The organism is Ferrovibrio sp. GW821-FHT12E11, assembly GCF_058806975.1.
The window spans coordinates 1,834,894-1,889,239 of record NZ_JBXAQG010000001.1 but is presented as its reverse complement, the minus strand read 5'-3'; the positions used below and the strand labels follow the sequence as shown (position 1 = coordinate 1,889,239).

Annotated in this window: 58 protein-coding genes and 1 tRNA gene (1 of these 59 cut by a window edge); 34 read left to right on the top strand and 25 right to left on the bottom strand. The window is 65.2% G+C overall.

Annotation, left to right across the window (positions count from 1 at the left end; genetic code table 11):
- Window positions 1-166: 166 nt before the first annotated feature.
- Window positions 167-514 carry a hypothetical protein gene (locus tag AC1ROT_RS09370; protein WP_492972478.1) on the top strand — a complete coding sequence of 116 codons (348 nt, stop codon included), beginning with the start codon at window positions 167-169 and terminating at the stop codon, window positions 512-514.
- A 23-nt stretch (window positions 515-537) separates the two neighbouring features.
- Here the strand turns inward: AC1ROT_RS09370 and AC1ROT_RS09365 are convergent, their stop codons facing one another.
- Together AC1ROT_RS09365 and AC1ROT_RS09360 are read right to left on the bottom strand one after the other, a co-directional pair.
- Complete coding sequence (locus AC1ROT_RS09365) at window positions 538-1,107, bottom strand: PAS domain-containing protein (RefSeq protein WP_492998605.1); 570 nt, start codon at window positions 1,105-1,107, stop codon at window positions 538-540.
- Between the two features lie 98 nt (window positions 1,108-1,205).
- Window positions 1,206-1,280, bottom strand: a tRNA-Thr gene (locus tag AC1ROT_RS09360).
- Between the two features lie 234 nt (window positions 1,281-1,514).
- Between AC1ROT_RS09360 and AC1ROT_RS09355 the strand changes: the two genes are divergently transcribed.
- From AC1ROT_RS09355 to AC1ROT_RS09310, 10 genes are all read left to right on the top strand, one after another.
- Window positions 1,515-2,294: a CYTH domain-containing protein gene (locus AC1ROT_RS09355; RefSeq protein ID WP_492998604.1), complete on the top strand. Its 780-nt coding sequence runs from the start codon at window positions 1,515-1,517 to the stop codon at window positions 2,292-2,294.
- A gap of 34 nt (window positions 2,295-2,328) precedes the next feature.
- Window positions 2,329-2,883: a dCTP deaminase gene (gene dcd / locus AC1ROT_RS09350; protein ID WP_492998602.1), complete on the top strand. Its 555-nt coding sequence runs from the start codon at window positions 2,329-2,331 to the stop codon at window positions 2,881-2,883.
- Window positions 2,884-2,889: 6 nt separating this feature from the next.
- Window positions 2,890-3,669: a substrate-binding periplasmic protein gene (locus AC1ROT_RS09345; protein WP_492998601.1), complete on the top strand. Its 780-nt coding sequence runs from the start codon at window positions 2,890-2,892 to the stop codon at window positions 3,667-3,669.
- Window positions 3,670-3,771: 102 nt separating this feature from the next.
- The gene (gene murA, locus AC1ROT_RS09340) at window positions 3,772-5,052 is read left to right on the top strand and encodes a UDP-N-acetylglucosamine 1-carboxyvinyltransferase (protein ID WP_492972483.1); all 1,281 of its coding nucleotides are present in this window, start codon (window positions 3,772-3,774) and stop codon (window positions 5,050-5,052) included.
- A gap of 3 nt (window positions 5,053-5,055) precedes the next feature.
- Entirely contained in the window at window positions 5,056-5,532 is a 477-nt protein-coding gene (locus AC1ROT_RS09335) for a DUF2948 family protein (RefSeq protein WP_492972484.1), read from the top strand.
- Window positions 5,529-6,227 carry an ATP phosphoribosyltransferase gene (gene hisG / locus AC1ROT_RS09330; protein ID WP_492998600.1) on the top strand — a complete coding sequence of 233 codons (699 nt, stop codon included), beginning with the start codon at window positions 5,529-5,531 and terminating at the stop codon, window positions 6,225-6,227. Before AC1ROT_RS09335 ends, hisG begins: the two co-directional genes overlap by 4 nt.
- Window positions 6,227-7,522, top strand: coding sequence for a histidinol dehydrogenase (gene hisD / locus AC1ROT_RS09325; RefSeq protein ID WP_492998598.1), 1,296 nt, complete (start codon window positions 6,227-6,229; stop codon window positions 7,520-7,522). The genes hisG and hisD overlap by 1 nt, the downstream gene beginning before the upstream one ends.
- 7 nt (window positions 7,523-7,529) lie before the next feature.
- Window positions 7,530-8,021 (top strand): UPF0262 family protein, encoded by a 492-nt coding sequence (locus tag AC1ROT_RS09320; RefSeq protein ID WP_492998597.1) that lies wholly within the window; start codon window positions 7,530-7,532, stop codon window positions 8,019-8,021.
- 5 nt (window positions 8,022-8,026) lie between these two features.
- The gene (locus AC1ROT_RS09315; protein WP_492972488.1) at window positions 8,027-8,458 is read left to right on the top strand and encodes an arsenate reductase ArsC; all 432 of its coding nucleotides are present in this window, start codon (window positions 8,027-8,029) and stop codon (window positions 8,456-8,458) included.
- A 75-nt stretch (window positions 8,459-8,533) separates the two neighbouring features.
- The gene (locus tag AC1ROT_RS09310) at window positions 8,534-9,280 is read left to right on the top strand and encodes an SIMPL domain-containing protein (RefSeq protein ID WP_492998595.1); all 747 of its coding nucleotides are present in this window, start codon (window positions 8,534-8,536) and stop codon (window positions 9,278-9,280) included.
- Here AC1ROT_RS09310 and AC1ROT_RS09305 read toward each other — a convergent pair.
- Entirely contained in the window at window positions 9,277-9,930 is a 654-nt protein-coding gene (locus AC1ROT_RS09305) for a VOC family protein (protein ID WP_492998594.1), read from the bottom strand. The two genes, AC1ROT_RS09310 and AC1ROT_RS09305, sit on opposite strands and share 4 nt — an antisense overlap.
- A gap of 275 nt (window positions 9,931-10,205) precedes the next feature.
- On the opposite strand from AC1ROT_RS09305, the gene AC1ROT_RS09300 reads away from it, so the two are divergent.
- The 7 genes from AC1ROT_RS09300 to AC1ROT_RS09270 all read left to right on the top strand — a co-directional run bounded on the left by AC1ROT_RS09300 (window position 10,206) and on the right by AC1ROT_RS09270 (window position 15,929).
- Window positions 10,206-11,432: a GAF domain-containing sensor histidine kinase gene (locus AC1ROT_RS09300; protein WP_492972491.1), complete on the top strand. Its 1,227-nt coding sequence runs from the start codon at window positions 10,206-10,208 to the stop codon at window positions 11,430-11,432.
- Window positions 11,433-11,540: 108 nt separating this feature from the next.
- Window positions 11,541-12,095: a putative pterin-binding protein gene (locus AC1ROT_RS09295; protein WP_492972492.1), complete on the top strand. Its 555-nt coding sequence runs from the start codon at window positions 11,541-11,543 to the stop codon at window positions 12,093-12,095.
- Between the two features lie 222 nt (window positions 12,096-12,317).
- On the top strand, window positions 12,318-12,536 hold the full coding sequence (gene infA, locus AC1ROT_RS09290; protein ID WP_492972493.1) for a translation initiation factor IF-1: 219 nt from the start codon (window positions 12,318-12,320) through the stop codon (window positions 12,534-12,536).
- Window positions 12,537-12,549: 13 nt separating this feature from the next.
- A complete protein-coding gene (locus AC1ROT_RS09285; protein ID WP_492972494.1) occupies window positions 12,550-13,134 on the top strand; it encodes a Maf family protein in 585 nt (194 codons plus the stop codon).
- 13 nt (window positions 13,135-13,147) lie between these two features.
- Window positions 13,148-14,698 carry a ribonuclease E/G gene (locus AC1ROT_RS09280; RefSeq protein WP_492998592.1) on the top strand — a complete coding sequence of 517 codons (1,551 nt, stop codon included), beginning with the start codon at window positions 13,148-13,150 and terminating at the stop codon, window positions 14,696-14,698.
- A gap of 6 nt (window positions 14,699-14,704) precedes the next feature.
- Window positions 14,705-14,890, top strand: a complete 186-nt coding sequence (yacG, locus tag AC1ROT_RS09275) for a DNA gyrase inhibitor YacG (protein ID WP_492972496.1) — start codon at window positions 14,705-14,707, stop codon at window positions 14,888-14,890.
- A 199-nt stretch (window positions 14,891-15,089) separates the two neighbouring features.
- A complete protein-coding gene (locus AC1ROT_RS09270) occupies window positions 15,090-15,929 on the top strand; it encodes an MlaA family lipoprotein (RefSeq protein WP_492972497.1) in 840 nt (279 codons plus the stop codon).
- Between the two features lie 74 nt (window positions 15,930-16,003).
- Here AC1ROT_RS09270 and AC1ROT_RS09265 read toward each other — a convergent pair whose 3' ends face one another.
- Genes AC1ROT_RS09265 through AC1ROT_RS09255 form a run of 3 tightly spaced genes read right to left on the bottom strand, consistent with a single transcriptional unit; the run spans window position 16,004 to window position 19,635 of the window.
- Window positions 16,004-18,094 carry an ATP-binding protein gene (locus tag AC1ROT_RS09265; protein WP_492998590.1) on the bottom strand — a complete coding sequence of 697 codons (2,091 nt, stop codon included), beginning with the start codon at window positions 18,092-18,094 and terminating at the stop codon, window positions 16,004-16,006.
- A 60-nt stretch (window positions 18,095-18,154) separates the two neighbouring features.
- Window positions 18,155-18,685 (bottom strand): GNAT family N-acetyltransferase, encoded by a 531-nt coding sequence (locus tag AC1ROT_RS09260; RefSeq protein ID WP_492998588.1) that lies wholly within the window; start codon window positions 18,683-18,685, stop codon window positions 18,155-18,157.
- 5 nt (window positions 18,686-18,690) lie between these two features.
- The gene (locus AC1ROT_RS09255; RefSeq protein WP_492998586.1) at window positions 18,691-19,635 is read right to left on the bottom strand and encodes a hydrogen peroxide-inducible genes activator; all 945 of its coding nucleotides are present in this window, start codon (window positions 19,633-19,635) and stop codon (window positions 18,691-18,693) included.
- A 176-nt stretch (window positions 19,636-19,811) separates the two neighbouring features.
- On the opposite strand from AC1ROT_RS09255, the gene AC1ROT_RS09250 reads away from it, so the two are divergent.
- The 5 genes from AC1ROT_RS09250 (at window position 19,812) to sugE (ending at window position 26,840) form a co-directional block, all read left to right on the top strand.
- On the top strand, window positions 19,812-20,354 hold the full coding sequence (locus tag AC1ROT_RS09250) for a peroxiredoxin (RefSeq protein WP_492972502.1): 543 nt from the start codon (window positions 19,812-19,814) through the stop codon (window positions 20,352-20,354).
- Between the two features lie 74 nt (window positions 20,355-20,428).
- Window positions 20,429-20,995, top strand: a complete 567-nt coding sequence (ahpD, locus tag AC1ROT_RS09245; RefSeq protein ID WP_492998584.1) for an alkylhydroperoxidase, AhpD family — start codon at window positions 20,429-20,431, stop codon at window positions 20,993-20,995.
- A gap of 391 nt (window positions 20,996-21,386) precedes the next feature.
- The gene (locus tag AC1ROT_RS09240; protein WP_492998580.1) at window positions 21,387-23,678 is read left to right on the top strand and encodes a methyl-accepting chemotaxis protein; all 2,292 of its coding nucleotides are present in this window, start codon (window positions 21,387-21,389) and stop codon (window positions 23,676-23,678) included.
- 163 nt (window positions 23,679-23,841) lie between these two features.
- Entirely contained in the window at window positions 23,842-26,361 is a 2,520-nt protein-coding gene (locus AC1ROT_RS09235; protein ID WP_492998578.1) for a methyl-accepting chemotaxis protein, read from the top strand.
- A gap of 158 nt (window positions 26,362-26,519) precedes the next feature.
- Entirely contained in the window at window positions 26,520-26,840 is a 321-nt protein-coding gene (gene sugE, locus AC1ROT_RS09230; protein WP_492972506.1) for a quaternary ammonium compound efflux SMR transporter SugE, read from the top strand.
- A gap of 6 nt (window positions 26,841-26,846) precedes the next feature.
- Here the strand turns inward: sugE and AC1ROT_RS09225 are convergent, their stop codons facing one another.
- The 9 genes from AC1ROT_RS09225 to AC1ROT_RS09185 all read right to left on the bottom strand — a co-directional run bounded on the left by AC1ROT_RS09225 (window position 26,847) and on the right by AC1ROT_RS09185 (window position 36,012).
- Window positions 26,847-27,992: a hypothetical protein gene (locus AC1ROT_RS09225; protein ID WP_492972507.1), complete on the bottom strand. Its 1,146-nt coding sequence runs from the start codon at window positions 27,990-27,992 to the stop codon at window positions 26,847-26,849.
- Entirely contained in the window at window positions 27,992-28,426 is a 435-nt protein-coding gene (locus AC1ROT_RS09220) for an NfeD family protein (RefSeq protein WP_492998576.1), read from the bottom strand. The genes AC1ROT_RS09225 and AC1ROT_RS09220 overlap by 1 nt, the downstream gene beginning before the upstream one ends.
- Window positions 28,427-28,437: 11 nt before the next feature.
- Window positions 28,438-29,406, bottom strand: coding sequence for an SPFH domain-containing protein (locus AC1ROT_RS09215; RefSeq protein WP_492998574.1), 969 nt, complete (start codon window positions 29,404-29,406; stop codon window positions 28,438-28,440).
- 86 nt (window positions 29,407-29,492) lie between these two features.
- Window positions 29,493-30,200: an ABC transporter ATP-binding protein gene (locus AC1ROT_RS09210; RefSeq protein WP_492972510.1), complete on the bottom strand. Its 708-nt coding sequence runs from the start codon at window positions 30,198-30,200 to the stop codon at window positions 29,493-29,495.
- On the bottom strand, window positions 30,200-30,955 hold the full coding sequence (locus tag AC1ROT_RS09205) for an ABC transporter ATP-binding protein (RefSeq protein ID WP_492998572.1): 756 nt from the start codon (window positions 30,953-30,955) through the stop codon (window positions 30,200-30,202). The genes AC1ROT_RS09210 and AC1ROT_RS09205 overlap by 1 nt, the downstream gene beginning before the upstream one ends.
- Window positions 30,952-32,259, bottom strand: coding sequence for a branched-chain amino acid ABC transporter permease (locus AC1ROT_RS09200; protein ID WP_492998570.1), 1,308 nt, complete (start codon window positions 32,257-32,259; stop codon window positions 30,952-30,954). The genes AC1ROT_RS09205 and AC1ROT_RS09200 overlap by 4 nt, the downstream gene beginning before the upstream one ends.
- Before the next feature lie 3 nt (window positions 32,260-32,262).
- Window positions 32,263-33,213: a branched-chain amino acid ABC transporter permease gene (locus AC1ROT_RS09195; RefSeq protein WP_492972513.1), complete on the bottom strand. Its 951-nt coding sequence runs from the start codon at window positions 33,211-33,213 to the stop codon at window positions 32,263-32,265.
- An 87-nt stretch (window positions 33,214-33,300) separates the two neighbouring features.
- Window positions 33,301-34,524: a branched-chain amino acid ABC transporter substrate-binding protein gene (locus AC1ROT_RS09190; protein WP_492998568.1), complete on the bottom strand. Its 1,224-nt coding sequence runs from the start codon at window positions 34,522-34,524 to the stop codon at window positions 33,301-33,303.
- 207 nt (window positions 34,525-34,731) lie between these two features.
- Complete coding sequence (locus AC1ROT_RS09185; protein ID WP_492998565.1) at window positions 34,732-36,012, bottom strand: serine hydrolase domain-containing protein; 1,281 nt, start codon at window positions 36,010-36,012, stop codon at window positions 34,732-34,734.
- Window positions 36,013-36,192: 180 nt separating this feature from the next.
- Here AC1ROT_RS09185 and AC1ROT_RS09180 point away from each other — a divergent pair, with 180 nt between their 5' ends.
- Window positions 36,193-36,945 carry a FadR/GntR family transcriptional regulator gene (locus AC1ROT_RS09180; RefSeq protein ID WP_492998563.1) on the top strand — a complete coding sequence of 251 codons (753 nt, stop codon included), beginning with the start codon at window positions 36,193-36,195 and terminating at the stop codon, window positions 36,943-36,945.
- Between the two features lie 117 nt (window positions 36,946-37,062).
- On the opposite strand, the gene AC1ROT_RS09175 is transcribed toward AC1ROT_RS09180, so the two are convergent.
- Together AC1ROT_RS09175 and AC1ROT_RS09170 are read right to left on the bottom strand one after the other, a co-directional pair.
- Window positions 37,063-38,283 (bottom strand): branched-chain amino acid ABC transporter substrate-binding protein, encoded by a 1,221-nt coding sequence (locus AC1ROT_RS09175; RefSeq protein ID WP_492998561.1) that lies wholly within the window; start codon window positions 38,281-38,283, stop codon window positions 37,063-37,065.
- A 111-nt stretch (window positions 38,284-38,394) separates the two neighbouring features.
- On the bottom strand, window positions 38,395-39,525 hold the full coding sequence (locus AC1ROT_RS09170) for a serine hydrolase domain-containing protein (RefSeq protein WP_492998559.1): 1,131 nt from the start codon (window positions 39,523-39,525) through the stop codon (window positions 38,395-38,397).
- Between the two features lie 120 nt (window positions 39,526-39,645).
- Between AC1ROT_RS09170 and AC1ROT_RS09165 the strand changes: the two genes are divergently transcribed.
- Window positions 39,646-40,032, top strand: a complete 387-nt coding sequence (locus AC1ROT_RS09165) for a VOC family protein (protein WP_492998558.1) — start codon at window positions 39,646-39,648, stop codon at window positions 40,030-40,032.
- A gap of 107 nt (window positions 40,033-40,139) precedes the next feature.
- Window positions 40,140-40,688 (top strand): hypothetical protein, encoded by a 549-nt coding sequence (locus AC1ROT_RS09160; protein WP_492998557.1) that lies wholly within the window; start codon window positions 40,140-40,142, stop codon window positions 40,686-40,688.
- 81 nt (window positions 40,689-40,769) lie between these two features.
- On the opposite strand, the gene AC1ROT_RS09155 is transcribed toward AC1ROT_RS09160, so the two are convergent.
- On the bottom strand, window positions 40,770-43,046 hold the full coding sequence (locus tag AC1ROT_RS09155) for an NADP-dependent malic enzyme (protein ID WP_492972520.1): 2,277 nt from the start codon (window positions 43,044-43,046) through the stop codon (window positions 40,770-40,772).
- A gap of 186 nt (window positions 43,047-43,232) precedes the next feature.
- On the opposite strand from AC1ROT_RS09155, the gene mutS reads away from it, so the two are divergent.
- Window positions 43,233-45,857: a DNA mismatch repair protein MutS gene (gene mutS / locus AC1ROT_RS09150; RefSeq protein WP_492998555.1), complete on the top strand. Its 2,625-nt coding sequence runs from the start codon at window positions 43,233-43,235 to the stop codon at window positions 45,855-45,857.
- A gap of 37 nt (window positions 45,858-45,894) precedes the next feature.
- Here the strand turns inward: mutS and AC1ROT_RS09145 are convergent, their stop codons facing one another.
- On the bottom strand, window positions 45,895-46,458 hold the full coding sequence (locus tag AC1ROT_RS09145) for a hypothetical protein (protein WP_492998553.1): 564 nt from the start codon (window positions 46,456-46,458) through the stop codon (window positions 45,895-45,897).
- A gap of 40 nt (window positions 46,459-46,498) precedes the next feature.
- On the bottom strand, window positions 46,499-47,524 hold the full coding sequence (locus AC1ROT_RS09140; protein WP_492998551.1) for a dienelactone hydrolase family protein: 1,026 nt from the start codon (window positions 47,522-47,524) through the stop codon (window positions 46,499-46,501).
- Between the two features lie 121 nt (window positions 47,525-47,645).
- Between AC1ROT_RS09140 and AC1ROT_RS09135 the strand changes: the two genes are divergently transcribed.
- The 3 genes from AC1ROT_RS09135 to AC1ROT_RS09125 all read left to right on the top strand — a co-directional run bounded on the left by AC1ROT_RS09135 (window position 47,646) and on the right by AC1ROT_RS09125 (window position 49,195).
- Window positions 47,646-48,401 (top strand): substrate-binding periplasmic protein, encoded by a 756-nt coding sequence (locus tag AC1ROT_RS09135; protein WP_492972523.1) that lies wholly within the window; start codon window positions 47,646-47,648, stop codon window positions 48,399-48,401.
- Between the two features lie 240 nt (window positions 48,402-48,641).
- Complete coding sequence (locus AC1ROT_RS09130; protein ID WP_492972524.1) at window positions 48,642-48,851, top strand: cold-shock protein; 210 nt, start codon at window positions 48,642-48,644, stop codon at window positions 48,849-48,851.
- 29 nt (window positions 48,852-48,880) lie between these two features.
- Window positions 48,881-49,195, top strand: coding sequence for a YkgJ family cysteine cluster protein (locus AC1ROT_RS09125; protein WP_492972525.1), 315 nt, complete (start codon window positions 48,881-48,883; stop codon window positions 49,193-49,195).
- Here the strand turns inward: AC1ROT_RS09125 and AC1ROT_RS09120 are convergent.
- The 3 genes from AC1ROT_RS09120 to AC1ROT_RS09110 all read right to left on the bottom strand — a co-directional run bounded on the left by AC1ROT_RS09120 (window position 49,192) and on the right by AC1ROT_RS09110 (window position 50,550).
- Window positions 49,192-49,686, bottom strand: a complete 495-nt coding sequence (locus tag AC1ROT_RS09120; RefSeq protein WP_492998549.1) for a GNAT family N-acetyltransferase — start codon at window positions 49,684-49,686, stop codon at window positions 49,192-49,194. The two genes, AC1ROT_RS09125 and AC1ROT_RS09120, sit on opposite strands and share 4 nt — an antisense overlap.
- 8 nt (window positions 49,687-49,694) lie before the next feature.
- On the bottom strand, window positions 49,695-50,060 hold the full coding sequence (locus AC1ROT_RS09115; RefSeq protein ID WP_492972527.1) for a GFA family protein: 366 nt from the start codon (window positions 50,058-50,060) through the stop codon (window positions 49,695-49,697).
- 79 nt (window positions 50,061-50,139) lie between these two features.
- Window positions 50,140-50,550 carry a hypothetical protein gene (locus tag AC1ROT_RS09110; RefSeq protein ID WP_492998548.1) on the bottom strand — a complete coding sequence of 137 codons (411 nt, stop codon included), beginning with the start codon at window positions 50,548-50,550 and terminating at the stop codon, window positions 50,140-50,142.
- 345 nt (window positions 50,551-50,895) lie between these two features.
- Here AC1ROT_RS09110 and AC1ROT_RS09105 point away from each other — a divergent pair, with 345 nt between their 5' ends.
- Genes AC1ROT_RS09105 through AC1ROT_RS09090 form a run of 4 tightly spaced genes read left to right on the top strand, consistent with a single transcriptional unit; the run spans window position 50,896 to window position 53,748 of the window.
- Window positions 50,896-52,146 carry a threonine synthase gene (locus tag AC1ROT_RS09105; protein WP_492972529.1) on the top strand — a complete coding sequence of 417 codons (1,251 nt, stop codon included), beginning with the start codon at window positions 50,896-50,898 and terminating at the stop codon, window positions 52,144-52,146.
- Between the two features lie 16 nt (window positions 52,147-52,162).
- The gene (locus AC1ROT_RS09100; protein ID WP_492998547.1) at window positions 52,163-52,654 is read left to right on the top strand and encodes a PAS domain-containing protein; all 492 of its coding nucleotides are present in this window, start codon (window positions 52,163-52,165) and stop codon (window positions 52,652-52,654) included.
- 51 nt (window positions 52,655-52,705) lie between these two features.
- Window positions 52,706-53,194: a hypothetical protein gene (locus AC1ROT_RS09095; RefSeq protein ID WP_492972532.1), complete on the top strand. Its 489-nt coding sequence runs from the start codon at window positions 52,706-52,708 to the stop codon at window positions 53,192-53,194.
- 59 nt (window positions 53,195-53,253) lie between these two features.
- Entirely contained in the window at window positions 53,254-53,748 is a 495-nt protein-coding gene (locus AC1ROT_RS09090) for a PAS domain-containing protein (RefSeq protein WP_492998545.1), read from the top strand.
- Here the strand turns inward: AC1ROT_RS09090 and AC1ROT_RS09085 are convergent, their stop codons facing one another.
- Both AC1ROT_RS09085 and AC1ROT_RS09080 read right to left on the bottom strand, forming a co-directional pair.
- Window positions 53,749-54,273 carry a DinB family protein gene (locus tag AC1ROT_RS09085; RefSeq protein ID WP_492998544.1) on the bottom strand — a complete coding sequence of 175 codons (525 nt, stop codon included), beginning with the start codon at window positions 54,271-54,273 and terminating at the stop codon, window positions 53,749-53,751.
- A 68-nt stretch (window positions 54,274-54,341) separates the two neighbouring features.
- Window positions 54,342-54,346: the final stretch of a bleomycin resistance protein gene (locus tag AC1ROT_RS09080; RefSeq protein WP_492998542.1), read on the bottom strand. Its footprint extends 349 nt past the window's final position; 5 of the gene's 354 nt are visible here — the last part of the coding sequence; its start codon lies beyond the right edge, outside the window; it ends in the stop codon at window positions 54,342-54,344.

Here is a 54,346-nt window from a genome sequence, read left to right as displayed (position 1 = left end):
AGGATAATTACTAAGGGCGCTTGTATTGAGCGGTGTGATGATCGCTGCAAAGTGGCGTATTCCCGAAGACGCCAGCTTGGCATACGGCGGAACAGCACCATTTTCGACCAGGCGCCGCCAATCGCGTTGCAGTGCAGAAAAATGTCCGGCGGCAAGGAGCCTCCCCATGCAGTCCTCTATCCGCACCATGATCGTCGCGTCCGCCTTGATGATCGCCGCATCTTCCGCCTTCGCCGGCAGCATCGACGTTGCGCCTGGCGTCACCGCCCAGATCGATGTTGGCAGCCGCGACAGCTACACCTCGATTGTCGTCAGCAACCGCGACGGCAATGCCGGCCGGCTTGAGATTGCCGGCACCGCCGTTGCGGTACCGGCCAATGGCCAGGTCGAGCTGTACGATCGCTACGGCCGCAACACGCGCGGGCCCAGTTATGTGACCGTGACGAACAGCGGCACGGTGCCGCTGCGCCTGCTGAGTCGCTACCAGCTCAGCAATCCGACGCCGAGCCCTTGATCGCGGTGTAACAGGGCGGCCTGTTACTCGGCGTCACGCAGCGGCGTGAAGCTGTCACGCTGCAGCGCCAGGAAAAATCCGTCCTTGAATCCGCCGCTGCGGCTGAGTTCCGTGATCGAGCGCGGCTGGATCGGCATGGCGCTGGGCCAGACCTGCACGCTGAACACCATCGCCGCCGCATCGTCGGTGCCGAGGCTGAGCGGCAGCATCAGCCGGCGCGTCATGGCAAAGCCCTGCGCATCCCAGCGGAACACGCTCTCGGAATAAACCGGCGCCGCATCGTGCAGCGTCGTGTTGTAGATCCGCTCCATGTAGTCGCGATAGCTGCCCTGCATCACTTCGGCCGTGGTCTTGCCGGTGAAGTCGAAGGTGTAGCGTTCGACATGGGCCGAACCGACGAGGCGATAGCGCCAGGCCGTGCTGTCAGGAACCGGCTCCGACAGCAGCAGGTTGGGCCAGACGGCGGGCGAGAGATGCAGCGGATCGATATCGGCCCGGTCGGGCATCAGCCGGCCGCGGCGCTGCCGGGTCCAGTAGGACGCTACTTCATCCAGCAGCGGATCGTCGGCGAAAAGCGGCGGAGCGGCAGCCATGGCGTCAGTTTAGGACAGAATGACGCGAAAATGGCAGGACAACATGCAGCCGGGAATGGGTGTCAGGCGCTGTCCCGGGCCGTCATGGCGGCTGGGGATGGTGCTGCTGGACAGGATTGAACTGTCGACCTCCTCATTACCAATGAGGTGCTCTACCACTGAGCTACAGCAGCCCGGAATCCGGCGGGCCGAAAACAACAAGCCGGCGCTTGGGCCCTTGCGGACCCGGCCGGCGTCGGGCGCGGAAACTGCCACAGCCTGCGGGCGGGCGCAAGCCGGACATGCGGGCTTTTGCAAAGGCCGGAAATCGCGGGTTTTTCCATTCCCCCCAACGGGCTTATGCGGCCGCGCTTGACGGCGGCAGGGCCGGTTGGCTATCGCTGGGGCCCCCAGGCCCGGAGTCACCCATGATCGGCGCAGATGCCCCCACGATGGGAACCGAGATCGAGCGCAAATTCCTGCTGCGCCAGCCCGACCGCGGGCCTGCCCTGGTCACCGGACTGACCGGCACGCCGCTCCTGCAGGGCTATTTCCGCGATATCGACGGCTGGTCGGTGCGCCTGCGCCTCGCGCCGGGCAAGGCCTGGCTGACCCTGAAAAGTCGGGATGCCGCTGCCACGCGCTGGGAGATCGAAAGCCCGGTTCCGGTCGATCTCGCCGCCCGCCTGCTGGCGGCTTTGCCGCCGGACCAGCGCATCGGCAAGACGCGCTATCGTCTCGCGGTGGAAGGCGAACCCGGCCTGGCCTGGGAGATCGACCGTTTCGAGGGCCGTCATGAAGGCCTGTGGCTGGCCGAGATCGAGCTGCCAGGTGCCGATCATCCGCTCGACCTGCCGCCATGGCTGGGCGAGGAGGTGACGGCCGATCCGCGCTATCGCAATGCCGCGCTGGCGACGGTGCCGGGCGATGAGAGCCAGATGCTGCCGGCCGAGCTGGATGCCATGGCGCGCCGCCTGCTGCAGACGGCACCGGACACCGGGCCTGCGGCAAAAACCACCGTGCTGCCGGTGCCGTCACCGCTGCGGGATCGTTCGGCCGGCCGCCGCGCCGAACGCGCCCTGCGCAAGATCCGGCTGGAGCGCGAGCTGCGTGCCAATCTGGGGCGTCGCAAGCAGCAGGGCCGCGGCCGCGACGAGGCGGCGCCCGAGCCGGCACCGGGTCTTGACCGCGAAGACCCGTCTAGTTAAGCCCGACAGCAGGCATTTCCGAAGGGGCCATCCGATGAGCGTCATGTCCGATATCTGGATTCGCGAACAGGCGAAGACCAAAGGCATGATCGAGCCCTTCGTCGAGGCGCAGAAGCGCGAAGGCACGATTTCCTACGGCCTGTCCTCCTATGGCTACGACGCCCGCGTGGCGCGCGAGTTCAAGATCTTCACCAACGTGAACAGCGCCGTTGTCGATCCCAAGCAGTTCTCGCCGGAGTCCTTCGTCGACCGCGACACCGATGTCTGCATCATTCCGCCGAATTCCTTCGCGCTGGCGCGCACGGTGGAATATTTCCGCATCCCGCGCGACGTGCTGGTGATCTGCTTGGGGAAAAGCACCTATGCCCGCTGCGGCATCATCGTGAATGTCACGCCGCTGGAACCCGAATGGGAAGGCCATGTGACGCTGGAATTTTCCAACACCACGCCGCTGCCCGCCAAGATTTATGCGAACGAGGGCGCCTGCCAGTTCCTCTTCCTACAGGGCGACCAGCCCTGCGAGGTGAGCTATGCGGATCGCGCCGGCAAATACATGGGCCAGCGCGGCGTCACCCTGCCCAAGCTGTAACGCCCCTTGCGCGGCAAGGCTTTTCTGCTCGTTCTGCTGGCGCTCCTGCAGGCCGGCGCGGCGCGCGCGGCCGATGATTCCGTCTTGCGCTACTGCTATGTCGAATGGCGGCCCTATGTCTGGTCCCTCGGCAATGGCGAGGTGGATGGCCTCTCGGCGGAAATTCTGCGCGAGGCGGCCCGGCGCAGCGGCCTGACCGCCCGCTTCGCCGAGATGCCGTGGAAGCGCTGCCTGACCGAGGTCGAGCGCGGCAATATCGATGCCGCGATGGATGGCGCGCCGCGGCCGGAATATGCGGTCGGCCGCCATTCCGCCGTCAGCTCCTATTATGTCTTCTGGATCCGCAGTGCCGATTACCTGCAGGGCGGCTCCGATCCGGCGCGCCTGGATGGCCGCCGCATCAGCCTGGTGCATGGCTGGTGGTATCCGCCCAGCCTGCGCATGGCGGCGCCCAGCCTCGACATCGTGGAACTGGACTCCGAGGAAAACCAGCTGCGCGGCCTGATGCTGGGTCGGCAGGATGCCGCCTATGGCGACCTGATCACCATGCGGGTTCAGGCCGAGCGCCTGCAGCTGGCGGTCCGCCCGCTGCTGCCGGCCCATACCGTCGCCAGCTTCTACCCGCTGTTCCATCGCGGCCGGCCCGAACTGGCCGCCCGCATCGATGCCGCGCTGGGCGCCATGCTGGCCGATGGCAGCGTCGACGCGGTCTACCGCCGCCGTCTTGGCCTCTCCCTGGGCGACCTCGCCCGCCAGGCCGGCCAGCCCCTGCCGTCCGGCCGCTAGGCGCGCCACACTGGCGATTCGGCCGCGCTTGCGCTAGACAGACCCTCACGGTTTTGTCGGCGCGGCCATATTTCGGCCACAGCCTTTATGGATCAATGCGTTATGGATCGAATTCGATTGCGCGGCGGCAAGCCGCTGGACGGCAGCATCGCGATCGGCGGTGCCAAGAATGCGGCCCTGCCGCTGATGGCGGCCAGCCTGCTGACCGCGGATACGCTGTCGCTGGCCAATGTGCCGCATCTGGCCGATATCGCCACCATGGCGCATCTGCTGCAGCAGCATGGCGTCGATGTCTCGATGGATGGCGGCAACGGCACGCCCGAAGGCCGCACCATTCATCTGAATGCCGGCAAGATCACGTCCACGCTCGCGCCCTACGATCTGGTGCGCAAGATGCGCGCCAGCGTCCTCGTGCTCGGCCCGCTGCTGGCGCGGTTCGGTGAAGCCGAAGTGTCGCTGCCCGGCGGCTGCGCCATCGGCACGCGCCCGGTCGATCTGCACATCATGGGTCTGAAGGCGCTGGGCGCCGAGATCAATGTCGAGAACGGCTATATCAAGGCGACGGCCAAGAAGGGCCTGAAGGGCGGCACCGTGCGCTTCCCGCAGGTGAGCGTCGGCGCCACCGAGAATCTGCTGATGGCGGCGACGCTGGCCGAGGGCACCACCGTGCTTGAGAATGCCGCGCGCGAGCCGGAGATCAGCGATCTCGCCTATTGTCTGGTGGCGATGGGCGCGATGATCGATGGCATCGGCACCGAGCATCTCACCATCCATGGCAAGACCGCGCTGCATGGCGGCACCCACAAGATCGTGCCCGACCGTATTGAAATTGGCACGTATCTCGCCGCAGTGGCCATCTGCGGCGGCAAGGTCGAGCTGACCGGTGCGCGCATGGACCTGATCGATGCGGTGGCCGAGAAGCTGCGCGAGGCCGGCTGCGTCATCGAGGAAACCACGCGCGGCCTGTCGATCGCGCGCAACGGTTCGCGTCTGAAGGGTGTGGATTTCCAGACCCAGCCCTATCCCGGTTTCCCGACCGACATGCAGGCCCAGGTGATGTCGATCATGTCGGTCGCTGAAGGCGCCGCCATGATTACCGAGACGATCTTCGAGAACCGCTTCATGCATGTGCCGGAACTGGCGCGCATGGGTGCCAATATCACCGTGCATGGCTCGTCGGCGCTGGTGCGCGGCGTGCCCAAGCTGACCGGCGCGCCGGTGATGGCCACCGATCTGCGTGCATCCGTGTCGCTGGTGCTGGCCGGTCTGGCGGCCGAAGGCGAAACCATCGTCAACCGCGTCTATCACCTGGACCGCGGCTACGAACGGCTGGAAGAAAAGCTCGCCGCCTGCGGCGCCGTGATCGAAAGGCTGAAGGACTGAAGCATGGCCGACCGCCGCTTCCAGCCGTTGCGTCTGCGCGCCGAGGATGTCGAGGACATCACGGTGCTGGCGGCCTGCCTGCAGGATGCGACGCTGCGGATCGGCGACATGGTCTGGCAGCCCAGGCAGCGGCGGTTCGTGCTGGTGCTGAACCGTTTCCGCTGGGAAGATGAGCGGCTCGCCGATGCGCGGCGTCCGCTGATCCGCGCCACGCCCCATGCGCGCGTGCAGGCCGGCCTGCATTTCGACGGCGTGTTGAATGTGCAGTCGACCGGCATCGACCGCAGCGACGCCAAGGCGGCGCTGGAACTGCTCTCCATTCTGGCCGATGGCGGTGCGGAGGGCACGGCGACGCTGACGCTGGTTTTTGCCGGCGGCGGCGCGGTGCGGCTGGATGTCGAATGCGTGGACGCGCAGATGCAGGATATCGGCCAGCCCTGGCCGGTGCGGCGCGCTCCGCAACACAAGGATCTGTCATGAGTCCCGCTATTGATAACGCGAAACTGGTGATGGCGCTGCCCAAGGGCCGCATCCTCAAGGAAGTGCTGCCGCTGCTGAAAGCGGCCGGCATCGAGCCCGAGCCGGAATTCTCCGACGAGAACAGCCGCAAGCTGCGCTTTGCCACCAGCCAGCCCGATATCGAACTGATCCGCGTGCGCAGTTTCGATGTCGCCACCTTCGTGGCCTTCGGCGCGGCCCAGCTCGGCGTCGCCGGCAATGACGTGCTGATGGAATTCGATTTCCCGGAAATCTACGCGCCGCTCGATCTCGATATCGGCCATTGCCGTCTCTCGGTGGCCGAGCCGGTCGAGCTGTCGGCGTCCGATGATCCCAAGCGCTGGAGCCATGTCCGCGTCGCCACCAAATACCCGCATGTGACGCAGAAGTATTTCGCCGCCCGCGGCGTGCAGGCCGAATGCATCAAGCTGAACGGCGCCATGGAACTGGCGCCGACGCTGGGCCTGTGCCGCCGCATCGTTGACCTGGTGTCCACCGGCGCGACCTTGAAGGCCAACGGGCTCGTCGAGGTCGAAGTGATCGCCCAGGTTACCTCGCGGCTGGTGGTCAACCGCGCGGCGCTGAAGACGCGGCCGATCCAGGTCGGCGGCTGGCTGGAGAAATTCACCGCTGCCGTGAATGCCGCCGCCAGCGCCAGCAAGAAAGTCGCCGTCTGATGCCCGTTTCGCTCAATGCATCCGACAAGGATTTCACCGCCCGCTTCCAGGCGATGGTGAAGGCCAAGCGCGACGCCGAGGGCGATGTCTCGGCGCAGGTGGCGCAGATCATTGCCGATGTGCGCAAGCGCGGCGATGCGGTGCTGCATGAACTGAACCTGAAATTCGATAAGGTCGATTCTGCGAAACTCGGCCTGCGTATTTCCCAGGCCGAGATCGATACCGCCGCGGCCCAGGTGGACAAGGCGACGATGGCGGCGCTCGAAACCGCCGCCGAGCGCATCCGCCTGTTCCATGCGCGCCAGAAGCCGTCCGACGATTTCTATACCGACGCCCAGGGCGTGAAGCTCGGCCATCGCTGGACCGCGCTGGACGCGGTCGGCCTGTATGTACCGGGCGGCAAGGCGGCCTATCCCTCTTCGGTTCTGATGAACGCCATCCCGGCCGTGGTGGCCGGCGTGCGCCGTGTCGTCGTCGTCGTCCCCACACCGGGCGGCGAACTGAACCCGCTGGTGATGGCGGCACTGAAGCTTGCCGGCGTCACCGAGGCCTATCGCACCGGCGGCGCCCAGGCGGTGGCGGCTCTGGCCTATGGCACCGAAAGCATCGCAGCGGTCGACAAGATCACCGGCCCGGGCAACAGCTTCGTGGTCACGGCGAAACGCATGGTCTTCGGCCAGGTCGGGATCGACAATCCGGCCGGTCCTTCGGAAATCCTCGTCGTCGCGGATAACAGGAACGATCCGGCCTGGATCGCCGCCGATCTGCTCAGCCAGGCTGAGCATGACGAGGTGGCGCAGTCGGTGCTGATCACCGACGATGCCGGCTTTGCCGAACAGGTCAATGCCGCCGTGCGCCAGCAGCTCTCCACCATGCCGCGCAGTGCGATCGCCACGCCCAGCTGGGAGAAATTCGGCGCCCTGATTACCGTGGCAGACCTCAACGACGCCGTGCCGCTCATCGACGCCATCGCGCCCGAGCATCTGGAACTCGCCATCGACGATCCGCAAGGATTGGCGGCGAAAGTCCGCCATGCCGGCGCGATCTTCCTCGGCCGTCACACGCCGGAAGCCGTTGGCGATTATGTCGCCGGCCCCAACCATGTGCTGCCCACGGCAGGTGCTGCGCGCTTTGCCTCGGGTCTGAATCTTCTCGATTTCATGAAGCGCACGACGCTGGTGCAATGCGACGCGGCCTCGCTGGCCAGGATCGGCCCGGCCGCTGTCACCCTGGCCGAGGCCGAAGGCCTGCAGGGCCATGCGCTCTCGGTTTCCATACGGTTGAACAGGAGCTAGCCGGGGCATGACCGAGAAGGCGCCGCCGGCCAATCACCGTCTTGTCGGGATCGATCTCGACGAGCGCAGCGTGGTGCGCCGCAACGCCGATATCGAGCATGAGCAGCGCGTCGCCATTTTCGATCTGCTGGAACAGAACGTCTTCTCCCCGGTCGGCTGCCATAACGACCAGGGCCCGTTCCATCTGGTGCTGGCCATCGAAGATAACCGCCTGGTCTTCGATATCCGCGACGAGGGCGTGGCGCCGTTCGGCAAGATCATCCTGGCGCTGTCGCCGTTCCGCCGCATCGTCAAAGACTATTTCGAAATCTGCGACAGCTATTTCCAGGCGATCAAACGCTCCTCGCCGGCGCAGATCGAAACCATCGACATGGCTCGGCGCGGCATCCACAACGAGGGCTCGGAACTGCTGCGCGAACGCCTCAAGGGCAAGATCGACTGCGATTTCGACACCGCCCGCCGGCTTTTCACCCTCATCTGCGTCCTGCATATCCGGTAGGCCGCATGAACGAGCGGCTCCCCGGCAGCGTGCTGTTCTGTTGCACCATGAACAGCGTGCGATCCCCGATGGCCGAGGGCATCCTCAAGGCGCTGTATCCCAAACAGGTCTTCGTCGACTCGGCCGGCGTGCGCAAGGACAAGGTCGATCCGCTCGCCGTCGAGGTGATGGACGAGATCGGCCTGGATATCAGCAAGCATCGCTCGAAAAGCTTCGACGACCTGGAAGACAGCTCCTTCGACCTGATTATCTCGCTGTCGCCTGAGGCCCAGCACACCGCCGTCGACATGACCCGCACCATGGCCTGCGAGGTGGAGTTCTGGAACACCTTCGATCCCACCATCGTCGAGGGCACGCGCGAACAGCGACTGGCCGCCTATCGCGAGGTGCGCGACACCCTGCAGAAGCGCATCCGCGAACGGTTCGTCGCGCGTTGATGTGGCCTTGCCGCAAATCTGCCACGGTTGGGCCTTAAGGCTGGCCGCAACCAGAAACCACCGGAGTCCGCCGCCATGACCCGCCTGTTACCCGTCATTGCTATCACCGCCGTCCTCTTCGGCCTTGCCGCCTGCGACAATGCCAAGGCGCAGACCGTGCAGCGTACGCTGCCCGACGACGCCACCGTGGTGAACCTGAATGAAAGCGCCGAGCGCGAAGTGACGCCCGATACCATGCGGTCGCGGCTGATGGCGCAGGCCAGTTCTGAATCGGCGGCCACCGCCCAGGCCAGCGTCAATGCGGCGATGGCCAAGGCGCTGGCGCGCGCCAGGTCGCTCGGCCTCGATGCCGAGACCGGCGGTTACAACACCTTTCAGGAAGCGCAGCCCCGCCCGGCCAGCCTGCCGCCCGGCGCCAAGCCGCCGGCGCCGCTGTGGCGCGCGCAGCAGAGCCTGATCCTGACCGCGAAGGACGATGCCAAGCTCCTCGAAGCCGTCGGCGCCTTGCAGAATGAGGGCCTGCTGCTGCAGGAACTCGGCTACACCGTGTCGCGGGCGCAGGAACGTGCCCTGCAGGACGAACTCTTCGCCGAGGCGCTGCAGCGCCTCACCGCCCGCGCCGAGAAGGCCGCCGCCGCGCTCGGCATGCGCTTCGAGGGCTGGGCCCGCGTCGGTCTCAACGGCGGCACGGTGCAGCGCCCGGTGATGATGAAAGCCATGGGCATGGCCACGCGCCAGGATGCCGCGCCGCCGGTGGCGGCCGCCGGCGAGCAGACGCTCAGCGTCAGCGTCGATGGCGAGGCCATTCTCCGGCGCCGCTAAGTCAGTTCCTTCAGGCCGCCCGGCGTCCGGATCAGCGCGCGATAGCGCAGGCGCTCGCCCTGTTTCACTTCGGGCGGCGCATCGATGCCCAGCGTTCCATACAGCGCCCTGACCTGTGCGGGATCGGGATGCTCGATCACGAAGGACTGCAGGCGGGCGCCAAGATCGGCCATCCGGGCCACCGGAGGCGGGCGGTTGCCGCGGTCGATCACCGATGGTGCGACGCCGCCCGATGGCAATGCGCCATCCTCGGGGATGGCGAAATGGAAGGCGATGTCGCCCGACATCATCCGCACCTTCCTGCCCAGAATGGCTTCATGCTGCGACAGCACGGCATCGATGTCATCGGTGCGCGTCACCCAGCCGCGCAGACGCAGGCCGCTGTCCCAGGCCGCGCGCACCGCCCTCTGGTCGTCGAGACCGAACCAGCGCGGCCGGGCCGGGCGCGGGGCTTCGGGATTGACCGCGATGATCTCCAGATAGACGGCCTCGCCCGGTTTATCGCGATTCAGGCGCAGCAGGTGATTGTGGGTATCCATATCCTCATGGCGCCGGCCGAAGGGCACATCGAGATCGAGGCAGGCCCGCACATGCGCCACGCCCTCGGCCAGCGAGGGCGCGATGACGGTGATGTGGTCGAGCTGCAGCATGCGGCTTTCATCCCCTGAGCGTCTGTCGTGCCGTCCTGTCATAAGGGCCAACCGCCGGACGGGTCCAGACTCTGGCGGCGGCCACCGGTCATTCCGGTTGCAGGGTTTGTCAGCATGGGTTGCAGAAGTCGGGCGGCAAATCGCCGCAGCAATCGCGCTGATGGCAAATTAAGCATAATTCATGGTCACTTGCATGCCGTCACCGTGACGAAACGGGGCTTGCTCCGGGGGCGCAATCGCCCTTAATACAGGGCGTGTTTCACGAGACCTCCCGCGTGCTGACTGCACCTCTGCCCCCCGACGAAGCCGAGCGCCTGGCCGACCTGCGCAGCTTTGCCATTCTGGATACGCCCTACGATCCGCGCTTCGATCGTCTGGTGCAGATGACCGCGCGCGTCTTTTCCACCGGCGGCGCCATGGTCACGCTGCTGGATTCCGATCGGCTGTGGTTCAAGGCGCATATCGGCATCGGCGTGCGCGAAGTGCCGCGCGAGCATGGCCTCTGCGCCTGGGCGATCCTGGATGACGAGGTCTGCGTCATCGAGGATGCGTTGCAGGATCCGCGCTTCGCCGACAATCCTTTCGTCACCGGCGAGGGCGGCTTGCGCTTCTATGCCGCTGCGCCGCTGGTCAGTCGCGACGGCCATCGCATCGGCACGCTGGCGGTGTTCGATTCCTCGCCGCGTCATTTCGATGCCGCACAGCAGCACCAGCTGCAGGATTTCGCCGCCCTGGTCATCGATGCGCTCGAGCTGCATCGCGCGCTGACGCAGACCGCCGCCGCCCATGAGGAAGCCCAGCTCGCCTCCCGCGCCAAGGGCGAGTTCCTGGCCTTCATGAGCCACGAGCTGCGCACGCCGCTCAATGCGGTGATCGGCTTTGCCGAGATGATGGAATCCGAAGCCTTCGGCCCGCTCGGCGACAGCCATTACAAGGATTACGCCGGCCTGATCCGCCAGGCGGGCTCGCATCTGCTGGAAGTCATCACCAGCATTCTTGATCTCAGCCGCATCGAAGCCGGCAAGATGACGCTGACGCTGGATGCGCTGACCGTGGTGGACGAGGCCGATGCGATCATCTCGCTGCTGATCGGCCAGGCGCGCCAGAAGGACCAGGCGCTGGTGATGGACGCCTCGCTGCATGGCCTGCCGGTGTTGCAGGCCGATCGCAGCGCCTTCCGCCAGGTGCTGCTCAACCTGATCTCGAATGCCATCAAGTTCACGCCGGCCGAGGGCCGCATCGTGGTCACCGGCGCCGCCGATGCCGACAGCATCCGCATCAGCGTGCGCGATGACGGGCCCGGCATCGGGCCGGCCGATCTGCAGCGCCTGGGCGAGGCCTTCTACCAGGCCGGCCCGAAGAACCAGCGCCAGCAGGGCACCGGCCTTGGCCTCACCATCAGCCACCGCCTGATGGCGCTGCATGGCGGCCGCATCAGCATCGCCAGCGCGCTGGGCGAGGGCACCATGGCCACCATGATCTTCCCGGTGCGCCGGGACTGATCCGCGCCTGACGGCGTATGCACGCGCCGGCGCGACCCTAAAATCCCTGGACAGATCGACAGGCCGGCGCGTAACCAGAACGGAGCGTTTTGCTTCGGGAGGAAAACGATGCTGCGTTCCCTGCTGGCCGCGCTCTGCGGCCTCTGCCTCGCGCTCTCTGTCCAGGCCGCCGAACTGGCGAAACCGGCCGGGCCGGTGGTGCTCACCGTGCATGGCAAGATCGCCAATACCAACCGTGGCGCGCTCAACGAATTCGACGACGCCTTTTTCAAATTCGGCAATGTCGGCTTCGACCGGGCGGCGCAGTTCGATATCGCCATGCTGGAAAAGCTCGGCCAGAAGAAGCTGACAGTGAAATACGACACCTGGCCGAAGGCCTATGCCTTCCAGGGTCCGCTGCTGCGCGATGTGCTCAAGGCCGTCGGCGCCACCGGCAGCCGCATCACCGTCTATGCCATCGACGGCTACGGCGCCGAGATCCCGGTCGCCGAGACCCAGGCCTTCGATGTGCTGCTGGCGCTCAGGGCCGATGGCAAATATCTGGGGCTGGGCGGTCGCGGCCCCACCTGGGTGGTCTATCCGCGTAACGACAAGCATCCGGCGCTCAAAAGCCATGACGACGCCAAATGGGTCTGGTCGGCGATCCGCATCGAGGTCGAATAACCTTTTAAGTGTATAAGTATTTTCACTAAACCCGTTTAACTAGAAACGAAGCTGAACGAAGCAAAATGAAGGCGGATTGCCGGTCCCGGGCGGCGGTTGCCCGGGCCCGGGTATCCCCCTGCTTGATTTTCCATGGGCGGGCGCGCATGTTCTCGCCGCGCCGCACGGACGGCGCCATGACTCGCGCCGCTGCGGCGCGGAAGACCGTAAAACAGAGGCGGAATGGCGAAGGAAGAATTGCTCGAATTCCCCGGCGTGGTTGAGGAGTTGCTCCCCAACGCGAATTTCCGGGTCAAGCTGGATAACGGCCACGAAGTGCTGGCACATACCTCGGGCAAGATGCGCAAGAACCGCATCCGCGTTCTGGCGGGAGACAAGGTCATGGTCGAAATGACCCCCTACGACCTGACCAAGGGCCGCGTCACCTTCCGCTTCAAGTAAGCAGTCACCGCCGATGGCCCCGCTCGTCCTGGCCTCGGCTTCGCCGCGTCGCCGCGATCTGCTGCGGCAGATCGGCATCGAACCGGCGGCCATCCTGGCCGCCGATCTCGACGAAACCCCGCAAAAAGCCGAATTGCCCCGGGCGCTGGCCGGCCGCCTCAGTGCGGCCAAGGCCGCCCTGGTCGCAAAACAGCGGCCCGAGGCCCTGGTGCTGGCTGCCGATACGGTGGTCGGTCTGGGCCGCCGCATCCTGCCCAAGGCCGAAACCCCCGACGAGGTGCGCGACTGCCTGGCCCTGCTGTCGGGCCGGCGCCACCGGGTCACCACCGGGCTCTGCCTGATCCACCCCGATGGCCGTCGCGCCGTGCGGCTAGTGGAAACCATCGTGCGGTTCCGCCGCCTGACCGATGCCGAGATCGCTGCCTATGTCGCCACCGGCGAGGGACAGGGCAAGGCCGGCGGCTATGCCATCCAGGGCCGCGCCGAAGCCTTTGTCACCTGGCTGGGCGGGCCCTATTCGAATGTCGTGGGCCTCCCGCTGGCGGAAACCGCCAAGCTGCTGCACGGCTTCGGCTATCCGCTTTGGCCCGAAACTTAGTATAGTCGATTCGATGGCCAACGAGCTTCTGATCGATGTCGGACTGACCGAGACGCGCGTCGCGCTGGTCGAGGACGACCGCCTGGTTCACCTGGATCTGGAACGGCCCGAGCGCGACTCCGCGCTGGGCGCGATTTTCCTCGGCCGCATCCGCCGCATCGAAAAGGGCCTGCAGGCCGCCTATGTCGATATCGGCCTCAGCCGCGATGGTTTCCTCGGCCGCGACGATCTGAAAGATCCCGGCGACAAGCCGATCGAACAATGCGTGCATGAAGGCGAGACCATCCTGGTGCAGGTGATCCGCGATCCGGTCGGCGAGAAGGGCGTGAAGCTCACCTGCCTGGTCGCGCTGCCCGGCCGCTTCCTGTCGCTGACGCCCTTTGATGCCGCCGTGCGTGTGACCAAGCGCATCGGCCAGGATGCCGAACGCATGCGGCTCGCCGCCGTGATGCAGAGCCTGATGGCGCTGGCCGACCAGACGCCGCTGGAAGTTACCGCCCGCCTGCGCCGCGCCGGCGACCGCCGCAGCACCGCGAAATCCGTGGCCGAAGACCGCCGCGAGGGCAACCGCCGCAAGGCCATGGGCTGCATCCTCAACGCCAATGCCGATGGCGTGTCGAAGGAAGAACTGCTGGCCGATCTGGAACGCCTGCGTGCGCGCTGGATCGCCATCGAGGAACGCGGCGCCAAGGCGGCCGAGTCATCCAGCGTACCGGCCGAACTGTGGCGCGAGATGGGCCCGGTCGGCCGCGCGCTCCGTGATTATGTCGGCGCCCGGCTCGATGCGATCCGCGTCAATGCCGCAGCAGGATTTGCGGAAGCGCGTGCCTGGCTGTTCGAGCATGCGCCGAACTACGTCGCCCGGCTCGAACGCTTCAACGATCCCACCGCGCTGTTCGAACTGTTCGATATCGAACATGACATCGCCGCCGCGCTCAGCCGGCATGTCGATCTGCCGTCGGGCGGCGCCATCGTGTTCGGCGAGACCGAAGCGCTCACCGCCATCGATGTCGATTCCGGCCGGGCCTCGTCGCGTGGCCATGCCTTCGAGGAACAGGCGCTCAAGATCAATGTCGAGGCCGCCGCCGAGATCGCGCGCCAGCTGCGCCTGCGCGGCATCGGCGGCATCGTGGTGATCGATTTCCTGCATATGGAAAACGCCGCTTACCGTGCCCGCACGGTGAATGCGCTGCGCGAGGCGCTGCGGCGCGATCCCGCCCCCACCAAGGTGCTGGGCATGTCGGCGCTGGGCCTGGTGGAAATGACCCGCAAGCGGGTGGGCGAGCCGCTGGCCGCCCGCCTGTTCGAGAACTGCGCCACCTGCGACGGCGACGGCCGGCTGCCCTCGCTGCCCGCCGTGCTGGCCGAGTTGCTGCGCCGGACCTGGCGCGAGGCCGCCAGCAATCCGGGCGGCAAGCTGGAAATCGCCTGCGCGCCTGACGTGGCCGCCCTGTTCGATCCCGAACTGCGCACCAAGCTGGAGCGCCAGATCGGGGCGGTGGTGCATGTGAAGCCCGAATCGGGCCGCCGCCGCGAATCGTTCTCAGTCGGACGCATGGGCTGACCCGCCATGGCGGCCAAACCCTGCCCGATCTGCGGCAAGCCGGCCGTGGAAAAGACCGCACCCTTCTGCTCGCCGCGCTGCGCCGATGTCGACCTCAACCGCTGGCTGAAGGGCGCCTATGCGATTCCGGCGGTCGAGACCGACGACCCGGATGACGATGAGGATGGCCAGGGTGGCGGGGGCCTGCATTAGCCGACTCGGCCCGCCCGCCGGGAGGGCGTCTGGGCGGGCGCCCGGGCCAGTGTTGCAGAACTGCATCACTGCCGCCGGAAAATATCGCCGCCCGGCCCGGTTGCGGCGACGGCGGTCACAGGGACCGGGATTCGACTTGCCTCCGCGAGCCGGATACCTGATAAGGTAAGCCTAAGAATTATAACGAGGTCCCAGCATCATGCCTGTTGCCCCGCGCTCCTTTGGCCAGCGCACGTCTCAGTGGAAGACCCTCGCAGCCGTCGCTCTGTTGTCCACCGGCATCCTCGCCGGTTGCGCAACCCCGCCCGCCGATCCGCAAGGCCGTGCCGATTTCGACGCCGTGAACGATCCGCTTGAGCCGATCAACCGCGCGATGTTCGAATTCCACCAGGCGATCGACAACCTGGTGCTCAAGCCGGTGGCCTTCGCCTACTCGATGCTGGTGCCGCCGCCGATCCAGACCGGTCTGCGCAGCGCGCTGGTCAATCTGAAATCCCCGATCATCCTGGCCAACGACCTGCTGCAGGGTGAGACCGGCCGCGCCGGCGACACCGTGTCGCGCTTCGCCATCAATTCCACCATCGGCGTGCTGGGTGTGTACGACGCCGCCGACAAGTGGTTCGGCATCCCGCCGCATACCGAAGACTTCGGCCAGACGCTGGCCGTCTGGGGCACCGGCGAAGGCCCGTATCTCTTCGTGCCGGTTCTCGGCCCGTCGAATCCGCGCGACCTGACCGGCTTCGTGGTCGACTCGGTTGCCGATCCGCTGAACTGGTATCTGCGCAACACCGATCGCGACGAGTGGATCATCGCGCGTGCTGCCGCCACCGGCATCGACGCCCGCGCCCAGCTGCTCGAGACGCTCGACAATCTGGAAAAGAGCTCGCTCGACTATTACGTCACCCTGCGCACGGTCTATCGCCAGCGCCGCCTCGACGAGATCGCCAACCGCGCGTCGAAGCAGCCCAACGTGTCGCCCACCTCGCTCACCCGCGCCGCCGATGCCGGCAGCGAGATCGAGACCAAGCCGGCCCAGTAAGCCGGGCGGCTTTCTCCGAATACCGGAACGGCGCGTCGCAGGACGCGCCGTTTTCGTTTGTGGCGTGGCAGGGATTATTTCGCCGCGTCAGCGATGATGCTGGCCGGCGGGAAATGCAGGGTGACGCGCGTGCCCTGCTGCAGCACCGACGATACGGTGACATAGCCCAGATGCAGTTCGATCAGCTTGCGGCAGATGCTTAAGCCCAGGCCGCTGCCTTCGCTGCGGCGGACGCCGGCATCGGCCTGCCAGAAGGGTTCGAAGACGCGCTCCAGGTTTTCTTCGGCGATGCCGATGCCGGTATCGGCCACCGTCAGCGCAAAACTGCCATCGGGTTCCAGCTCGCCTTCCACCGCAACGGTGCCGCCGGCCGGCGTGAACTTCACGGCGTTGCCCAGCAGGTTGATCAGCATCTGCTTCACCGCGCGCGCATCCACATGCAGCGGCGGCAGGTCGGCGGGCAGGCGGTTGGCCAGCTGCAGGCCGGCCTCGCGGGCGCGGCCCCGCATCAGGCGCAGGCTGTCTTCCACCAGGTCCTGCGGATCGTGATGGCCGCGTTCCAGCACGAAGCGCCCGCTCTCGATCTTGGATACGTCGAGGATGTCGTTGATGACGCCCAGCAGATGATGCGCGCTGCCGCTGATATCCGCGGCATATTCGAAATACTTGTCCGACTGCGGTCCGAGCAGCCGGCCGGCGATCATATCGGCAAAGCCGATGATGGCATTCAGCGGCGTGCGCAGCTCGTGGCTCATATGCGCGAGGAATTCGCTCTTGGCGCGGTTGGCGGTCTCCGCCACCTCGCGTTGCCGGGCGTAATTCTCGGCCAGCTTGGCACGGGCATCCGACTCCTCGCGCAGGGCGGCTTCCAGCTGCTTGCGGTCGGTGATGTCGGTGGCAATGCTGCCCACCGCCAGCAATTTGTTGTTCTCGTCATAGATGGGGAAACGCACCAGGATATAGTCGTGCAGCACGTTGTCGCGTGTCATGCTCTGGGTATCGAAGACCAGCGCCTTGCCCGCCTGCACGGTTTCGCGGATCTGCTGCTGCAGCTGCTCTGCGATTTCCGGTGGAAAGAACTCGTCGGCCGAACGGCCGATCAGTTTGGCAGGATCGCGCCGGATCTGTTCGGCATAATGGCGATTGATCATCAGGTAGCGGCCCTGCGGGTCTTGCAGCGCCATGATCAGCGGCGGGTTGTCCATCATGCCGCGCAGCAGCGCTTCGGTGGCGGCGCGCCGGCGCAGCTGTCGCCAGGTCCCCCACAGGGCGGCGATCGCGCCCAGCATCAGCAGGCCGAGCAGCAGGCCATAGGCAATGCCGGTGCGCTGCCAGCCGGCATCGACAGCCGCCTGCTCCACGCGCAGCAGCACGTTGATCGGAAAACCGCTGAGCCGCGACCAGTACAGGATGCTGCCATCGATCACGACATAGCCGCGCTCGCCCTCGATGAAGCCGGTCAGGCCGGCCAGTTCCGCAGCGGTGTCCTTCGGCCAGCCGATAATCAGGCGGCCCTGTTCATGCACCAGCGCGGCGGTCGAAATCGGCACGCCGAGATAATTCGGATCCAGCAGGTCGTCGGCCACGATATCGAGCGCGGCCACCACCACGCCGGCAAAGGCGCCGCTACGATCGGTCAGGCGTCGGCTGAGCCACAGGCTGCTCATGCTGTCGGTCCAGCCTGCGGTGATCTGCATGTCCTGGCCGGCGCGGTGGCGCTCGAAGCCCGGATGCCAGCTGAGGTCGCGTGGCATTGCGGTGTCGCCGATGGCAAAGCGGAACACGCCGTTGGCATCGTAGACATTGAGGCCGCTGAGCTGCTCCAGCGCGTCGACCGGCCGCGCCAGCGCATCGATCAGGCGGCCGTTGCGGCTGGCATTGGCCGCGTCGTCGACGATGATCTCGGCCACCACGATCTGCAGCAGCAGGTCGGCCACGTCGATCTGGCGCTGTGCCGCATCGGCCAGTGTGCGGCTCAGGCCCACGGCCTGCAGGTTCAGGCGTTCGTATTCGCTGTTGCGCAGGTTGAGCAGCAGCAGCCAGGACAGGCCGGCGGTCACGCTCAGCAGCAGCAGCACGGCGATGCCCAGGGCAATGAATCCGCGGGGCAGGGCGCGCATGCGCCGGCCGGGACTCAGGGTGTTCGCATGCTTGCCGTCCGTCATTGCCGGGTCATACCTCCGGCGCCAAGTCTCTCACAATCGGGCGCTGTGCCACAAAAGTTTTTATCCGCGCGGCGCGTTCATCGGATTGGCGGGGAACCATGAGGCGGCGGCCTCTTCGCCCAGGCGGGCGAGAGCCGGCTGCGTCATGCGGTAGGGCAGCCATTCGGTCTTATGGTGAATCCCGAGACGATGGTAGAAGTCGCGCGTCGGATTCCAGTCCAGCACATTGAGGTCGAGGCGCTGGCAGCCGCGCGCATGGGCGATGGCGGCCAGCGCCGTAATCAGCTGGCGGCCCAGGCCATGGCCGCGGGCGCGCTCCAGTACGAACAGGTCTTCCACGAACAGTCCGGCGCGACCTTCCCAGGTGGAGTAGTTGTGGAAGTACAGCGCGAAGCCGACCGGTTCGCCATCCAGCGCGGCGATCAGCGCCTCGAAGCGCGGCGTGGCGCCGAAGCCGTCGCGACGCACGTCGTCGGCGGTGATCTTCACGCTGCTCAGCGGCTCTTTCTCGTAAATCGCCAGAGCCTGCACCAGGGCGACGATCGTATCGGCATCGTCGGCGGTGGCCGGACGGATCAGGGTCTTCGACATCGCTCTCAGGCTTTCTTCGCGGGGGAGGGTTTGCCGGCCGGCGCATCCGGCTGGCGCAGGGCGGCGATCAGGGCTTCGCCGAACAGGGTGAATTCCGGTGCGCGCTGGGTGCCACGCCGCCAGGCGAGGCCGATATGGCGCGCCGTCGACTCGCCATTGAGGGGACGCGCCACCACATCGGTGCCGCGCAGGATGCCGGCATCGAGCGCCAGCTGCGGCAGCAGCGTGACGCCAAGCCCGCTGTCGACCATCTGCACCAGCGTGTGCAAAGAGGTGGCGGCAAAGCCGTCTCTACGAGGAGAGGGAGGGAGTCTACAAGCCGCCAGCGCATGGTCGCGCAGGCAGTGGCCGTCTTCCAGCAGCAGCAGCGGCGCATCGGCTAGGTCGTCCAGCTTCACGCTGCTGCGTTTGGCCAGCGGATGGTCGCTGCGGCTGGCGACCAGGAAGTGGTCGTCGAACAGCGTCATGGTATCCAGCGCGCCGCCTTCATAGGGCAGCGCCAGCAGCAGCAGGTCCAGCTTGCCGGCCTGCAACTGATCCACCAGCCGCGCGGTCAGGTCCTCGCGCAGGAACAGCCGCAGATCGGGGAAGCGTTTGCGCAAGCTCGGCAGCACGCGCGGCAGCAGGAAGGGCGAGATGGTGGGGATGACGCCCAGCCTTAAGGGGCCGCTCAAGGGCGCCGCCGCGGCACGCGCCACCAGCACCATATCCTCGGCCGTGCTCAGCAATTCGCGCGCCCGGCCGGCCAGATCCTCGCCCAGCGGCGTCAGCACCACCTTGCGCTTGGTGCGGTCGACCAGGGCGGCGCCAAGTTGGGTTTCCAGCTCCTGGATCCCGGCCGAAAGCGTCGACTGGGTGACGGAACAGGCATCGGCAGCCCGGCCGAAATGGCGGGTTTCCGCCAAAGTCACCAAGTATCGCCACTGCCGCAGGGTAGGGAGATTGAGCATCGGTCCATATAATCGACTGAAACGATTATTTTCAACGGAATTATCTGTTTGAACAATTAATAGAATGTATCTAATTATCACTTCCAGCGGGAACGGACAGTACCGGCCGGTATTGTCGGACGAGACCAGCCCGCGGCCCCAGACCCGAAAACACATGTGTAAGAGAGGAAGATTTCATGCTGACCATTGGTGACAAGTTCCCCGCCTTCAACCTGAAGGCCGTTGTCTCGAACGACCCGAAGAAGGGCTTTGCCGACATCTCCAACGCGTCCGACAAGGGCAAGTGGAAAGTCGTGTTCTTCTGGCCGAAGGATTTCACCTTCGTCTGCCCGACCGAGATCGCCGCCTTCGGCAAGATCAACGGTGACTTCAACGACCGTGACACCGTCGTCTACGGCGTGTCGACCGACTCCGAGTTCGTCCATCTGGCCTGGCGCAACAACCATGCGGATCTGAAGGATCTGCCGTTCGCCATGCTCGCCGACATCAAGCGCGAGCTGAGCCAGGAACTCGGCATCCTCGACAAGAACGAGGGCGTCTGCCTGCGCGCCACCTTCATCGTCGATCCGGAAGGCATCATCCGCTTCGTCTCGGTGAACGACCTCAGCGTCGGCCGCAACCCGGCTGAAGTGCTGCGCGTTCTCGACGCCCTTCAGACCGACGAACTCTGCCCCTGCAACTGGCAGAAGGGCGAAGAGGTCCTGAAGCCGGCTGCCTAAGCCAGACAGTCTCCGCCGTGCCCCGCAAGGGCACGGCGGACGGCTCGCTACCGAATAAAAAAAGGAGTCCCCCGATGAGCCTCGAAAGCCTGAAGTCCCGCCTTCCCGATTACGCCCGCGACCTGAAGCTCAACCTGGGTTCGCTCGCCACCGAGCCGGGCCTCACCGAGCAGCAGCGCGCCGGCACCTTCATCGCCTCGGCACTGGCCTCCCGCGATGCCAGCGTGATCCAGGCGATTGTCGCCGAATTCGCGCCGAAACTTTCGCCCGAAGCGCTGGAAGCCGCCAAGGCCGCTGCCGCCATCATGGGCATGAACAATATCTATTACCGCTTCGTCCATCTGATGGGCGAGGGCAATGCCGACAACCAGTACAAGACGCTGCCGGCGAAACTGCGCATGAACGTCATCGGCAAGCCCGGCGTCGACAAGGTCGATTTCGAATTGTGGTCGCTGGCCGTCTCGGCCGTGAATGGCTGCGGCATGTGCCTCACCGCCCATGAACACGAACTGCGCAAGGGCGGCCTCTCGGCCGAACAGGTGCAGCAGGCGATCCGCATCGCCGCCGTGGTGCATGCGGTGGCCGCCACGCTGGATGGCGAAGCGGCGCTCGGCGCTGGCCTTGCGGCGGCGGCTGAGTAAGTACTCCTACGTAATTCCGCCGGGCTCCCGCCCCTCCGCCCGACGGATATCCACGGGCGCCATCGCAAGATGGCGCCCGTTTTTATGTCATGAGGCGATGACAATTCGTCAGATTCTGCTGACGTTGTGCATGCTGCACATGGCTTCCATGCATAGAGTGCAAACGCGACAAACAGTCGCGTGACGGCGCGCACAGAGTCGGAAAAACCGCTTGTGCCCTGCCGGCCGGACTGCAATACGTCCGCCGGCGCCGCGTGTCATGCGGCCGCAAACAATCACTGAAAGAACCAGTCCGCCCCCAGGGCGGCTTAAGCGCGCGGAGCCTGTCTCTGCCGCGTCGGCATTGTTTTCCGTTCCGGCCCTGGCGCCGGAGCAGCAAAGGGATCGGGTCATGCGTATTCGCAGCAGCTTCCTGCTTTTCGTCGCCGTCATCGGCGTCATCGTGCTGGGCCTGGCCGGTTCGCTGATCCGTACAGCCTGGATGGATCACAGCAATGCCGTCGCCGCGCGCGCACTGGTGCTCACCCAGGGCGACCTGTTGCGTCTGGTCGAACTGATCGCCATCGAGCGCAGCGCCTATAATGCCGCGTTGCGCGACGACAAGGCCGGCGATCCGAACGGCGACTTTATCGCCAAGCCGCGCAAGGCCACCGACGATGCGCTCGCCTCGGCCATTCGCAACGGCCAGACCGCCCGGCATCCGGCCGTCGACCTGGTCAAGCTGGATGCGCTGCGCAGTTCGCTGCAGGACTGGCGCCAGCGCGCCAATGCTGCCCTGCCGCGCCCGCTGGCGGAACGGCCGAAGGATCTGGTCGAAGGCTTCTTCCCGGCGCTGGTGGCGCTGGGCGCCGGCCTGACGCCGCAGCTCAACCGCATCGACAGCGTGCTCGACCTGGCCGATGACCGCGTGTCGCAGCCGATGTCCGCAGCCCGTTTTGCCGCCGACATGCGTAACGAGGCCAGCACGCGCGGCACCACCATGGTCAATGTGGTGGTCTCGGGCAAGCCGATCACCCAGGCCTCGCTGCTGCGCTATTACGAGCTGACCGGTCATGTCGACCGTCTCTGGGCCGGCATCGTCACCATTGTCGGCAACCGCGATATCTCGCCGGCCTTCGCCAGCGTTGTCGCCAGGGCGAAGCAGGCCTATTACACCGACCTGCTCAAGCTCTATGACGATATCCGCAACGCCAGCGAGAAGAACGAGCCCTATCCTTTCACGGTGGCGCAGTTCCGTGACCGCCACAGTCCGCTGCTGTTCACCATGGGCGATGTGCGCGATGCCGCGGTCGCCGAGGCCCTGGGGGCCGCCGACACGGTGCTGGCCGAGCGCGTGCAGGAGCTGACCGTCTGGGGCAGCAGTGTTGCCGTGGCCGTGCTGCTGCTGGTGTTTGGTGCCGTCTTCTTCCTGCGCCGCGTGGTCAGCCCGCTGGGCGCCATGACCGGGACGATGACCCGCATCGCCGAGGGCCACAGTGCCGCCATCGGATATGCCGACCGCGGTGACGAGGTGGGCGACATGGCGCGTGCCCTCGGCGTGTTTCAGCGCAATGCCGAGGAAAAGACCCGCATGGAAGCGGAAGAGCGCAGCCGTGCCGAGGCGGAAAGCACCCGTCTGGCCGAGCAGCGCGAGACGGAGGCGGCGATCAGCCGCGAGATCGCGCAGTTCTGCGCCGCCGTCGGTGCGGGCGATTTCTCCCGCCGCATCGACCTGGCCGGCAAGGACGGCGTCTTTGCTGAACTGTCGCAGCAGATGAACGGCCTGGCCGACACCATGCAGAATGTGTTGCAGGACCTGGGCCGTGTGTTGCAGGGCCTGAGCAGCGGCGACCTGACCCGCGACACCGCCGGCCGCTATAGTGGCGCCTTTGCCACCCTGGCCGATGCTGCTCGCGACACGGTCGCGCGGCTGCGCGATGTTGCCACCCGCCTGGCCGACAGCGCCGAGACCGTGCGCACCGCCTCGGCCGAAATCTCCACCGGCAGCCAGGATTTGGCCAGCCGCACGGAAAGCCAGGCCGCCAGCATCGAAGAGACGGCGGCGTCCATGCACGAGATCACGGCCACGGTGCGCCAGAATGCCGATAACGCCCAGGCCGCCAGCCAGTTGGCAGTGGTGGCGCGCGATACGGCCGAGAAGGGCGGTGCGGTGGTTGCCAGCGCGGTGACGGCTGTCAGCCAGATCGAAACCAGCGCCCGCAGGATTTCCGACATCATCGGCCTGATCGACGAGATCGCCTTCCAGACCAATCTGCTGGCGCTCAATGCCTCGGTGGAAGCGGCGCGTGCCGGCGATGCCGGCAAGGGCTTTGCCGTGGTGGCGCAGGAAGTGCGGGCGCTGGCGCAGCGCTCGGCCGCCGCCTCCAAGGACATCAAGGGCCTGATCACGGAATCGAATGCCCAGGTGAAAACCGGCGCCACCCTGGTGAACCAGACCGGCAGCTCGCTCAACGAGATCGTCGGTGCCATCAAGAAGGTGTCGGATATCGTGGCCGAGATCGCCGCCGCCTCGAAGGAACAGGCCACCGGCCTCGACCAGATCAACACGGCCGTGGGTAGCATGGACGAGATGACCCAGCGCAACGGCGCCCTGGTCGAACAGACTTCGGCTTCGGCCCAGGCGCTGGCCGAGCAGGGACGGCAGCTGTCGGACCTGGTCGGCTTCTTCCGTCTGACGCATTAGCGGTTCGCTGTCTGCGGGCAGAAGACCCCGGCGGGTCCTGCCGGGAGTATTAATTTCTCGTAACTGTCTGAAAACGCAGGTAGGCCCGCCGCAGGACTTCCGCTAAATTCCCCCCTTAATACAGGGTCCGCTCCCGGCGGGCCTGATCAGGGGGGAGTGACCCATGCGTATCCGCGCCAGTTTCCTGCTGTTTGTCGGCATCATCGGCATCATCGTTCTCGGCCTTGCCTGGCAGGTGCTCAGCGACGTCTACAGCGATCGCCGCAATGCGGTCGACGCCCGCGGCCTCGCCGCCACCCAGGGCGAGCTGTTGCGCATCGTCGAACTGCTCGGCATCGAGCGCGGCGCCTATAACGCCGCCCTGCGCGATGCCAAGACAATGAATGCCAACGATGAGTTCCTGGCCAAGCCGCGCCAGGTCACCGACGATACGATTGCCGCTGCCATCGCCAATGGCCGCGCCTCCGGCCATCCGGCCATCGACCTGCGCCGCATCGAAGCGATGAAGACCGCCTTGGTCGACTGGCGCAAGAAGGCCGATGCTGCCGTGGCCCGGCCGATGGCCGAGCGCCCCGCCGATGTGATGAACGGCTATGTGCCGGCGATGACCGAGCTGGTCAACGGCATCACGCCGATGCTGAATTCGATCAATGCCGCGATCAGCCGCGCCGATGACGATGTCTCCGGTCCGATGGAGCTGGCGCGCCTCGCCGCCGACATGCGGGCCGAGGCCAGCGTGCGCGGCACCGCGACCGTGAACGTGATCGCCTCGGGCAAGCCGATCCCGCCGGCCACTCAGATCATGCTGTCGGAACAGGGCGGCAAGGTCGACGCCATCTGGGCCCGTATCGGCATGACCATGGGCACCATCGATCCGTCGCAGAACCTGCTGGCCAAGGTGGAAGAGACCCGCAAGGCCTTCTATGTCGACCTGGCTGCGATGTACACCTCCATCCGCACCGCCAGCGAGAAGGGTGAGGCCTATCCCTTCGCCATGGCCGATTTCCGTGCCAAGCAGAATCCGCTGCTCTATACGGCGGGTTATCTGCGCGACGCCGCCATCGCCGATGGCCTGGCGGTGGCCGATCGCCTGATCGCCGAGCGCACGCGCATCCTGCTGATCGAGGCGATCGTGACCGGCGTCAGTGCGCTGCTGCTGATCGCCGGCACCGTGTTCTTCCTGCGCCGGGTGGTGTCGCCGCTGGGCGGCATGACCCTGACCATGACCCGCATCGCCGAAGGCCAGAGCGCCGAGATCGGCCATGCCGAGCGCAAGGACGAAGTCGGCGACATGGCGCGTGCGCTGGCCGTCTTTCAGCGCAATGCCGAAGAGAAGACCCGCATGGAAGCCGAGGAGCGCGGCCGCGCCGAGGCCGAACGCACCCGCATGGCCGAGCAGCGCAGTGTGGAAGAAGCGGTCAGCCGCGAGATCGCGCAGTTCTGCTCGGCGGTCGGCGCTGGCGATTTCTCGCGCCGCATCGACCTGGGCAACAAGGACGGCGTCTTCCGCGACCTGTCGCAGCAGATGAACGGCCTGGCCGACACCATGCAGGGCGTGCTGGACGATCTCGGCCGCGTGCTGCGTGGCCTGAGCCAGGGCGATCTCACCATCAGCACATCGGGCCATTATCAGGGCGCGTTCGGCAGCCTGGCCGATGCTGCCCGCGAAACCGTCACCCGCCTGCGCGACTTCGCCGCCCGTCTGGCCGAAAGCGCCAGCACGGTGCGCGATGCCTCCAGCGAGATTTCCACCGGCAGCCAGGATCTGGCCAGCCGCACGGAAAGCCAGGCCGCTTCGATCGAGGAAACCGCCGCTTCGATGCACGAGATCACCGCCACGGTGCGCCAGAATGCCGATAACGCCCAGGCCGCCAGCCAACTGGCGACCGTGGCGCGCGACACGGCGGAAAAGGGCGGCAGCGTGGTGGCCAATGCGGTCACCGCCGTGACGCAGATCGAGGGCAGCGCCCAGAAGATCAGCGACATCGTCGGCCTGATCGACGAGATCGCCTTCCAGACCAATCTGCTGGCGCTCAATGCCTCGGTCGAAGCCGCGCGTGCGGGTGAAGCCGGCAAGGGCTTTGCCGTGGTGGCGCAGGAAGTACGCGCGCTGGCGCAGCGGTCCGCCAATGCCAGCAAGGACATCAAGGCGCTGATCACGGAATCGAATGCCCAGGTGAAAACCGGCGCCACGCTGGTGAACCAGACTGGGGCTTCGCTGACCGAGATCGTCGGTGCCATCAAGAAGGTGTCGGATATCGTGGCCGAGATCGCCGCCGCCTCGCGCGAGCAGGCCACCGGCCTTGACCAGATCAACACGGCCGTTGGCAGCATGGATGAGATGACCCAGCGCAACGGCGCCCTGGTGGAAGAGACTTCGGCCTCGGCCCAGGCACTGGCCAACCAGGGCCGCGAGATCGCCGAACTGGTTGGCTTCTTCAAGACCGGCGGCGGCAGTGCGAATACCGGCGCACCGCGGCCCGCGGCTGCAGCGCCGCCGGCCGCTGTTGTCAGGCCGGAGTCTGCACCGGCGCCGAAGCCGGTGGCAGCAGTGGCCCGTCCGGTCGCGGCAAAGCCGGTTGCCGCAAAGCCCGCGCCCGCACCGGCCCCGAAAGCCGTATCCGCGCCGAAACCCGCTCCCGCGGCAAAGCCCGCGGATGATGACGACTGGCAGGAATTCTGAGCCTCTTGCCTTTCGGACTGCCCATTGCCATATGAGAAAAAGCCGGGACGACCCGGCTTTTTCTTTGTCCGTTGGATGGAGGCGGGGACGACCCTGCCAGCAGAGCGCCCGCATGGCGGAATGCCGGCCGCGCTTGCAGAGCGAAGGAGCAATTCGCCATGGCATGGATCATTCTGTTTCTCGCCGGCCTCACCGAAATCGGCTGGGCCATTGGCCTCAAATATACGGAAGGTTTTACCCGGCTCTGGCCCACCGTCGGCACCGTGGCCTGCATGGTGGTCAGCCTGCTGCTGCTCGGCCTCGCGCTAAAGGACCTGCCGATCGGTACGGCCTATGCGGTCTGGACCGGCATCGGCACCATCGGCACGGCGGTTCTCGGCATCGTGCTGTTCGGTGAAAGCGCCGCGGTGCTGCGGCTGGTCTGCATCGGGCTGATCGTTGCCGGCATCGTCGGGCTCAAGCTGGTCAGCACCACCTGACAGCGCTCAGCGGCGCGCGCGCGGCCCCGGATCGGTCAGCAGCACGTCGCGCAGCAGCTCCAGCCGGCGCGCCATATACACGGCGCTGACATGCTCCACCACCTGCAGGCCGGCGATCATGGTGTCGAACCGTGTCCGCGCCTGGTCGAACCGTCCGATGTCGAAGGCTTCCAGCGCCGCCAGCAGATTGGGCAGGCCCAGGCCTTTCTGCTCCACGGCGCGATAAGTCGGCAGCGGCATGAAGGCGTAGTAGACCGGGATGCATTGCCGCACCAGCCGCATGGCGCTGGGTCCCAGCAGCGGACGTTCGGGCTCCGCCTGCCGGGCGCGTTCCAGGAACAGCAGCAGGGCATCGGTGCGCACATGCACCTGTTCCCAGGTCTCGCGGTCGTTCTGCGGCTGCAGCGCGACATAATAGGCCTGGCAGAGTCCGGCAGCGCCCGCGTAGTCCATCGCTTCTGCGGTCTTCATGTTTTCCATCATCTTGGTCTGCCAGATGATGGTGTCGCGCAGCAGCGCGGCATCCTTGAGGTCGTAGGCGACCGCCAGGCGGATGCGCAGGATGTCGAGGCTGATCATCTCGACTTCGGAAAGCTCGGCCGTGATCGGGAAGACCATCTCCTTGCCGGTCGTCATCCGCGCGATCAGGGCGAGCGCCTCGTCGGGCTTGCCATCGGAGCGCAGCAGTTCGGCGCGCGCGATGTTGCTGCGCTGCCGCTCGAAGGACATGTCCGGTTCCTGCAGCCCGGCATAGCGGCGGTCGAATTCCGCCAGCGCCTTGCGGCTCTCCTCCTCGAAGCCCTCGTCCACCAGGATCAGCGCCATGCTGGCCAGCATGTTGCCGAGCACAGTGGCGTGCGCGCTGCCCTGGCCCTGGCGCAGGGCGAGGTTGCAGGTATCGAGCGCGGATTTGTCGACGCTGATGGTCAGCGAGAGGATGCAGAATCTGGCGATCACGCTGGGGACCAGCTCGTCGGGAATACCGCGCTGCAGGGCGGTCGAGTAACTGATCATGGCGAGTCGCAGATCGCCGATTTTCTCGGCGGCCTGGGCGGTCTGCAGGGCGCGGAAGCCCTCGTCATCGGCGCGCACGGCGGTGCCGCTGCCGAGCATCAGCAGAAGCAGGGCGAGGGCGACAAGACGGCCGCGCATCAGGCTTTCCGCTGCACCGTCAGCACCACGCCGTCGCTGCCGGTGATCGTCACTTCCGTGCCGGCGGGCAGATCGGGACCGCTGACCGGCCAGACGCTGTCGCCCAGCGCGATCTCGCCCCGTCCGGCATGCAGCGCCGTGGTCAGCACCGCCGTGCGGCCGATGAAGCGCGCGGCACCGATATTCACGCCGGGCACGGCCGTGTCCTTGCGCCGGCGCAGCAGCAAGCCGCCGCCCAGCGCCAGGATCGCCAGAACGCCATAGAGGCCGAGCTGGGACGCGAGCGACAGATCGGGCAGCGCCAGCAGGATCGCGCCGAGCACCAGCGCCGGCAGGCCGAGCCAGACCAGCACATTGCCCGAGACCAGCACTTCCAGCACCACCAGCACCAGTCCGATGACCAGCCAGTGCCAGGCGAGCAGCGCGAACGGCATGATCGGGTCCCTCAGGCCTTGGGCTCGCCCCAGGGCTTGGGCGAGGCAGGAGTGGCGGCGCGGACCTGGGCGGCTTCCTTGGCCAGTTCGGCAATGCCGGCAAGGCTGGCGACGATGCCGGTGGCTTCCATCGGCATCATGATCATCTTCTGGTTCGGGCTTTCGGCCAGCTTGGCAAAGGCCTCGATGTATTTCTGCGCCACGAAGTAATTGATCGCGGCGATGTTGCCGCCGGAAATCGCGTCGCTCACCGACTTGGTGGCTTTGGCCTCGGCTTCCGCCAGGCGTTCGCGCGCCTCGGCATCGCGCTGCGCGGCGTCGCGGCGGCCTTCAGCTTCCAGCACCGCGGCCTGCTTCTGGCCTTCGGCGCGCAGGATGGCCGCCTGCTTCTCGCCCTCGGCGGCCAGGATTTCGGCGCGCTTGCTGCGTTCCGCCGTCATCTGCTTGCCCATGGCGTCCAGCAGGTTCTGCGGCGGCTGGATATTGCGCAGTTCGATGCGCGTGACCTTGACGCCCCAGGGCGAGGTGGCCTGATCGATCACCGACAGCAGGCGGCGGTTGATCTGGTCGCGCTGCGACAGCGCCTCGTCCAGGTCCATGGCGCCGATCACGGCGCGCACATTGGTCATCGCCAGGGTGCTGAGCGCGATGGTCAGGTTCTGCACTTCATAGGCGGCCTTCACCACATCGAGGATCTGGTAGAACACGATGCCGTCGGCCTTGACGGTGGCGTTGTCCTTGGTGATGACCTCCTGCTCGGGGATTTCGAGCACGATTTCCATCACCGAGATGCGATGCCCGATCTGTTCGATATAGGGCAGGATCAGGTTGATGCCGGGGCTGAGCGTGCGGGTGTAGCGGCCGAAGCGCTCCACCGTCCACTGCTGGCCCTGCGATACGGTTTTCACGCCGGCCAGGATGGTGACCACCACCAGGATGGCGAGGACGATCAGCACGACCGTCGCAGGTGAAATGTCCATGAATGCCTGCCTTCGCTGCAAAAAACCCGGCGCCCAGTCTTATGCACGCGGAGGCAGTGACGCAAGCGCGTTCTGCGACTTTTGGATTACACTTCCAGCCATTCCTTGCGGATGGCGGCATTGTCCATCAGCTGTTTGGCCGTGCCCTCGAACACCATATGGCCATGGCCCATGACATAGAGCCGCTGGCAGATTTTCAGCGCGATGGTCAGTTTCTGCTCGACCAGCAGGATGGAGACGCCGCGCGCGGCGATGCGCTCCAGCAGCGTGCCGACCTTCTCCACCATCATGGGCGACAGGCCTTCGGTGGGTTCGTCCACCATCACCAGGTCGGGGTCGCCCATCAGGGTGCGGCACATGGTCAGCATCTGCTGCTCGCCGCCCGACAGCACGCCGGCCGGGGTATCGGCGCGTTCGGCCAGGCGCGGGAAAATCTCGAACATGTCGTCCATGCTCCAGCGACCGGCGGTCTTGGCGCTCTTCTGGCCAAGATAGAGATTCTCGCGCACCGTCAGTGCCGGGAAGATGTCGCGGTTCTCAGGGACATAGCCCAGGCCGCGGCGCGCGATCTCGTGCGGCTTGAATCCGGCGATCTCTTCGCCCTTGAAGACGATCGAGCCCTGCGGCGGCACATCGCCCATGATCGCCTTGATGGTGGTGGAACGGCCGACGCCGTTGCGGCCCAGCAGCGAGACGATCTCGCCGGCCTTCACGTCGAAACTCACGCCATGCAGGATATGGCTCTTGCCATAGTAGGCATGCAGGTCGCGCACTTGCAGCATCACGTCGCTCATCAGTGTTCCGCCTCCAGGGCCTGGCCCAGATAGGCCTCCTGCACGGCCTTGTTGCTGCGGATATTGGCCGGCGTGTCGCTGGCGATGATCTGGCCATAGACCAGCACGGAGATACGGTCGGCCAGGTCGAAGACCACGCCCATGTCATGCTCCACCATGATCAGCGTGCGGCCCTCGGTCACCTTGCGGATCAGCGCCACGAAATGCGCGGTCTCGGACCGGCTCATGCCCGCGGTCGGCTCGTCCAGCATCACCACGCCGGCGCCGCCGGCGATGGTGATGCCGATCTCCAGTGCGCGCTGCTCGGCGTAAGTGAGCATGCCGGCGGGAAATTCACGGCGCTCGATCAGGCCGATCTGCTGCAGGATGGCATCGGCGCGCTCGTTGGCATCGGTCAGCTTGCGGGCGTTGTGCCAGAAGGAATAGCGGTAGCCCAGATGCCACAGCACGGCGCAGCGCACATTCTCGAAGACGCTTAGTTTTGGGAAGATGTTTGTGACCTGGAAGCTGCGCGACAGGCCGCGGCGGTTGATCTCATAGGGCTTCAGCCCGGTGATGTCCTCGCCGTTTAGTTCGATGCGGCCCTCGCTGAGGCCGAAGCGGCCGGAGATCAGGTGGAACAGCGTCGACTTGCCGGCGCCGTTCGGGCCGATGATGGCATGGCGTTCGCCCTTGCCCACCTGCAGCGACACGCCGCGGATGATCGGGGTGATCCCAAAGCTCTTGTGCAGGTCGTGGAGCGCAAGCGCGGTCATTTGCGCACCTCCCGCTCTGTCGCAGTGGGGGCATGCGCCGCATTGCCGAAGGCCTCGGCAAACTGTGGCCCCCAGCGCCGGCCGAGCAGCAGGGCGGCGGCGATCAGCGCCAGCGCCAGGATCCAGGGCAGCAGGCCGTTGGAATTGTAGGCGATGCCGAGCAGCTTCATCGCCGGCCCGTCGGATGCGGTTTTCACCATCTGGTGATGCGCGGTCTCGATCAGCAGCACCAGCCCGGCGATCCCCATCGCCGCCGGCACCACCATCAGGCCGTACCAGGGCAGGATGCTGAGCAATGTGCCGCGGCGGACCAGCGGAATATGCAGGGCGATCAGCCCGGCCATGCCGCCCGGCGCGAACACCACCATGCCGACGAACAGCAGGCCGAAATACAGCATCCAGGCGCCGGTGATGTCGCTCAGGAACACCTGCAGCAGCACGACCAGGATGGCGCCCAGGATCGGACCGACGAAGCTGCCGACACCGCCGATGAAGGTCATCAGCAGCACCACGCCCGACTGTCCGCCCGAGATGTTCACCGCATTCATCAGTTCGAAATTGATCGCCGCCAGGCCGCCGGCGATACCGGCGAAGAAGCCGGAAATGCAGAAGGTGATGAACCGCACGGTCTGGGTCGAATAACCGATGAACTCGGCGCGCTCCGGGTTCTCGCGCACCGCGTTGCACAGGCGGCCGAGCGGCGTGCGGGTAAAGGCATACATCAGGATCATGCAGGCAAAGCACCAGGTGGCGATCAGGTAATAGACCTCGATCTGCGGCCCGAAGCGCACGCCCCAGAGCGTCAGCATCTTGGTGCGGTTGGCGGTGATGCCTTCCTCGCCGCCGAAAAAGCCGCGCAAGATCAGCGACAGCGAGGCGATCAGTTCGCCCAGCCCCAGCGAGATCATGGCGAAGGCGGTGCCGGCGCGGCGCGTCGAGACGGCGCCGAAAATAAAACCGAACAAAAGCCCCATCAGGCCGCCGAACAGCGGCAGCACCGGCAACGGAATCGGCAGTTTGCCAGCGGCAATCGTGTTCATCGCATGGACGGCGAGGAAGCCGCCCAGCCCGTAATAGACCGCATGGCCGAAGCTGAGCATGCCGGTCTGGCCCAGCAGCATGTTATAGCTGAGCGAGAACACGATCATGATGCCCATCAGGCACATGGTGGTGAGCGCGGCACCCGAGGTGAAGATCTTCGGCAGCACCAGCATGATGGCGGCGGCCACCAGCCAGATGCCGTAGCGGCGGACAAGATCGAGCGCCGTGAGCGGGCGGGCGGGATGGAGCGCGGTGCTGGTCATCGCTCAGGTCTCCCGCGTGCCCATGAGGCCCGTGGGCCGGAAGATCAGGATCAGCACCAGCATCAGATACGGCACCACCGGGCCGACCTGCGCCACCGTCACCTGCCACAGGTCGCTCAACAGCCCCTGCATCGGACGGGCGACGCCGATGGCGGTCAGCGCATCGCCGAAGGAATAGTTGATGGCGATGGCGAAGGTCTGGATCAGGCCGATCAGCAAGGAGGCGATGAAGGCGCCAGGCAGCGAGCCCAGGCCGCCGAACACGACCACCACGAAAAGAATGGGGCCCAGCACATGGGCCATGCTCGGCTGGGTCACCAGGGCGGGGCCGGCGATCACGCCGGCGAGCGCCGCCAGGCCGCAGCCGAAACCGAAGACCATCATGAACACCTTCGGCACATTATGGCCCAGCATCGCCACCATGTTCGGATGGGTGAGCGCCGCCTGGATGATCAGGCCGGTGCGCGAGCGCGTCAGCACCAGCAGCAGCACCAGGAAGATCGCCACCGAGATCAGCAGCATGAACATGCGGAAGGCGGGATAGGTGGTGCCGAAGAGTTCGAAGGCGGGGAAGTCCAGCAGCGGCGGCACGCGGTAATCCACCGGCAGCTTGCCCCAGATCATCTGCACCAGTTCTTCGATCACGAAGGCGAGGCCGAAGGTGAACAGCAGCTCGGCCACATGGCCCCATTTATGGACGGTGCGCAGGCCCCAGCGTTCGACGCCGGCGCCGATCAGCCCGACCAGAACCGGTGCCACCACCAGCGCGGTCCAGAAGCCGGCCCACTGGCTGATCTGGAATCCGAAATAGGCGCCCAGCATGTAGAAGCTGGCATGGGCGAAATTCAGTACGCCCATCATCGAGAAGATCAAGGTCAGGCCGCTGGCCAGCAGGAACAGCAACATGCCGTAAAGGACGCCGTTCAGCGTCGAGAAAATCACCAGTTCGAGCAATGACGCCCCCGTCTATCCTGTTACGCAGCGCAAAGCAGAGACGAAACGGCCCCGGTATGACCCGGGGCCGTTGTCATTGCAAGGCCGTCAGCTCGGCTTGGCCATCTTGCAGGTGGTGGCCACGTCGGTCTCGCCCATCGGCACGCTCGCGGCCAGTTTCCAGCCCCAGCCGGTATTCTCCTCGTCGAACTTCATGTCGCCCGACAGCGGGGTGAGCGCGGAGATGTAGATGTTCTGGAAGAACTGGTGGTCTTCCGCCCGCATGTAGGTGTCCTTGCCGTAGATGTCCTTGAACTTCATGCCGCGCAGCTTCTCGGCGAACACCTTCGGATCGTTCGACTTGGCCTCGTTCATGGCCATGGCCAGCATTTCCATTTCGTTGCGCACGCGCGGATACCACCAGCCCTGGCCCGCCGACTTCTTGCGGAATTCATCCTCCCAGGCGTAGTTCTCCTTGGTGTTGATGTTGGCGAAGCCTTCGGTGATCTGGAAGACCTTGTCTTTCAGGCCGGTCTGCTTCACCGCCGTCGGGCCGCCGGCGCCGCCGGCATAGTAGGTGTAGTAATCCACCTGCAGGCCGGCATCGGCCGAAGCCTTCAGCAGCAGGGCGATGTCGCTGCCCCAGTTTCCGGTGATGACGCTGTCGGCGCCGCTCGCCTTGATTTTAGCGATATAGGGCGCGAAGTCGGTGATCTTGGCCAGCGGATGCAGTTCGTCGCCGACGATCTGGATGTCGGGCCGCTTGGCCTTCAGCATCTCGTTGGCCGATTTGCGCACCGCATGGCCGAAGGAATAGTCCTGATTGATCAGGTAGACCTTCTTGATGTTCGGCTTGCCCTTCATGTAGCTGGTGAGCGCCTGCATCTTGATGTCGCTATGGGCATCCCAGCGGAAATGCCAGTAGCTGCATTTGTCGTTGGTGAAGGCCGGATCGACCGCGGCGTAGTTGAGATACACCACTTCCTTGCCGGGATTGCGCTCGTTGTGCTTGTTGACGAAATCGATCATCGCCGCCGCGGCGCCCGAGCCGTTGCCCAGCGTGAGGATGCGCGCACCGGCATCGATGGCCTTCTGCGCCGCGATCACGGTTTCCTGCGGGCTGAGCTTGTTGTCGTAGGTGACCAGTTCCATTTTCTGGCCGTTCACGCCGCCCTTGGCGTTGATGCGGTCGATCATGTACTGGAAATGCTTCACGCCATGCTCGCCGATCGGGGCCATGGCGCCCGACAGCGGATCGATGAATGCAATCTTCACCTGCGCCATGACGGGCGCCGTCATGCAAAGGCCGACCGCGAGTGCAGCCGTGGCCATACCTGTCCCGTAACGAGTCGGCATCGTTTCCTCCATCCAGTTATGTCGCAGCGGCTTCCGGTCCGCTGATCCGCCTTTTAGCGGCGAATTCTTTTATCGCACAAAACCGTGCCGATACGACGGCAGAGAGTCAAGACAACAAGCGTGTGATCGCTCTCCCGTCGTAACGCACACAGTCTGCACACAGAGTTGGACTCATGCGGGCGGTCACTTCACCAGCGCGGCATAGACCATGTCGCGCATCAGCGCGCGATAGGTCAGGCGCTGCTTCGGCGACTGCATCATGAAGACCACGAACAGTTTCTCTTTGGGATCGACCCAGAAATAGGTGCCGCCGGCGCCGCCCCAGTAATAGTCGCCGGCCGAACCCGGATCGGGCGATACGCCGGCGGCGGTGCGCACACCGAAGCCGAGGCCAAAGCCGTAACCCGGACCCGGCAGGTAATAGGGGCCGGGCACCGCGCTGCCCATGTGGTCCGAGGTCATATAGGCGAGGATTTTCGGGCTCAGGTAGCGCTTGCCGTTCTGCGCGCCGCCATCCAGCAGCATCTGCAGGAATTTCGCGTAATCCATCGCCGTGCCATTCAGGCCGCCGCCGCCGGATTCATACTTGCCGGCCTTGCGCGGATCGAAGAACTCCACGCCGCCGCCCAGGCTGCGGTCGTCGGGGAAGGGTTCGGCCACGCGCGACTGCTTGGCCGCATCGGTGACGAAGAAAGATGTATCGGTCATGCCGAGCGGGCCGAGCAGGCGATCTTTCAGCGCGGCGCTCAGGGGTTTCTTGTCCACCACCTCGACCACGCGGCCGAGAATGTCGGTGGAATGGCTGTAATCCCAGGTGCTGCCGGGCTGATAGGCCAGCGGCAGCTTGGCGATGCGCTCGGCGAATTCGGCATTGTCGAAATCGCCGGTGAAGATGTCGCCATACAGGGCCTTCACCGCGCCCACGCCGAAGAAGCCGTAGGTGATGCCGGATGTATGGCGCATCAGGTCCTGCACCGACATGGCGCGGCGCGGCGGCACCAGTTCAAGCGTCGGCTTGCCGCCGGCCTCGGCAGCGGGTTTTTCCACGCCCACCTGCACCTTGGCGTAAGACGGGATGAATTTCGCCACCGGATCGCTGACGTGATAGCGGCCTTCCTCCACCTGCATCATCGCCGCCACCGTCACGATCGGCTTGGTCATCGAATAGATGCGGAAGATGCTGTCGCGCGTCATCGGCGCCTTGGTCTGCGGATCGCGTGTGCCGAAGGCCTCGAAATAGGCCACCTTGCCCTGGCGGGCGATCAGCAGCACGGCGCCGGGAATGGCCTGGGCCTCGCTGTCGGCCTTCAGCCGGGCGCTGATGCGGGCCAGACGGTCGGGCGCGAAGCCCAGCGCTGCGGGCTCGCCGCGCGGCAGCAGCTCTGCTGCCAGGCTGAGCGGTGTGTAGAGCGCAAGGACGGTAAAACCGGCCAGCAGAGCCAGCCTGGATCGGTACGCTTTCATCGGGGCCTCCCGGGCCAGTTTATTTTTCTTTTGCTTGGCCACCATGATTGTCGGACAATCCGACCAGAGTCAAACACACAGTTCTGTCGCCGCGGCTGGACCCGGGCGATGGAAATGCCGATCATCCAAGTTGCGGTTGAAACGGCACCATGATTCGTCCGGCACCGTATCGAGGGGTAAATGTCCGAAGCGGCAGAGAAATTTACGCGGCTGACGCCGGTGCCGGCCTATCAGATGGTGGCCGAGGCGATCGAACGCGAAATCCTGTCCGGGCGTTTGCGCCCGGGCGATCCCATCGGCACGGAAGCCGACCTCGTGCGCCAATTCGGTGTGAACCGCTCCACCGTGCGCGAAGGCATCCGCCTGCTCGAGCATGGCGGCCTGGTCCATCGCGATTCCAGCCGGCGCCTGGCGGTCGGCCTGCCGCATTACGACCGGCTCGCCACCCGCGCCAGCCGTGCCTTGATGCTGCATCAGGTCACCTTCCGCGAATTGTGGGAAGCGACCATGGCGCTCAGCCTCGCCTCCATCGAGCTGGCGGTCGAGCGTGCAACGGCGGACGAGATCGCCACGCTGGAAGAGAATATCGCCGCCACCGAGCGCGACCAGCATGATGCCGCCGCCGTGGCGGCGCTGGATCTGGAATTCCACCTGCTGCTGGAAAAGACCGGGCGCAACCGCGTGCTGGAGCTGGCCCGCGAGCCGTCCAACATGCTGATCTATCCCACCACCCATGTGGCGGTGCAGGGCACCGAGCATGGCGCGCGGCGCCTGATCGAGGCGCACAGGATGCTGGTGCAGTCTCTGAAGCTGCGCGACAAGGACCTGGCGCGGCTGTGGGTGCGTCGCCATCTCAACGACTGGCGCAAGGGCTTCGAGAAGGCCGGCATGGATCTCGACCAGCCGGTCGATCTGGTCACTTCGGCGGGCTAGGCTTTCCGCTACCGAAATCCGTCATGCCACGCTTGCGTGGCATCCACGTCTTTGCTGCCGTACGAAAGTCGTGGATGCCACCGCTGCGCGTTGGCATGACGACGAGAAGGTGTTGCCTCAGAACGCCGCCATCTTGCATGTCGTCGGCAGCGCGGTATCGGCGGCATTCACCTTGCCGGCCGTCTTCCAGCCCCAGCCGGTTTTCTCTTCGTCATATTTCATGTCGCCTTCCAGCGGCCCGAAGGAGGCGACATAGAGGTCCTGCAGCACCTGGTGATCGGCGCCGCGCATGGTCGCCGTGCCGCCATACATGGTGCTGCGCGTGGCGCTGGTCAGGGCGCCAGCGATGGCTTTCGGTTCGACGCTCTTCGCCTTCAGCACGGCATCGTGCAGCATTTCCATCAGCAGGCGCGCGCGCGGCACGTTGAAGCTGCCGCCAAAGCGGGCGCGGTAATCCGCATCGAGGTTATCACTCCCACCTGTCGTATTGAACTGGGGCATGTTGGAATGGCCCTCGATCACGCCATAGACGCGATGGCTGAGGCCGGTCTGGCGGATGGCCGTCGGGCTGCCGATGCCGCTGGCGTAATAGGTATACCAGCCGGCCTGCAGGCTGGCATCGGCCGCCGACTTCAGCAGCAGCGCCAGGTCGTTGCCCCAGTTGCCGGTGATGACGCTGTCGGCGCCGCTCGCCCTGATCTTGGCCACATAGGGCGCGAAGTCGGTGATCTTGGCCAGCGGATGCAGTTCGTCGCCGACGATTTCCACATCGGGCCGCACGCGCGCCAGCATGGCCAGCGCAGCGGCGCGCACCGCCTGGCCGAAGGAGTAATCCTGGTTGATGAGATAGATTTTCCGGATCTGCGGCTGGGTGGCGATGAATTTCACCAGCGCCATCATCTTCATGTCGGCATGGGCATCGAAACGGAAATGGGCCGGCGAGCATTTGTCGTTGGTCAGTGCCGGATCGATGGCCGAGATGTTGAGGAACAGCGCCGCCTTTTCCGGATTGCGCTCGTTATGCTTCATGATGAATTCGTTCAGCGCGCCGGCGGCAGCCGAACTGTTGCCGGCCACGATGATGCGGATGCCGGCATCGATGGCCTTCTGCGCCTGGATGATGCTTTCCTGCGCGTTCAGCTTGTTGTCGTAGCCGGTGATCTCGTAGCTCGTCTGTTTGTCCGACAGGCGCTCGGCCATGAAGCGCAGATGGTTCAGGGCATTCTCGGTGACGGCGGCGGCCGGGCCCGACAGCGGATCGATGAAGGCGATGCGCAGGGTTTCGGCGCGCGCCGCGGTCGCGAGAAAAAGCACAGCAAGAACGGCGAGAATACGCATGACAGAACTCCGCAGATGAGACAGCGCGGAGCCTATGAAAAAGCCGCCGCGTTACAAGTCACGGCGGCCCAAATAAAACGAATGTGTGCTGACGGTTTCGCGCGAAGAGCGTCAGCGTTTCACCACGGCCGGTAGAACATGCTGGTTGAGAATGGCTGGACCGACCGGGCCCTGCAGGTTTCTCGCGTACAGGCCGAAATTCAGCACCATCACGATATCCATCTCGGGGATGACATAGACACGCTGGCCGCCCTCGCCGAAGCCGGCGATCCAGTCGACCTGCCTGCCGTCCAGCAGCGAGCGCCCGAGCCACCATTGGTAGCCGTAGAAGAACGGGCTCTGGCCATTGATCTGCGGGGCGGTGCTGTCCGCGATCCAGCGTTCCGAAACGATCTGCTTGCCCTGCCAGCGGCCCTTGGCGAGCACCATCTGGCCGATCCTGGCGAGGTCGCGCGCGCGCAGGCGCAGTCCCGAGGCGACGACCGCCCGGCCGTTCCAGGTTGCCCATTCGAATTCGGTGATGCCGAGCGGCGCGAACAGCAATGTCTTTGTCAGCGCGTCGATATCCATGCCGCCCGATACCTTCTGCAGGATCGCCGCCAGCACCGCTGCCGATCCGCCGCTGTAGAGATAGCCGGCACCCGGCTCGCTCCACATCGGCTGTTCCAGTACATAGCGTACGGCATCGGGCGCCAGGTTCATCGCCGTCTCGCTGTTGCGCCGGTCGGCATAGGGCAGGCTTTCGTCCCAGGCCAGCCCGGCCGACATGGTCAGCAGGTGGCGGATGGTGATGCGGTCCTTCTGTGCGCTGCGCAGGTCGGCATGTTCGGGGAAGAACGCGAAGACCGATTGATCGACCGACAGCCAGCCACGGTCGACGGCGATACCGGTCAGCAGCGACACCACACTCTTGCTGATCGAGCGCACATCATGCTGCCGGCCGGCATTGTGTTGCACGATGCCCAGCGGATTTCCCCAGTGCTGGTCCTCCCCGGAGAAATACTTTTCGTAGACCAGCCTGCCGTGGCGCAGCACCAGCACCGCATGGGCATTGGCTTCTTTCCAGGCCTCGAAGCGCGGGCCGATGGCGCAGAGCAGGGCCGCATCGAGGCCCTGGCTCGCGGGCGCCGCCACCGTCCAGCCGTCCTTCAGGTCCGGCGGCGGTGCGCAGTCCTGCGCATGGACAGCCGGCGCCAGCAGGCAGAGCAAGGCTGCTGTCAGGATGCGCCGGATGAGTGCCATGGTCTGCCCCGTTTTTGTGATGTCGAGACTAGGGCCAAAAGCGGATAAAAGTCTTGTAGAATGCGGGCTGCGACTGGAACTGTCAGGGACCCATCGATGAATGAAGGCAGGCAAGCCGGTGTGGCATTTCAGGCCATCCGGGCCATCGACTATACGGTCATCTTCGTGCGCGATCTTGCAGCCATGCGCCGCTTCTATGAAGGGGTGCTGGGCTTTGTCCTGACGCGCGAACTGTCGCCGCGCTGGTTCGAATACCAGGTCGGCGGCAATACGCTGGCGCTGGCCATCCCGGGCCTGACGGCGGCGGATGTGCCGGTGCCGGCCGGCACTGCGGCGCTGCAGCTTGCCTTCAAGGTATCGGTTGCCGATGTCGATCGCTGCGCCGATGAACTGACGCGACAGGGCATCGCCCTGGTCCGCCCGCCGACCAATCAGGCCTTCGGCCACCGCACGCTGTTCTTCCGCGATCCCGATGGCAACCTGCTGGAAGTGTTTGCGGATATTTAGAGATTGCTAGACTGATAGGACTGACATTTTTTTACTGTCATGGCCGGGCCTGTCCCGGCCATCCACGTCTTGAGATGCTAAAAGCTGAATAGAGGGGGGAGACAGCAATGTTGGACAGTACGGAAGAACCAGATGGAGAGTTAATAAAAGAAGTACATGCTTACTATGGGGCATGTATGTACTTTGCCCAAGTTTTCGAAACAGGTCTTATCAATATTCTTACAGCCCTAAAAACGGCAAAAAGCGATCTTCCAATTCGAAAGACATTTGATGATTTATATGACCGGCACGAAGGGTATACCTTCAACGAGCTACTGCGAGACCTGAAGAAGTTTAACTTTGTGCCAATTGAATTATTGGATGAAGCTGAAGTGTTAAAGGGCGAGCGTAACCATTTGGCACATAGATTCTTCCGAGACCATGTCCTTGATATGGGCAGTGTTGCGGGCTGCCATCATCTGATCGAAGCGCTCAATCAAAAATGGAAGCGCTTTATGGAGCTTGATGAAAAAATTGATATGTATGTGAAACCAGCATTCCGAAAAATTGGCATCACCGATGATGCATTTGAGCAGAACAACCATGAGTCTCTGCAAGAAATGCGAGTGGAAGCGAAGGCCAGATACGCCTCAATTCTTCCTAAGGGCGAAAAATAGATAGGCGTGGATGGCCGGGACAAGCCCGGCCATGACACTTAGGAGCGATCAGCGCGCGTTATACGCTGCCCCACGCCCGCGTTAGCGAGCGTTGTAAGCAGCCAGCGCGGCGAGGTTGACGATGTCGCTGACGCTCGCGCCCATCTGCGCGATCTGCACCGGCTTTTCCAGGCCAATGAGCAGTGGCCCGATCACGGTACCGCCGCCCAGATCCTGCATCAGCTGCGTGGAGAGCAGCGCCGAATGCAGACCCGGCATGATCAGCACATTGGCCGGACCGGACAGGCGGCAGAAGGGGTAGAGCTTCATCAGGTCGGGATTGAGCGCGACGCGGGCATTCAGCTCGCCGTCATATTCGAAATCGACCTTGTGGCCGCCGGCATCCAGCGAGTCCAGTTCCATCACCGCCTTGCGCACCACTTCCACCACGCCGCCCGGCGCATTGCCGAAGTTGGAATGCGACAGCAGCGCCACGCGCGGCTCCTGGCCGAGCTGGCGCGCGGCGGCGGCGGCCTGGATGGCGATCTGGCAGAGATCGCTGGCCGAGGGCGTTTCCGTCACCGTGGTATCGGCGACGAACACCGTGCGGCCCTTGGCCACGATGATGCTGAGGCCCATGACGCGCTGGCCGCGCTGGGCGTCCACCGCCATGCGGATACCGTCATAGCTGACCGAATAGGTGCGGGTGACGCCGGTGATCATCGCATCGGCATGACCGTTGGCCACCATGCAGGCGCCGAAGACATTGCGGTCGAGATTGACGAAACGCTGGGCGTCGCGATGCAGCAGGCCGCGCCGCTGATGCCGCTTGTAGAGGAAGTCGGCATATTCGGCGTTATGCTCGCTGATGCGGGCATTGTGGATTTCGCAGCCTTCCAGGTTCTTCAGGCCGATGGCCTTCATGGTGGCTTCGATGCGTTCGCTGCGGCCGATCAGGATCGGCGTGCCATAGCCGGCGGCGCGGAATTCCAGGGCGGCGCGGATCACCGTCTCTTCCTCGCCCTCGGCGAAGACCACCTTCTTCGGGTTGGCCACCACCTGGTCGAAGAAGATCTGCAGCGAGCCGACCGTGGGATTGAGGCGCGCGCGCAACTTCGACGCATAGGCGGCCCAGTCGGTAATCGGCTTGCGCGCCACGCCCGATTTCACGGCGGCCTTGGCGACCGCCAGCGGAATCTCGACGATCAGGCGCGGATCGAAGGGCGAGGGGATGATATAGCCCGGCCCGTATTTCGGCCGTTCACCCTTGTAGGCGGCGGCGACTTCATCGGGCACATCCTCGCGCGCCAGCATGGCGATGGCCTCGGCGGCGGCGATCTTCATCTCGTCGTTGATGGTGCTGGCGCGCACGTCGAGCGCACCGCGGAAGATATAGGGGAAGCCCAGCACGTTGTTGACCTGATTGGGGTAATCAGACCGCCCGGTCGCCATGATGACATCGCCGCGCGTGGCCAGCGCCTCTTCCGGGGTGATTTCCGGATCGGGATTGGCCATGGCGAAGACGATGGGATTGGGACCCATGGCGCGCAGCATGTCAGGCGTCAGCGCGCCCTTGACGCTGAGGCCGAAGAAGATGTCGGCGCCCTTCAGGGCTTCTTCCAGCGTGCGCGCATCGGTCTTCACCGCATGGGCGGATTTCCACTGGTTCATGCCCTCGGTGCGGCCCTGGTAGACCACGCCCTTGGTATCGCAGAGGATGACGTTTTCGTTCTTCATCCCCATCGCCTTGACCAGCTCGGTGCAGGCGATGCCGGCGGCGCCGGCGCCGTTGACCACCATCTTGGCGTTCTTGAAGTCGCGGCCGGTCAGATGCAGCGCGTTGATCATGCCGGCGGCGGCGATGATCGCCGTGCCATGCTGGTCGTCATGGAAGATCGGAATGTCCATCAGCTCGCGCAGGCGCTGCTCGATCACGAAGCATTCCGGCGCCTTGATGTCTTCCAGGTTGATGCCGCCGAACGATGGCCCCAGATAGCGCACCGCGTTGATGAATTCTTCCACCTCTTCGGTATCGACTTCCAGGTCGATGGAATCGACATCGGCAAAGCGCTTGAACAGCACCGCCTTGCCTTCCATCACCGGCTTGCCGGCGAGCGCGCCGAGATTGCCCAGGCCCAGAACCGCCGTGCCGTTCGAGATCACGGCGACCATGTTGCCGCGCGAGGTGTAGTCGTAGGCGGTGTCCGGGTCCTTGGCGATGGCCAGGCAGGGGGCGGCGACGCCGGGGCTGTAGGCCAGGCTCAGGTCGCGAGTCGTGGCCATCGGCTTGGTCGGCACGACCTCCAGCTTGCCGGGCTGGCCCATCTTGTGAAATTCGAGGGCGTCGTCGTAAAGAGACGGGCTTTTCGAGTCGCTCATTTTTCTCTGCGGTTTCCGGATTTACATACAGGCGTCTTGGCGCGGGTTTTCGCTCCCGTCCGGCATCATAAGGCCAAGCCCTAAGGGGTTAAAAGCCCCGTGGCCTGTGGTATGTCTGCGTCGACCCGATAATTTTCCGCCATGAACACCGCAGCACCGAACCTCCCTCCCGGCACCTCCCCGCTGATGGCCCAATATTTGACCATCAAGGCGGCCTATCCCGACTGTCTTCTGTTCTATCGGATGGGGGATTTTTACGAACTGTTCTTCGACGATTCGGTGCAGGCGGCCCGTGCGCTCGATATCGCGCTGACCAAGCGCGGCGAACATGACGGCCAGCCGATCCCGATGTGCGGCGTGCCGGTGCATGCCGCCGAGGCCTATCTCTCCCGTCTGATCCGCCAGGGCTTCAAGGTCGCGGTCTGCGAACAGGTGGAAGATCCCGCAGAAGCGAAGAAGCGTGGCTCGAAATCGGTGGTGAAACGCGACGTCGTGCGCGTGGTGACGCCCGGCACCATCACCGAAGACAGCCTGCTGGACGCGCGACGCAACAATTATCTTGCTGCACTTGCTCAGTCCGGCGGTTCAGATGGCGCGCTGGCCCTGGCCTGGCTCGATCTCTCCACCGGTGAATTCGGCCTGACCGAAACAACGCAGGCGGGCCCAGGGAACGGAACATTGGCCGCCGATCTGGCCCGCGTCAGTCCGCGCGAACTGGTGCTGCCCGAGGGGCTGCTCGGCCGCCCGGAGCTGCGTGCGATACTCGAACAGCTCGATACCGCCCTCTCGCCGCTGCCCTCGGCGCGGTTCGACAGCCAGGCCGGCGAACGCCGGCTCAAGGCGGCGCTCAATGTGGCGGCGCTCGATGCTTTCGGCGATTTCAGCCGGGCGGAATTCTGTGCCGCCGGCGCGCTGCTCGATTATGTCGAGATCACCCAGTGCGGCAAGATTCCGCGCCTCGATCCGCCGGTGAAGCAGACGCCGCTCAGCGTCATGGCCATCGATCCGGCCACGCGCCGCAATCTCGAACTGGTGGAAACCACCTCTGGAAATAGAGATGGCGCGCTGCTCAGCACCATCGATGCCACGCTCACCGGCGCCGGCGCGCGGCTGCTGGCGCAGCGGCTGCAGGCACCGCTCACCGATGTGACTGCGATTGCCGCGCGCCATGACAGCGTGGCCGCGCTCACCGCCGGCAACCGCCTGCGCGACGACATCCGGTCTGCGCTCGGCAAGGTACCGGATCTTTCTCGGGCGCTATCGCGCCTGTCCCTTGGACGGGGCGGTCCGCGCGATCTCAGTGCCATGCGCGATGGCCTCAGTCAGGCCGGCGACCTGCGCCAGCGTCTGGCGGCCGAGACTGTGCTGCCGCCGGAACTGGCCAGCTTGCGCGACGCACTCGGCGATCACGCCGTGCTGGTGCAGGCGCTGTCGGATGCGCTGGCCGAGGAATTGCCACTGTTGCAGCGCGACGGCGGGTTTGTGCGGCCCGGCTACGACGCGGCGCTGGACGAGCTGCGGGTCCTGCGCGATGAAAGCCGCCGCCATATCGCACAGCTTCAGGACAAATACGCGCAGGATACCGGCATCAGCGGCTTGAAAATCCGCCACAACAACGTGCTCGGCTATTACATCGAGATCACGCCCACGCATATGGCGAAGATGGGCCCGCAGTATATCCATCGCCAGACCATGGCCAATGCCGTGCGCTATGCCACGCCGGAGCTGGGCGAGCTGGAAGCGAAAATCTCCCAGGCCGGCGATCGCGCGCTCGCCATCGAACTGCAGATTTTCGACCGCCTGTGCTCGGCGGTGCTGGCCGAGGCGAAAGCCGTGACGTTGGCCGCCCAGGCTCTGGCCGCGCTGGATGTGGCGGCGGCGCTGGCGCAGCTTGGCATCCAGCGCCAGTGGGTGCGGCCGCAGATCGATCTCAGCCTGGATTTTTGCATCACCGGCGGCCGCCATCCGGTGGTCGAGGCGGCGCTGGAGCGCAACGGTCAGGGCGAGCGCTTTGTCGCCAACGACTGCGACCTTTCCGATGGCCAGCGGCTGTGGCTGCTCACCGGCCCGAACATGGCCGGTAAATCCACCTTCCTGCGCCAGAATGCGCTGATCGCCATCCTGGCGCAGATGGGCAGCTTCGTGCCGGCGACGGCGGCAAAGCTCGGCATGGTGGATCGCCTGTTCAGCCGCGTCGGCGCCGCCGACGATCTGGCGCGCGGGCGCAGCACGTTTATGGTCGAGATGGTGGAGACGGCGGCGATCCTGCATCAGTCGGGCAGCCGCGCCCTGGTAATCCTCGACGAGATCGGCCGCGGCACCGCCACCTTCGACGGCCTCTCGATTGCCTGGGCGGTGGTGGAGTACCTGCACGAGAAGAACCGCTGTCGCGGGCTGTTCGCGACCCATTATCACGAACTGACCGCGCTGGCCGAAAAGCTGCCGCAGCTCAGCAACCACACTTTGAAGGTGAAGGAGTGGGAGGGCGACCTCGTCTTCCTGCATGAGGTCGGCGCCGGCTCGGCGGATCGCAGCTACGGCGTGCAGGTGGCCAAGCTCGCCGGCCTGCCCGATGCGGTGCTCACCCGCGCTTTTGAGGTGCTGCACACGCTGGAAAAATCCGGCCAGACCGGCGCCTCGGCCAAGCTGGTCGACGATCTGCCGCTGTTCAGCATGGCGCAGCCGGCGAAAGCGATGGTCGTGCAGGCGCCGTCAGAGGTCGAGGGCGCATTGCGCAAGGCCGATATCGATGCGCTCTCGCCCAAACAGGCGCTCGACCTGCTGTATCAGCTCAAGGCGTTGCTGAAATAAGGCGCGGATGCCCAGCCCTGGCCTGCACATCCACGCGTTATTTTTTCGTCATGGCCTGGATGAACGCCGTCAGCATGGCCTGTACCTGTGCATCATCCACTGGATTTCCGGGCGTGGAGTAATCCGCCTGCCAGTGCACCTTCTTGTCGACGATATTGGACAGCACGCCGCGGAAGTCGACGCTGGTGATGAGGCCGCCGGCGCGTGCTTCTGTCGGAGAGATGAATAGCCAGTACTCCGCAGTGGTGCCGCGCGCTTTCGCGGTCGCAGCGGCGGCATCCGAGACCTCTGCGGCGCGCTCGATCGTGACGAAGCTAACCGCATCGCCTTTCAACCCATGCTGCTGCAACAGGGCTGGCGCCAGGCGGGTGACTTTCTCATCCACCCTGTTCAACTGGTGTTGGTCGACACCACTGGCTCGCGCCGGCAATCGCGTGGGATAGAGCTCTTTGTTGACGTAGGCAACCTTCACATCCGTCAACGGCTGCGGCAGCGGCGCAACGCGCATGCTGCCCTGCATGCCCGGCGCGCAACCGCCCAGTGCGATCAGTGTTGCCAGCGCCATCATGGCAAAGGTGAGGCGACCAATCTGAAATGCCATCTGCTCTCCTGTTCGCTGGCAACAATAGAGCATGCCGTGCCTACGGCGCCAGATGCTTGCCGAAAAACGCCAGCATCTGTTTCGGTGCGTCTTTCGCCGCCGTTTCGCTGTAGCCCATCGAATAGCCGGCGCTGTCCTTGATGCAGCTCTGGATTTCCGCGCCGGTGAGCGGCCGCACGCTGCCATCGAGATCGATGAAGCGCACCCGGCTGCCGAAATCCATCACCGGGCAGTTCCGCGTGTTCACATGATGCGGATAGAAGCGCGGCACCATCGCCGGGCTTTCCCAGGCGTGATAGGCGGTCTCGTACCAGATCGCCTCGCGGCTGGCGGTCGGCTCGGCCGCACGCACCAGCGCATCGACGCGGTCGCATTTCGCCTTCACCGTGGTCTCGTCCTTGCCGCCATAGAGCCGCAGCATCGGCTTGCCATCGGTCAGCGGCCCGCCGTCGTTGGAAAAGAAATTGCCGCAGGGTGCGTAGAAGGGCATATGGGCGGCGAAGCTGAGCGCGCTGTCGCCCAGCACCTTGCGGCGCACGAATTCATAGGATGACTGCTCGGCGGTGATGCCGCCCATGGATAGTCCCATGATGCCGATGCGCGCCGGATCGAGGCGCGGATGCGTGGCGGCCAGTTTCAGGGCCAGCAGGGCATCCGAAACCGGCGTGATCGGGCTGATGGCGCCCGGCACATCGGCGGCGCGTTTGATGCCGCGCGGGCCGAAATGATCCAGGCCCAGCACGGCGAAGCCCGCATCCAGCAGCGGCTTCACATAGACGCCCTCGGCGCTGTCTTTCCAGCCGCCGATGGAATGGCCGATCATCACCGCCGGCAGGCGGCCGTTGCGCTCCAGGGTCGTCGTGGCCGGCAGCCAGATGGTGACCGAGGCCTTGCCGGGGCTGCTCTGGCCGTTGCGGAAGGTGCCGTAATTCTCGTAGGTCGGGGCGTCGAAGACAACGGGGCCGGTGCTGCCGGCGGTCAGCGGCTGCGCGGATGCCGCAGCGGAGAGCAGTCCGCAGGCCGCGATCAGAATCAGGTGATACGGGATCAGGTGATACAGGCGCATGATGTCCCCCTTATGGACGCGATCCTAGCCCAAGGACCGCCACGGCGGGATGCGGAATTTGCAGCCGCCGTCACGGCAGCGTGTTGGTTCGCCCGGCGGCGACTCCATTTCATTGCCGTCGGTGCGGTTGTATCCTGCCGCGATGATCGTCTGGCGCCGCCTTGCCGTTGTCCTTCTGCTGCTTTGCGCGGCCCTGCCGGCGCGCGCCGATATTGCGCGGGTGCTGATCAACGACGCGCCGCCCTACCGCATCGTCGGCTCGGCCAATGGCGGGCCGACTTACACCGGCATCTATATCGACATTCTGCGCCTGGTCGCCGAACAGACCGGCCTGACCCTGGATTTCGTCGAGCTGCCGTTCGCCCGCGCCTTCCGCGTCATGCAGGAGGGCGGCGCCGATATCATGCTGGGGCCGAACCGCTCGCCCGAACGCGAGGCCTATCTGCTCTATCTCGATCCGCCGCTGCCGCGCGAACCCAAGGTCTTCGTGCAGTCGCGCAAGGCGCCGCCGATCCGCAGCTATGACGACCTCGCCGGCAAGCGCATCGCGGTGCTGCGCGGCGCCACCTATTTCGACCGCTTCGATGCCGATGCGCAGCTGGTCAAACAGCCCTTCGACGATTATACGGCCGCGCTTCGCCTGGTGGTGGTTGGCCGCGTGGATGCCGCGGCGATGCCGGAATTGCAGGCGCTGTGGCTGCTGCGCCTGACCGGCTTCGATCTGGTCACCTCGCCCTACCGCGTGGCGGGCCGCGACTCCCATATCGTGCTGGCGCGGCAATCGCCGCTGGTGGCGCAGGCGCCGGCGATGGCGGCGGCGCTCCGCCGGATCGCCCAGGAAGGCCGCATCACCCGCATTCTGCAGCGTTACGAATAGCCGGATCGACCTCGGCGGACAGCCATGTCACGGGAATCGTTGCCGATCATCGGCCTTGTGTTCGCCGCATTTAGGACCTAGGGTCCGCCCATCGACATTTTTGGCCGGACCTTCTGGCTGTCCGTCTCGGCTTTGCCAGGCGTATTTCTGACTCTCTCTCCAAAAAAATCGAAAACCGGGTGCCGGTTGCAGCTTCGCTGTGGCCTGTCCCCATTCATCCATCGAACAAAGGGTATTCCCATGCAGACCGGCATCGTTAAATTCTACAACGCCACCAAGGGCTTCGGTTTCATTCAGCCGGAAGACGGCACCAAGGACGTCTTCGTCCACGCCTCCGCGCTCGAGCGTGCCGGCATGAACGGCCTGAACGAAGGCCAGAAGGTCTCCTTCGACACGGAACAGGACAGCCGCTCGGGCAAGACGGCCGTGCGCGCCATCCAGGCCGCTTGATCTGACGCCTGTCTGGTCGAGCCCACCGCTTGATCGAACAGACGACTGAAGACCAGGGCGCGGCAGCCTTCGATTGCCAGAGCTGCGGGGCCTGCTGCGCGTATTCGCGTGACTGGCCCCGCTTCTCGCTCGAAGACGACGCTGCGCTCGCGCGCATCCCGGCCCGCTTTGTCGATGACGCGGCGGGCCGGATGCGCTGCGAGGGCGAGCGCTGCTCTGCCTTGCAGGGCAAACTCGGCGAACGGGTCGCCTGCGGCGTTTACGACGTTCGCCCCATCGTCTGCCGCGACTGCCAGCCCGGCGACGAGGAATGCCTGATCGCACGGGCCCATCACGGGCTTTAGGGCCGGGCCACCATCACCACACAACGACCCCACTGCGTTTCGCGCGGCGTCGCCTCATGGCGCCGGAAGCCGGCCTTTTCATAGGCGCGGATGGCGCGGGCGTTCTCCGGATCGGGATCGGTCACCACGCAGGGCGCGCCCTCGCTGAACAGGCGCTGCACATGCTGGCGCACAAAGGCGCTGCCATGGCCGCGGCCGATCAGGGCGGGAATGCCAATCGTCTGGTCGATGCCGCGCGTGCCCACCGGCAGGTCGCGGAAGGGGTGATCCGGCCAGGCCTGCGGATCGTAATCCTGCATGAAAGCGAACGGCTGCGCCTCCAGGCTGACAATCCACAGCCGCATGCCCGGCTCATGCAGGTCGCCGGCCACCGAGACCATCTCGGTATCCACATCGCCCCACCAGGCGCGCGCATCCGGCGTTTCCAGCCAGCATCGCATCAGCGGCAGGTCGGCTTCCGTCATGCGGCGGAAGCTGTAAGGCGTCGTCATCGTTGCAGCTACGCGCTTTTGCCGTCGTATTGCATCGGTTCCAGGCTTTCCAGATCGAAGCCTTCCAGGCAGCGCACATTGATCGCCACCATCTTCATGCCGTTCGGCGCCGTGCCGGTGGCAAAGGATTCCACGCCACAGGTTTTGCAGAACAGGTGATGGATGTTCATGGTGTTGAACTGGTAGTCGCTCACCGCATCCTTGCCGGCCATCAGCTTGAAATCGTCGGCCGGCACGAAGCTCAGCAGCGAGCCCTTCTTGGAACAGATCGAGCAGTTGCAGGAAATCACCGGCGGATTGTGCCCGGTGACGACGCTGTAGCGCACCGCGCCGCAATGGCAGCCGCCGTTATAGGTATTCTTCTGCTCGCTCATGAATCCTCAAAGTGTCTTCGGGTCGCAGGACAAGCCAGTATCTAGCATCGCCGGCATGGCGCGGCCAGATCGTGACGGCTTATGCCGATATCGACAGCGCGGCCGCCGCGCGTGGCCCCGGCCACAGGCGCTGCAGGTCGGCGGCGGCAAATGACAATCCGCGCCAGGCCACCTTGCGGCCCTGCAGATGGCGGGCTTCCGAGGGCGCCACCGGCACCAGCCCCGGCCAGTCGGCGGCCGGCACGGCGATGGCGGCGCCGCCGGCTTCCGCCGCCGGCAAGCCGCGCGTCACCAGCCGGCCATCCATCAGGGCGTCGAGCAGGGCGCGGCGATGATCCTCCGCGATCACCGCGGCGCCATCGCGGTTGAGCACCGATTCGGCAAGGCCCAGATGGGTCTCGGCGGCAAAGGCGGCGACCTTTGCCAGATCGCGCCAGCGGATCCAGGCCCAGGCCTGCGTCAGGTTCCAGCTTTCGGGGCTGCTGCTCATGATGGCCATGATGGTGCCGGGGCCGGGCCGGCCGCAACCGCGGGGCGGGCCTCTTGTCGCCAGCCAATCGTACCCTATATGTTCTTTCTTACACTTTGCCCGGGTGAATGAAGGGAGCTGCATACAAAAATCGACCCGGGTCAGAGATGGTTCGCGATGGCTCAGGAAGGTCCGGGATGGTTCCAGATGGTTTGGCGGTGGCCCGGTTTGGCAAAGTTTGGCTCACCTTGGCTCGTCTTGTCAGGGTTTGCAGGGAATAATCCAATGGGTTCAACGCTTACACCCCGCCCTCGCGCACTTTAAGCTGCCGGCCCTGATTGCACGGCTATCACTTCAGAGAATGTCATGAGCATCGACCGCAGCCTGATCCCCGATACCACCAGCTTCGTCACCCATCTGGAATGCGGCATGACGGGCGAGCGGCTGCCGGCCGATACCCTGCATAACCTGTCGCCCAAGGGCTATCCGATCCTGGTGCGCTACGACCTCGCGGGCGTGAAGGCGGCGCTGACCAAGGCGAAGATCGCGTCGCGCGCACCCAACTGGTGGCGCTATCGTGAATTGCTGCCGGTGCGCAAAACCGAAAATGTCGTGTCGCTCGGCGAGGTGATGACGCCGATTCTGAATCTGCCCAGGCTGGCGAAAAATCTTGGCCTGAGCGGCGCCGGCGAAATCATTGTGAAAGACGAAGGCCGCCTGCCCACCGGCTCGTTCAAGGCGCGCGGGCTGGCGCTTGCCGTCTGCATGGCGAAAGAACTCGGCGTGAAGAAAATGGCGATGCCGACCAACGGCAATGCCGGTGCGGCGCTGGCCGCCTATGCCAGTCGCGCCGGCATCGAGACGGTGGTGTTCTGCCCCGACGATACGCCGCAGGTCAACATGAACGAGATCGTGCTGCAGGGCGCACGGCTCTACAAGGTCAACGGCCTGATCAACGATTGCGGCAAGCTGGTCGGCGCCGGCAAGGAGCTTGCTGGCTGGTTCGATACCTCGACGCTGAAAGAGCCCTATCGCATCGAGGGCAAGAAGACGATGGGCCTGGAGCTGGCCGAACAGCTCGGCTGGGAACTGCCGGACGCGATCTTCTATCCCACCGGCGGCGGCACCGGCCTGATCGGCATGTGGAAGGCCTTCGAGGAACTGGAGGCCATCGGCTTCATCGGCAGCAAACGCCCGAAGATGATCGCCGTGCAGGCGGCCGGCTGCGCCCCCATCGTGCGCGCCTTCGAAGGCAACGAGCGCCATGCGAAACTCTGGGAGAATGCCCATACGGTGGCGGCCGGCATCCGCGTGCCGGCGGCGATTGGCGATTTCCTCATCCTGGATGCGGTGCGCAATTCCAGCGGTTTTGCCATGGCGGTGGAGGACGATGCGATCACCGCGGCCCTCGATGAAGTGGCGAAGGAAGAGGGCTTCCTGATGTGCCCGGAAGGTGCGGCCACCTATGCTGCGTACAAGCAGGCGTTGTCTGCCGGTCGGGTGAAGAAAAACGACCGCGTGGTGCTGTGGAATTGCGCGGCGGGCCTGAAATACCCGATGCCTGATGGCGGCCAGCCGCTCGATCGCCACGGCGCGATTGATTACGCCAAATTATAGGATCATCCTCGGCGCCATGGCTTTCACCAGCCGAGACGCCGATTTCACCATTCTGGTCGCCGACGAGCAGCTGGAAACCCTGCGGCTGAACCGGCTGTACGGGAGCTGGCGCAAGGCCGCCTCCGGCGGCGCGCTGCCCGGCGCGGCGTTTCTCGATCCGCAACAGCACGACTATATCGCCGCCATGCTGCTGGTGGTGGATGTGGTCGGCGAGGACGATCGCCAGCGCTACCGCTATCGCAGCGTCGGCAGCCATTTCATCGAGCATCTCGGCGTCGATCCGGCTGGCACCTATATGGACCAACATCCCGAATCGTACTTTGCCGAGCGTGCCATCCGCGCTTGCGACCTGGTGGTGCAGACACGCCGGCCGATCCATGCCCGGGCCCAGCGCGACATCGATGGCCGCAGTTTCCGCATCGAGTTCCTGCTGCTGCCGGTGGCGGGACCCGATGATGCCGTCGGCAGCCTGCTGATCGCCCAGCTCTACACGCCCGCGTCGGACTGAAGCGGGCGGCAGGATTGATTCCGGCGGCCTCCGCCCCCTATGCTTGCGGCAATGCCGATCACCAGCAGCAGCGACGCCGATTTCACCATCCTGGTTGCCGAGGAACGGCTGGAAACCATGCGGCTGGATCGCTTCTATCGCGACTGGCGCAAGGCGATCGTGGATGGCGCGCTGCCGCCGCCGGCTTTTATCGATGCCCAGGTCTACGACTATCTGACCGGCGCGCGGCTGATCTTCGATGTCGAGTCCAGCGGCGAAGGCCGGCGCTATCGCTATCGCCATATCGATCCGCAGATCCTGGTCTACAGCCCGCGCGACATGACCGGGCTTTATGTTGACGAGCATGCCGAGCCGTATTTCGCCGAACAGACGGTGCGGGCCTTCGATCTGGTGGTGGAGTCGCGCCGGCCGATCCATGCCCGTGTGCACCGCGCCGTCGATGGCCAGGGCTTCACCATGGAATTCCTGATCCTGCCGCTTGCCGGGGCCGGCGGCGCGGTCGACGTGCTCTTCGTCGCGCAGCTCTTCAGTCGGGCCTGAGGTCATCATTCCTGCGGCCCGCGATTGTGGGCGGCGGCGCCTGCCCTTATTCTCGCGCCATGACCTTCACCAGCGGCGATATCGACTTCACCATCCTGACCGCTGACGAGCAGTTACAGACCCTGCGGCTGAACCGGCTCTATGCGGCCTGGCGGCAGGCCGCGGGCGTCGGCAGCCTGCCGTCGCCGGATTTCATGGCGTCGACGGGCCATGACTATCTCTCGGCCATCCTGGTGGCGGTCGATGTTGAGGCGACCGAGGGCGCGCCCCGTTTCCGCTATCGCAGCATCGGCTCCCATATAATCCAGCATCTGCGCTTCGACCCCGTCGGCAGCTATATGGACCAGCATCCGGAATCCTATTTCGCCATCCGTGCCCTGCGGGCCTGCACCATGGCGGTCGAAACCCGCCGTCCCGTCCATGCCCGGCTGGCGCGCGAGATCGACGGCCGCGATTACGGCGTCGAAGCCCTGCTGCTGCCGGTCGGAGATGGCGGCACGGTGCAGCATCTGCTGATTGCGGAGATTTTCACGCCGGCCGGACCTGAGGCCTGACTAGGCCGTCTCGCGGATGAAATGAATCAGGTCCAGTGCCGGCGGATCGATGCCGGCATGGCTGAGCAGGCCATGGACCTGGCCGCGGTGATGGGTCTGGTGATTGAAGGAATGCATCAGCGGCGGCAGCAGCGGATCGGTGAAGGTCTCGTTGCGGGTGTTGGTGTAGGTGAAGCTCGCATGCAGCGTCGTTTCATCCACGGCATCGCAGAAGGCAATGATCTCGATATCCTTCGCGTCGCGCGCGGCCCGTAAAGACGCGAGATCCGCGTGCAGGATCTGGTCCAGCCTGGTGACATGTGCCGGCAGGTTGCCGGTGAAGCGGCCGAACCAGATGCTGTCGCCGACCAGGATATGATTCAGCGTGGCGTGAATGCTGCCGAAAAAGCTCGGCCGCGCCGCATGGTAGTCGGCGGCGGAGAGTGTGGCGCAGGCGTCGTAAAGCCGGCGGTTGGCCCACTGGTTATAGCGGCCGAAGCGGCGGATATGGTCGAGCAGCAGGGTCTGGGTCTGGGTCTGGGGCATGGGCGTAGCCTAAGCCGATCGGCGGGATTCCCGAAGCGCAGAATTGTCCGGCTGCAATTGCAGGAAATTCAAC

Coding starts and splice junctions, on each gene's coding strand:
- AC1ROT_RS09210 (WP_492972510.1), bottom strand. CDS start 30,200: ATGAGCGACGTGATGCTGCAAGTGCGCGACCTGCATGCCTACTATGGC.
- AC1ROT_RS09315 (WP_492972488.1), top strand. CDS start 8,027: ATGAACGAGCGGCTCCCCGGCAGCGTGCTGTTCTGTTGCACCATGAAC.
- AC1ROT_RS09145 (WP_492998553.1), bottom strand. CDS start 46,458: ATGGCATTTCAGATTGGTCGCCTCACCTTTGCCATGATGGCGCTGGCA.
- yacG (WP_492972496.1), top strand. CDS start 14,705: ATGGCGGCCAAACCCTGCCCGATCTGCGGCAAGCCGGCCGTGGAAAAG.
- AC1ROT_RS09185 (WP_492998565.1), bottom strand. CDS start 36,012: ATGAAAGCGTACCGATCCAGGCTGGCTCTGCTGGCCGGTTTTACCGTC.
- AC1ROT_RS09220 (WP_492998576.1), bottom strand. CDS start 28,426: ATGCCGTTCGCGCTGCTCGCCTGGCACTGGCTGGTCATCGGACTGGTG.
- AC1ROT_RS09180 (WP_492998563.1), top strand. CDS start 36,193: ATGTCCGAAGCGGCAGAGAAATTTACGCGGCTGACGCCGGTGCCGGCC.
- AC1ROT_RS09170 (WP_492998559.1), bottom strand. CDS start 39,525: ATGGCACTCATCCGGCGCATCCTGACAGCAGCCTTGCTCTGCCTGCTG.
- AC1ROT_RS09115 (WP_492972527.1), bottom strand. CDS start 50,060: ATGAGCGAGCAGAAGAATACCTATAACGGCGGCTGCCATTGCGGCGCG.
- AC1ROT_RS09320 (WP_492998597.1), top strand. CDS start 7,530: ATGACCGAGAAGGCGCCGCCGGCCAATCACCGTCTTGTCGGGATCGAT.
- AC1ROT_RS09160 (WP_492998557.1), top strand. CDS start 40,140: ATGTTGGACAGTACGGAAGAACCAGATGGAGAGTTAATAAAAGAAGTA.
- sugE (WP_492972506.1), top strand. CDS start 26,520: ATGGCATGGATCATTCTGTTTCTCGCCGGCCTCACCGAAATCGGCTGG.
- AC1ROT_RS09100 (WP_492998547.1), top strand. CDS start 52,163: ATGGCTTTCACCAGCCGAGACGCCGATTTCACCATTCTGGTCGCCGAC.
- AC1ROT_RS09240 (WP_492998580.1), top strand. CDS start 21,387: ATGCGTATTCGCAGCAGCTTCCTGCTTTTCGTCGCCGTCATCGGCGTC.
- AC1ROT_RS09355 (WP_492998604.1), top strand. CDS start 1,515: ATGATCGGCGCAGATGCCCCCACGATGGGAACCGAGATCGAGCGCAAA.
- AC1ROT_RS09225 (WP_492972507.1), bottom strand. CDS start 27,992: ATGCGCGGCCGTCTTGTCGCCCTCGCCCTGCTTCTGCTGATGCTCGGC.
- AC1ROT_RS09085 (WP_492998544.1), bottom strand. CDS start 54,273: ATGCCCCAGACCCAGACCCAGACCCTGCTGCTCGACCATATCCGCCGC.
- AC1ROT_RS09235 (WP_492998578.1), top strand. CDS start 23,842: ATGCGTATCCGCGCCAGTTTCCTGCTGTTTGTCGGCATCATCGGCATC.
- AC1ROT_RS09155 (WP_492972520.1), bottom strand. CDS start 43,046: ATGAGCGACTCGAAAAGCCCGTCTCTTTACGACGACGCCCTCGAATTT.
- AC1ROT_RS09285 (WP_492972494.1), top strand. CDS start 12,550: ATGGCCCCGCTCGTCCTGGCCTCGGCTTCGCCGCGTCGCCGCGATCTG.
- AC1ROT_RS09205 (WP_492998572.1), bottom strand. CDS start 30,955: ATGACCGCGCTTGCGCTCCACGACCTGCACAAGAGCTTTGGGATCACC.
- AC1ROT_RS09190 (WP_492998568.1), bottom strand. CDS start 34,524: ATGGCCACGGCTGCACTCGCGGTCGGCCTTTGCATGACGGCGCCCGTC.
- hisG (WP_492998600.1), top strand. CDS start 5,529: ATGAGTCCCGCTATTGATAACGCGAAACTGGTGATGGCGCTGCCCAAG.
- AC1ROT_RS09175 (WP_492998561.1), bottom strand. CDS start 38,283: ATGCGTATTCTCGCCGTTCTTGCTGTGCTTTTTCTCGCGACCGCGGCG.
- AC1ROT_RS09250 (WP_492972502.1), top strand. CDS start 19,812: ATGCTGACCATTGGTGACAAGTTCCCCGCCTTCAACCTGAAGGCCGTT.
- mutS (WP_492998555.1), top strand. CDS start 43,233: ATGGCCCAATATTTGACCATCAAGGCGGCCTATCCCGACTGTCTTCTG.
- AC1ROT_RS09335 (WP_492972484.1), top strand. CDS start 5,056: ATGGCCGACCGCCGCTTCCAGCCGTTGCGTCTGCGCGCCGAGGATGTC.
- AC1ROT_RS09130 (WP_492972524.1), top strand. CDS start 48,642: ATGCAGACCGGCATCGTTAAATTCTACAACGCCACCAAGGGCTTCGGT.
- AC1ROT_RS09090 (WP_492998545.1), top strand. CDS start 53,254: ATGACCTTCACCAGCGGCGATATCGACTTCACCATCCTGACCGCTGAC.
- AC1ROT_RS09255 (WP_492998586.1), bottom strand. CDS start 19,635: ATGCTCAATCTCCCTACCCTGCGGCAGTGGCGATACTTGGTGACTTTG.
- AC1ROT_RS09095 (WP_492972532.1), top strand. CDS start 52,706: ATGCCGATCACCAGCAGCAGCGACGCCGATTTCACCATCCTGGTTGCC.
- murA (WP_492972483.1), top strand. CDS start 3,772: ATGGATCGAATTCGATTGCGCGGCGGCAAGCCGCTGGACGGCAGCATC.
- hisD (WP_492998598.1), top strand. CDS start 6,227: ATGCCCGTTTCGCTCAATGCATCCGACAAGGATTTCACCGCCCGCTTC.
- AC1ROT_RS09140 (WP_492998551.1), bottom strand. CDS start 47,524: ATGCGCCTGTATCACCTGATCCCGTATCACCTGATTCTGATCGCGGCC.
- AC1ROT_RS09310 (WP_492998595.1), top strand. CDS start 8,534: ATGACCCGCCTGTTACCCGTCATTGCTATCACCGCCGTCCTCTTCGGC.
- AC1ROT_RS09120 (WP_492998549.1), bottom strand. CDS start 49,686: ATGACGACGCCTTACAGCTTCCGCCGCATGACGGAAGCCGACCTGCCG.
- AC1ROT_RS09200 (WP_492998570.1), bottom strand. CDS start 32,259: ATGACCAGCACCGCGCTCCATCCCGCCCGCCCGCTCACGGCGCTCGAT.
- AC1ROT_RS09270 (WP_492972497.1), top strand. CDS start 15,090: ATGCCTGTTGCCCCGCGCTCCTTTGGCCAGCGCACGTCTCAGTGGAAG.
- AC1ROT_RS09280 (WP_492998592.1), top strand. CDS start 13,148: ATGGCCAACGAGCTTCTGATCGATGTCGGACTGACCGAGACGCGCGTC.
- infA (WP_492972493.1), top strand. CDS start 12,318: ATGGCGAAGGAAGAATTGCTCGAATTCCCCGGCGTGGTTGAGGAGTTG.
- AC1ROT_RS09215 (WP_492998574.1), bottom strand. CDS start 29,406: ATGGACATTTCACCTGCGACGGTCGTGCTGATCGTCCTCGCCATCCTG.
- AC1ROT_RS09265 (WP_492998590.1), bottom strand. CDS start 18,094: ATGACGGACGGCAAGCATGCGAACACCCTGAGTCCCGGCCGGCGCATG.
- dcd (WP_492998602.1), top strand. CDS start 2,329: ATGAGCGTCATGTCCGATATCTGGATTCGCGAACAGGCGAAGACCAAA.
- AC1ROT_RS09260 (WP_492998588.1), bottom strand. CDS start 18,685: ATGTCGAAGACCCTGATCCGTCCGGCCACCGCCGACGATGCCGATACG.
- AC1ROT_RS09295 (WP_492972492.1), top strand. CDS start 11,541: ATGCTGCGTTCCCTGCTGGCCGCGCTCTGCGGCCTCTGCCTCGCGCTC.
- AC1ROT_RS09365 (WP_492998605.1), bottom strand. CDS start 1,107: ATGGCTGCCGCTCCGCCGCTTTTCGCCGACGATCCGCTGCTGGATGAA.
- AC1ROT_RS09370 (WP_492972478.1), top strand. CDS start 167: ATGCAGTCCTCTATCCGCACCATGATCGTCGCGTCCGCCTTGATGATC.
- ahpD (WP_492998584.1), top strand. CDS start 20,429: ATGAGCCTCGAAAGCCTGAAGTCCCGCCTTCCCGATTACGCCCGCGAC.
- AC1ROT_RS09110 (WP_492998548.1), bottom strand. CDS start 50,550: ATGAGCAGCAGCCCCGAAAGCTGGAACCTGACGCAGGCCTGGGCCTGG.
- AC1ROT_RS09105 (WP_492972529.1), top strand. CDS start 50,896: ATGAGCATCGACCGCAGCCTGATCCCCGATACCACCAGCTTCGTCACC.
- AC1ROT_RS09305 (WP_492998594.1), bottom strand. CDS start 9,930: ATGCTGCAGCTCGACCACATCACCGTCATCGCGCCCTCGCTGGCCGAG.